Annotated in this window: 48 protein-coding genes and 2 pseudogenes; 20 read left to right on the top strand and 30 right to left on the bottom strand. The window is 68.4% G+C overall.

The window, feature by feature from the left end; translation table 11 throughout:
• Positions 1 to 48: 48 nt before the first annotated feature.
• Positions 49 to 438: a lysozyme inhibitor LprI family protein gene (locus DIE06_RS30385; RefSeq protein WP_124664586.1), complete on the top strand. Its 390-nt coding sequence runs from the start codon at positions 49 to 51 to the stop codon at positions 436 to 438.
• Positions 439 to 565: 127 nt separating this feature from the next.
• Here DIE06_RS30385 and DIE06_RS30380 read toward each other — a convergent pair whose 3' ends face one another.
• From DIE06_RS30380 to DIE06_RS30370, 3 genes are all read right to left on the bottom strand, one after another.
• Positions 566 to 1912 (bottom strand): glutamine synthetase family protein, encoded by a 1347-nt coding sequence (locus DIE06_RS30380; RefSeq protein WP_124664585.1) that lies wholly within the window; start codon positions 1910 to 1912, stop codon positions 566 to 568.
• 152 nt (positions 1913 to 2064) lie between these two features.
• A complete protein-coding gene (locus tag DIE06_RS30375) occupies positions 2065 to 2622 on the bottom strand; it encodes a helix-turn-helix domain-containing protein (protein WP_044847929.1) in 558 nt (185 codons plus the stop codon).
• 16 nt (positions 2623 to 2638) lie between these two features.
• Positions 2639 to 3928 carry an FAD-binding oxidoreductase gene (locus DIE06_RS30370; protein ID WP_124664584.1) on the bottom strand — a complete coding sequence of 430 codons (1290 nt, stop codon included), beginning with the start codon at positions 3926 to 3928 and terminating at the stop codon, positions 2639 to 2641.
• Between the two features lie 245 nt (positions 3929 to 4173).
• On the opposite strand from DIE06_RS30370, the gene DIE06_RS30365 reads away from it, so the two are divergent.
• The 3 genes from DIE06_RS30365 (at position 4174) to DIE06_RS30355 (ending at position 5904) form a co-directional block, all read left to right on the top strand.
• Positions 4174 to 4401: a DUF2945 domain-containing protein gene (locus DIE06_RS30365; protein ID WP_124664583.1), complete on the top strand. Its 228-nt coding sequence runs from the start codon at positions 4174 to 4176 to the stop codon at positions 4399 to 4401.
• Positions 4398 to 4976: a DUF488 family protein gene (locus DIE06_RS30360; RefSeq protein ID WP_124664582.1), complete on the top strand. Its 579-nt coding sequence runs from the start codon at positions 4398 to 4400 to the stop codon at positions 4974 to 4976. The genes DIE06_RS30365 and DIE06_RS30360 overlap by 4 nt, the downstream gene beginning before the upstream one ends.
• Before the next feature lie 190 nt (positions 4977 to 5166).
• Positions 5167 to 5904, top strand: coding sequence for a sulfite exporter TauE/SafE family protein (locus DIE06_RS30355; protein WP_124664581.1), 738 nt, complete (start codon positions 5167 to 5169; stop codon positions 5902 to 5904).
• Positions 5905 to 5923: 19 nt separating this feature from the next.
• Here DIE06_RS30355 and DIE06_RS30350 read toward each other — a convergent pair whose 3' ends face one another.
• The 5 genes from DIE06_RS30350 to DIE06_RS30330 form a co-directional block, all read right to left on the bottom strand.
• Positions 5924 to 6502 (bottom strand): NnrU family protein, encoded by a 579-nt coding sequence (locus DIE06_RS30350; RefSeq protein ID WP_124664580.1) that lies wholly within the window; start codon positions 6500 to 6502, stop codon positions 5924 to 5926.
• A gap of 295 nt (positions 6503 to 6797) precedes the next feature.
• Entirely contained in the window at positions 6798 to 7223 is a 426-nt protein-coding gene (locus DIE06_RS30345) for a TfoX/Sxy family protein (protein ID WP_124664579.1), read from the bottom strand.
• The gene (locus tag DIE06_RS30340; protein ID WP_124664578.1) at positions 7220 to 8329 is read right to left on the bottom strand and encodes a malate/lactate/ureidoglycolate dehydrogenase; all 1110 of its coding nucleotides are present in this window, start codon (positions 8327 to 8329) and stop codon (positions 7220 to 7222) included. The genes DIE06_RS30345 and DIE06_RS30340 overlap by 4 nt, the downstream gene beginning before the upstream one ends.
• A gap of 70 nt (positions 8330 to 8399) precedes the next feature.
• Positions 8400 to 9854, bottom strand: coding sequence for a M20 family metallopeptidase (locus tag DIE06_RS30335; protein WP_124664577.1), 1455 nt, complete (start codon positions 9852 to 9854; stop codon positions 8400 to 8402).
• A 129-nt stretch (positions 9855 to 9983) separates the two neighbouring features.
• Positions 9984 to 11054, bottom strand: a complete 1071-nt coding sequence (locus DIE06_RS30330) for a nitronate monooxygenase family protein (protein ID WP_124664576.1) — start codon at positions 11052 to 11054, stop codon at positions 9984 to 9986.
• A 435-nt stretch (positions 11055 to 11489) separates the two neighbouring features.
• Between DIE06_RS30330 and adiC the strand changes: the two genes are divergently transcribed.
• Entirely contained in the window at positions 11490 to 13022 is a 1533-nt protein-coding gene (adiC, locus tag DIE06_RS30325; RefSeq protein ID WP_124664575.1) for an arginine/agmatine antiporter, read from the top strand.
• A gap of 3 nt (positions 13023 to 13025) precedes the next feature.
• Positions 13026 to 15365, top strand: coding sequence for an Orn/Lys/Arg decarboxylase N-terminal domain-containing protein (locus DIE06_RS30320; RefSeq protein WP_124664574.1), 2340 nt, complete (start codon positions 13026 to 13028; stop codon positions 15363 to 15365).
• Between the two features lie 229 nt (positions 15366 to 15594).
• Here the strand turns inward: DIE06_RS30320 and ftrA are convergent, their stop codons facing one another.
• Positions 15595 to 16569, bottom strand: a complete 975-nt coding sequence (gene ftrA / locus DIE06_RS30315; RefSeq protein ID WP_124664573.1) for a transcriptional regulator FtrA — start codon at positions 16567 to 16569, stop codon at positions 15595 to 15597.
• A 111-nt stretch (positions 16570 to 16680) separates the two neighbouring features.
• Here ftrA and DIE06_RS30310 point away from each other — a divergent pair, with 111 nt between their 5' ends.
• Together DIE06_RS30310 and DIE06_RS30305 are read left to right on the top strand one after the other, a co-directional pair.
• Positions 16681 to 17100 carry a rhodanese-like domain-containing protein gene (locus DIE06_RS30310; protein ID WP_124664572.1) on the top strand — a complete coding sequence of 140 codons (420 nt, stop codon included), beginning with the start codon at positions 16681 to 16683 and terminating at the stop codon, positions 17098 to 17100.
• A 90-nt stretch (positions 17101 to 17190) separates the two neighbouring features.
• Positions 17191 to 17517 (top strand): superinfection immunity protein, encoded by a 327-nt coding sequence (locus DIE06_RS30305; protein ID WP_124664571.1) that lies wholly within the window; start codon positions 17191 to 17193, stop codon positions 17515 to 17517.
• Positions 17518 to 17535: 18 nt separating this feature from the next.
• Here DIE06_RS30305 and DIE06_RS30300 read toward each other — a convergent pair whose 3' ends face one another.
• The 5 genes from DIE06_RS30300 to DIE06_RS30280 form a co-directional block, all read right to left on the bottom strand.
• A complete protein-coding gene (locus DIE06_RS30300; RefSeq protein ID WP_124664570.1) occupies positions 17536 to 18702 on the bottom strand; it encodes a cytochrome P450 in 1167 nt (388 codons plus the stop codon).
• Positions 18703 to 18855: 153 nt separating this feature from the next.
• Positions 18856 to 19122, bottom strand: coding sequence for a YodC family protein (locus tag DIE06_RS30295; protein WP_124664569.1), 267 nt, complete (start codon positions 19120 to 19122; stop codon positions 18856 to 18858).
• Positions 19123 to 19456: 334 nt separating this feature from the next.
• Positions 19457 to 20317, bottom strand: coding sequence for an oxaloacetate decarboxylase (locus DIE06_RS30290; protein ID WP_124664568.1), 861 nt, complete (start codon positions 20315 to 20317; stop codon positions 19457 to 19459).
• Positions 20318 to 20439: 122 nt separating this feature from the next.
• Positions 20440 to 21300 carry a MurR/RpiR family transcriptional regulator gene (locus DIE06_RS30285; protein WP_124664567.1) on the bottom strand — a complete coding sequence of 287 codons (861 nt, stop codon included), beginning with the start codon at positions 21298 to 21300 and terminating at the stop codon, positions 20440 to 20442.
• A 55-nt stretch (positions 21301 to 21355) separates the two neighbouring features.
• On the bottom strand, positions 21356 to 21709 hold the full coding sequence (locus DIE06_RS30280; protein WP_124664566.1) for a NirD/YgiW/YdeI family stress tolerance protein: 354 nt from the start codon (positions 21707 to 21709) through the stop codon (positions 21356 to 21358).
• 227 nt (positions 21710 to 21936) lie between these two features.
• On the opposite strand from DIE06_RS30280, the gene DIE06_RS30275 reads away from it, so the two are divergent.
• From DIE06_RS30275 to DIE06_RS30265, 3 genes are all read left to right on the top strand, one after another.
• Entirely contained in the window at positions 21937 to 22599 is a 663-nt protein-coding gene (locus DIE06_RS30275; RefSeq protein WP_124664565.1) for a response regulator, read from the top strand.
• Positions 22596 to 23972: an ATP-binding protein gene (locus DIE06_RS30270; RefSeq protein WP_124664564.1), complete on the top strand. Its 1377-nt coding sequence runs from the start codon at positions 22596 to 22598 to the stop codon at positions 23970 to 23972. The genes DIE06_RS30275 and DIE06_RS30270 overlap by 4 nt, the downstream gene beginning before the upstream one ends.
• A gap of 745 nt (positions 23973 to 24717) precedes the next feature.
• Positions 24718 to 24918 (top strand): hypothetical protein, encoded by a 201-nt coding sequence (locus DIE06_RS30265; RefSeq protein ID WP_124664600.1) that lies wholly within the window; start codon positions 24718 to 24720, stop codon positions 24916 to 24918.
• Positions 24919 to 25261: 343 nt separating this feature from the next.
• On the opposite strand, the gene blaPEN-bcc is transcribed toward DIE06_RS30265, so the two are convergent.
• Positions 25262 to 26155: a PEN family class A beta-lactamase, Bcc-type gene (gene blaPEN-bcc / locus DIE06_RS30260; protein WP_124664563.1), complete on the bottom strand. Its 894-nt coding sequence runs from the start codon at positions 26153 to 26155 to the stop codon at positions 25262 to 25264.
• A gap of 116 nt (positions 26156 to 26271) precedes the next feature.
• On the opposite strand from blaPEN-bcc, the gene penR reads away from it, so the two are divergent.
• A complete protein-coding gene (gene penR / locus DIE06_RS30255) occupies positions 26272 to 27162 on the top strand; it encodes a beta-lactamase transcriptional regulator PenR (RefSeq protein WP_124664562.1) in 891 nt (296 codons plus the stop codon).
• Between the two features lie 495 nt (positions 27163 to 27657).
• On the opposite strand, the gene DIE06_RS30250 is transcribed toward penR, so the two are convergent.
• The 5 genes and pseudogenes from DIE06_RS30250 to DIE06_RS30225 form a co-directional block, all read right to left on the bottom strand.
• Complete coding sequence (locus DIE06_RS30250) at positions 27658 to 27909, bottom strand: hypothetical protein (RefSeq protein WP_059447090.1); 252 nt, start codon at positions 27907 to 27909, stop codon at positions 27658 to 27660.
• 100 nt (positions 27910 to 28009) lie between these two features.
• Positions 28010 to 30235, bottom strand: coding sequence for an amylo-alpha-1,6-glucosidase (locus DIE06_RS30245; protein WP_124664561.1), 2226 nt, complete (start codon positions 30233 to 30235; stop codon positions 28010 to 28012).
• Positions 30236 to 30407: 172 nt separating this feature from the next.
• Positions 30408 to 37508, bottom strand: coding sequence for an autotransporter-associated beta strand repeat-containing protein (locus DIE06_RS30240; protein ID WP_124664560.1), 7101 nt, complete (start codon positions 37506 to 37508; stop codon positions 30408 to 30410).
• Positions 37509 to 38140: 632 nt separating this feature from the next.
• Positions 38141 to 38421: pseudogene (locus tag DIE06_RS39615) on the bottom strand (YdcF family protein); the annotation flags it as partial.
• Positions 38422 to 38487: 66 nt separating this feature from the next.
• A complete protein-coding gene (locus DIE06_RS30225; RefSeq protein ID WP_124664558.1) occupies positions 38488 to 39522 on the bottom strand; it encodes a rod shape-determining protein in 1035 nt (344 codons plus the stop codon).
• A gap of 271 nt (positions 39523 to 39793) precedes the next feature.
• On the opposite strand from DIE06_RS30225, the gene DIE06_RS30220 reads away from it, so the two are divergent.
• Positions 39794 to 42214, top strand: a complete 2421-nt coding sequence (locus DIE06_RS30220) for a patatin-like phospholipase family protein (protein ID WP_124664557.1) — start codon at positions 39794 to 39796, stop codon at positions 42212 to 42214.
• A gap of 63 nt (positions 42215 to 42277) precedes the next feature.
• Here DIE06_RS30220 and DIE06_RS30215 read toward each other — a convergent pair whose 3' ends face one another.
• The gene (locus DIE06_RS30215; protein WP_124664556.1) at positions 42278 to 43408 is read right to left on the bottom strand and encodes an ATP-binding protein; all 1131 of its coding nucleotides are present in this window, start codon (positions 43406 to 43408) and stop codon (positions 42278 to 42280) included.
• A 64-nt stretch (positions 43409 to 43472) separates the two neighbouring features.
• Positions 43473 to 44183 (bottom strand): response regulator, encoded by a 711-nt coding sequence (locus tag DIE06_RS30210; protein WP_124664555.1) that lies wholly within the window; start codon positions 44181 to 44183, stop codon positions 43473 to 43475.
• Positions 44184 to 44406: 223 nt separating this feature from the next.
• Between DIE06_RS30210 and DIE06_RS30205 the strand changes: the two genes are divergently transcribed.
• Positions 44407 to 45321, top strand: a complete 915-nt coding sequence (locus tag DIE06_RS30205; protein ID WP_124664554.1) for a glutaminase — start codon at positions 44407 to 44409, stop codon at positions 45319 to 45321.
• A 185-nt stretch (positions 45322 to 45506) separates the two neighbouring features.
• Here DIE06_RS30205 and DIE06_RS30200 read toward each other — a convergent pair whose 3' ends face one another.
• Positions 45507 to 45731, bottom strand: coding sequence for a hypothetical protein (locus tag DIE06_RS30200; RefSeq protein WP_124664553.1), 225 nt, complete (start codon positions 45729 to 45731; stop codon positions 45507 to 45509).
• A 267-nt stretch (positions 45732 to 45998) separates the two neighbouring features.
• A complete protein-coding gene (locus DIE06_RS30195) occupies positions 45999 to 46202 on the bottom strand; it encodes a cold-shock protein (protein WP_011549079.1) in 204 nt (67 codons plus the stop codon).
• A gap of 557 nt (positions 46203 to 46759) precedes the next feature.
• Here DIE06_RS30195 and DIE06_RS30190 point away from each other — a divergent pair.
• Complete coding sequence (locus DIE06_RS30190) at positions 46760 to 47395, top strand: isochorismatase family cysteine hydrolase (RefSeq protein ID WP_124664552.1); 636 nt, start codon at positions 46760 to 46762, stop codon at positions 47393 to 47395.
• A 79-nt stretch (positions 47396 to 47474) separates the two neighbouring features.
• Here the strand turns inward: DIE06_RS30190 and DIE06_RS30185 are convergent, their stop codons facing one another.
• From DIE06_RS30185 to DIE06_RS30175, 3 genes are all read right to left on the bottom strand, one after another.
• Entirely contained in the window at positions 47475 to 48206 is a 732-nt protein-coding gene (locus DIE06_RS30185; RefSeq protein ID WP_124664551.1) for a ribonuclease T2, read from the bottom strand.
• A gap of 350 nt (positions 48207 to 48556) precedes the next feature.
• A complete protein-coding gene (locus DIE06_RS30180) occupies positions 48557 to 49135 on the bottom strand; it encodes a hypothetical protein (RefSeq protein ID WP_124664550.1) in 579 nt (192 codons plus the stop codon).
• Between the two features lie 95 nt (positions 49136 to 49230).
• Positions 49231 to 50634: an HdeD family acid-resistance protein gene (locus tag DIE06_RS30175; RefSeq protein ID WP_124664549.1), complete on the bottom strand. Its 1404-nt coding sequence runs from the start codon at positions 50632 to 50634 to the stop codon at positions 49231 to 49233.
• Positions 50635 to 50968: 334 nt separating this feature from the next.
• Here DIE06_RS30175 and DIE06_RS39180 point away from each other — a divergent pair, with 334 nt between their 5' ends.
• The 4 genes and pseudogenes from DIE06_RS39180 to DIE06_RS30155 all read left to right on the top strand — a co-directional run.
• The gene (locus DIE06_RS39180) at positions 50969 to 51097 is read left to right on the top strand and encodes a hypothetical protein (protein ID WP_260433816.1); all 129 of its coding nucleotides are present in this window, start codon (positions 50969 to 50971) and stop codon (positions 51095 to 51097) included.
• Between the two features lie 71 nt (positions 51098 to 51168).
• Positions 51169 to 51726, top strand: a complete 558-nt coding sequence (locus tag DIE06_RS30165; protein WP_124664547.1) for a helix-turn-helix transcriptional regulator — start codon at positions 51169 to 51171, stop codon at positions 51724 to 51726.
• Between the two features lie 109 nt (positions 51727 to 51835).
• Positions 51836 to 52435 (top strand): HD domain-containing protein, encoded by a 600-nt coding sequence (locus DIE06_RS30160; RefSeq protein WP_124664546.1) that lies wholly within the window; start codon positions 51836 to 51838, stop codon positions 52433 to 52435.
• Positions 52436 to 52811: 376 nt separating this feature from the next.
• Positions 52812 to 53546, top strand: a pseudogene (locus DIE06_RS30155) (HlyD family efflux transporter periplasmic adaptor subunit); the annotation flags it as partial.
• Between the two features lie 8 nt (positions 53547 to 53554).
• Here the strand turns inward: DIE06_RS30155 and DIE06_RS30150 are convergent.
• Positions 53555 to 55093, bottom strand: coding sequence for an MFS transporter (locus tag DIE06_RS30150; RefSeq protein ID WP_124664545.1), 1539 nt, complete (start codon positions 55091 to 55093; stop codon positions 53555 to 53557).
• A 184-nt stretch (positions 55094 to 55277) separates the two neighbouring features.
• Between DIE06_RS30150 and DIE06_RS30145 the strand changes: the two genes are divergently transcribed.
• Positions 55278 to 56183 (top strand): LysR family transcriptional regulator, encoded by a 906-nt coding sequence (locus DIE06_RS30145; protein WP_124664544.1) that lies wholly within the window; start codon positions 55278 to 55280, stop codon positions 56181 to 56183.
• A gap of 67 nt (positions 56184 to 56250) precedes the next feature.
• On the opposite strand, the gene DIE06_RS30140 is transcribed toward DIE06_RS30145, so the two are convergent.
• Complete coding sequence (locus tag DIE06_RS30140) at positions 56251 to 57390, bottom strand: enoyl-CoA hydratase/isomerase family protein (RefSeq protein ID WP_124664543.1); 1140 nt, start codon at positions 57388 to 57390, stop codon at positions 56251 to 56253.
• Positions 57387 to 57671 (bottom strand): enoyl-CoA hydratase-related protein (locus tag DIE06_RS30135; RefSeq protein WP_260433815.1); only part of this gene is annotated, 285 nt, incomplete at its 5' end. The genes DIE06_RS30140 and DIE06_RS30135, both read right to left, overlap by 4 nt.

Raw genomic sequence — 57671 nt, 5'->3', positions numbered from 1 at the left:
CTGGCATCGGTCGGTTTAAACGGTTTTCACCCAGTGAGGAGCACCACCATGAAGAAGAAGAATCTGCTCGCAGCCTGCGCGCTGCTCGCGCTTGCCGTTCCGTTCGCCGCGCACGCGGCCGGCTGCGGGAAGCCGCGCAGCGCGTTCGACCAGGTGTACTGCAGCAGCAACGAGTTCTCGCAGCTCGACCGCGAACTGAACGACGAGTACGGCCGCGTGCGCAAGCAGCTGAGCGGCGACCAGCAGGCGAAGCTGAAGACGAGCCAGCTCGCGTGGATGAAGCAGCGCGACGACCGCTGTAGCGAAACGCGCGACGACGGCTACCTCGTGAACCTCCAGTGCGCGATCGACGCGACGCAATCGCGCCTGTCGTTCCTGCGCGAACGCGAGCGCGAATGCGCGAGCACGGGCTGCGTGACGGCGAAGCTCGGGGAGTAAGCGCTGCTCGGGTGCCGTGCCGTGAGTCGCCTCGCGGCGCGGCGCTTTCCGTGCCGCAATACATGTGTCGGGAAAGGCACGGACGAATCGCGCGACGCATCGCGAATGGACCACCGGTGCCAGCCCATCACAGAAACCACCGATACTCCCGCGCGCCGATCTCGTTGCGAAAATCCAGTTCCTCCTGCCGCTTGTTCTCGCAATACACCATCACGAACTCGCTGCCGAGCCCTTCACGCACGGCCGCGTGATCCTGCATCGCCGCGACGGCCGACAGCATCTCCTTCGGGAAATCGATTCCGCTGCCGCGATCGTCGTTGAGCGGCGCGATCGGCTCGAGCCGGGCATCGAGCCCGTGCTCCATTCCGGTCAGGATCGCCGCGAGCACCAGATACGGATTCGCGTCCGCGCTCGCGAGCCGATGCTCGATGCGCAGATTGCGCGCGTCCGATTCCGGAATCCGGAGGCACGCGTCGCGATCCTCGAAACCCCAACTCGCGCGGCTCGCCGCGTTCACCATCGATCCGTAGCGGCGGAACGCATTGTGATTCGGCGCGAACACCGGCATGCAGTGCGGCAGCAGCGCGAGACAGCCGGCCACCGCGTGCCGCAGCGGCCGCGGCCCGTCCGCGGCGAGCAGGTTGCGGCCCGCGTCGTCGTACAGGCTCACGTGCACGTGCATCCCGCTGCCCGGCGCATGCAGGTACGGCTTGCCCATGAAACTCGCGCGATAGCCGTGCTTCAACGCGACGCCGCGCGTGCTGCGGCAGAACATCGCCGACCAGTCGGCCGCGCGCAGCGCGTCGTCGGTATGGCCGAAATTGATCTCGAACTGGCCGGGCCCGAGCTCGGCCGTGATCACCGTCGCATCGATACCCTGCGCGCACGCGGCCTCGACCATCTCATGGAGCACGTCGGAGAAGCGCGACAGTCGCTCGATATGCATGTTCGGCTGATCGTCGGGATCGTCGGACAGGCGGTCGCGCGGATACTTCGGCATCCCGTCCTCAAGCTGCGCGTCGAACAGATAGAACTCGAGCTCGAATGCGACGACCGGCCGGATGCCGCGCCGTGCGAGCCGCCGCAGCACGCGCGCGAGCACCTCGCGCGGCTCGAACTCGACCGGCGCGTCGGTGCCGTCCGTCGTGATCAGCATCTGGCCCAGCGGCTGCTTCTCCCAGGTCACCGGCTTCAGCGTGCCCGGGATCAGCCGGCGCACGGCGTCGGGGTCGCCGTCGTTGAAACAGTAGTCGCCAATCTTGTAGAGCCCGCCCTGCGTGCCGAGCAGGATGCAGTTTTGCGGCAGCTTCAGCAACGCGCCCGCGGCCACCTTCTCGAGCGCATCGATCGGATAGCGCTTGCCGTAGAAATGCCCGGGCAGGTCGAGGCAGATCAGGTCGACATATCGGATTTCGGGGTGTGCGTGCCGGAATGCGCGGACTTCATCGACCAGCGCGGGAACGACGTCAGCCATGTCTCATCCTTTCCATGTCTTGTATGACGGTGCCGCCTCGCGGCGAACCGGATTCATGCGGCATGCACGACGTCGCACACCGCTTGCAGATCAGGACTGCAAACAACCATTCCGGCGCGGACTCCCGCTCGACCGCCTTCCGCGCCGGCAACTCAGGTGAACACCCAGATCACGCGCGCCGGCGCGTCGCCCAGGTTCGCGTAACGAAACCGCTTGTGCGCGGGAAGCTGGAATGCGTCGTTCGGGCCGAGCGTGACGGGCGTGTCGTCGCCGTCGATCCAGATCGTCAGCTCGCCCTCGAGCACGAAACCGCCCTGCTCGTCGCTGTCGTCGACGGAGCGCTCGCCGCTGCTCGCGCCGGGCGCGAGATGGCTCTCGAGGATCGAGAAGCGCGAACGCATGTTCGGCGACACGAGGATGTCCGTGATGCCGGCCGCGTAATACACGGTGCGCCGCTCGTCGGGCCGCGTGACCCACGGCACGCTGCGCGGCTTGCTCAGGCTGTAGAAATACGTGGTCGGCACGCCGAGCGCCTCGCCGATCGCGGTGAGATCCGCGACCGTCGGGCGCGACAGCCCGCGTTCGACCTGCGACAGAAAGCCGACCGAGCGGCCGATCCGTTCCGCGAGATCGTTGAGCGTGACCTTGCGATGCTTGCGCAGATCGCGGATCAGGATCGCCAGACTTTCTATCTCTTCCTGTTCGTTCATGGTGATTTCCGGTGCGTCAGACGGTATCGCGCAAACGGTACCAGGCCTTGCCGATCGCTTCCAGCGGCGCGGCGAGGCGGTCGCCGCCGGGGAAGCGCGGGTTGCGGATGCGCTGGTACTGCGCGAGCAGGCGATCGTCGCCGAGCACGGCATCGGCAAGCGCTCGCGCGCCGGCGAGCGTCGGCAGCACGCCATGCCCCGAGAAGCCCTGCAGCCAGAAGCGCTGGCCGCGGTGGCCGATGTCCGGCGTGCGTCGCATGCTGATGTCGATGTGGCCACCCCACACGTAGTCGAGCGGCACGCCGGCCAGTTGCGGGAACACGCGTTCGAGGTGCGGGCGCGTCGCCGCCGCGATGTCCGCTGGAATCCCGCCGAGATACGTGCAGCCGCCGCCGAACAGCAGGCGATTGTCGGGGCTCAGGCGGAAGTAGTCGGGCACGAACTGGTTGTCGATCACGCAGCTGTTGCGCGGCAGCAGCGAGCGTGCGACGTCCGGCGCAAGCGGCGCGGTCGCGACCTGGTAGGTGCCGACCGGCAGCAGCCGGCGCGACAGTTCGGGATCGAGCCGGTCGACGTACGCGTTGCACGCGAGCACCAGCACGTCCGCGCGCACTTCGCCGCGCGCGGTGCGGGCGACGTGGCCGCCGGCCGTCTCGCGACAGTCGAGCACGCGGCTCTGCTCGAAGATGCGGCCGCCGGCGCGTTCGATCGTCCGCGCGAGACCGAGCGCGAGCTTCAGCGGATTCAGATGACCGGCCTCGGGATCGTAGAGCGCGGCGAGATAACGCGCGCTGCCGATCCATTCGGGCATCTCGTCCTGCCCGATCACGCGCAGCCGGTCGTAGCCCCAGCGCTCCGCCGCTTCGTCGCGGGCCTGCGCGAGCATCGCGACGCGGCGCGGCCGCACCGCGGCCCACAGGCTGCCGGGGCGGTAGTCGATGTCGAAGCCGTGCCGCGCCGGGAGTTCGCGCACTTCGGTCGCGGCCCAGCGCATGCTGTCCCACAGCAGGCGCGCGCCGTCGCGGCCGAGCGAATCCTCGAGCGGCTGCATGTCGCACGACCAGCCGAGCAGTGCCTGCCCGCCGTTGCGGCCCGATGCGGCCCACGCAACGCGGCTCGCCTCGAGCACGACCGCGCGCTTGCCCGCGAGCGCGAGGCGCAACGCCGTGTGCAACCCGCTGAAGCCCGCGCCCACGACCAGCACGTCGGCGTCGATACGCTCGTCCAGTTCGGGACGCTGCGGGATCGGCGCCGGATAGGTGCCGGCGTAGTAGCTTGCGACGTGACGGTCGGACTGCACGAACATGCGGACTCCCGTGAAATTTTCGCCAGTTAATTTCATGAAAAATTAGCATGGCAATTTCACGATGGCAAGCGGGAGGATGGGACCGTCATCGTCATGAAAATGAAAGTTCGCCGAGTGCCGGCATGACGCTTGCGCCCGCAGCACGGCACGCTCGCGCCGTCTGTATCTTTTTCCACGCGCGGCGAGCGCCGATAATGCGTTCAGCTGCGACCGACGCCGTCGCATCGATGCAAGGAGGTTCCCGCATGACGACCCCGTTCAAGCTGGGCGACCACGTCCGCTGGAATTCCGAAGCCGGTTACGTCACCGGCACGATCATCGCGATCCACACGCAGGATTTCGACTACAAGGGCCATCGCCACCGCGCGTCGCCGGACGATCCGCAGTACGAGATCAAGAGCGACCGCACCGACCACGTCGCCGCGCATCGCGGCCGCGTGCTCGAACGCCTTGCCGGCAAGGATGACGCGTGACGCTCCCGTTCTACACGATCGGCCATTCGCACCGCACGCTCGACGAATTCGTCGAGATGCTCGCGGCGTTCGATGTCGCGCTGCTCGCCGATGTCCGCAAGATGACGCGCTCTCGCACGAATCCTCAGTTCAACGAAGCGACGCTGCCGGACGCACTGGCCGCCGTCGACATCGCGTACGAGCACATCGCCGCACTCGGCGGACTGCGCGGCAAGTCGCGCGGCGTGCCCGACGACGTCAACGACTTCTGGACGAACCGCAGCTTCCATCGCTACGCCGACTATGCGCTGTCGCCCGAGTTTCGAACGGGCCTCGACCGGTTGATCGCGCAAGGGCACCGGCAGCGCTGCGCGATCATGTGTTCGGAAGCCGTGTGGTGGCGCTGTCACCGGCGCATCGTGTCCGACTACCTGATCGCGCGCGGCGAGACGGTGCTGCACATCATGGGCCTGAATCGCGTGGAGCCCGCGCGTCTCACGGCCGGTGCCGTGATCCGGGACGACGGCACGATCGTCTATCCGGACGTCGCAGGCGATGCGGCAGCAGAAGCAGCCGGCGCGCGGCCGAACGCGTGACGCGGCACCGGTCGCCTACGTGAGGCCTTGACGGCGTGAAGGCGTCATGCCCGAAGCAACACGACACGTCGTCCGGCCGCGCGCCCGGTGCACCCGAAACGCTGCGCGCTTTGCGCCGCCGCGATCCTGCATTACCATCGGGCGACCATCGCGCGTCACCGCGCCTCACTACTTCTCTGCTCCCACACCGATGCTCGCCCTCATCATCATCGCCGGCCTGTGGGCCGGCCTGCAGAACGCCCTGGCGGGCGGCGGCTCGTTCGTCACGCTGCCCGCGCTGATCGTGTCGGGGATGTCGCCGCTCGCGGCGAACATCACGTCGACGGTCGCGCTGTTTCCCGGCCAGGTCACGACGGGCTGGGCAAGCCGGAACATGGTGCGCGGCGCGGGCAAGCTGCCGTTTCGCGCGCTGTTCGCGATCAGCGTGGTCGGCGGCGCGTTGGGCGGCCTGCTGCTGCTGAAAACGCCGTCGTCGATCTTCTCGCACCTCGTGCCGTGGCTCGTGCTGTTCGCGACGGTCGTGTTCGCATGGGGCAGCTTCTTCCGCAAGCCAGGCGAAGGTGCCCGGCATCTCGGCCCCGTCACGGCCGCGATCTCGCAATTCCTGATCGCGATCTACGGCGGCTACTTCGGCGGCGGCATCGGGTTCCTGATGATGGCCGCGCTGACGATGGCCGGCCTGTCGCCGCGTCACGCGATGTCGACCAAGAACGCGCTCGCGGGCGTGATGAACGCATCGGCGGTCGTGCTGTTCCTGACCTCGCCGCACCTGCACTGGCAGGCGGCGATCGCGCTCGGCGGCGGCGCGATCGTCGGCGGCCTGCTCGGCGCGTGGGCGCTACACCGCGTGAACGAACGCGTGCTGCGGATCGCGATCGTCTGCATCGGCGCCGCGCTGACCGTCGGGCTGTTCGTCAAGCCGATCTGACACGCGCGCCGAGCGCCGCTCAACCGAACGGCCGCACGCCGATCAGCGGGCCGTGCAGGAACAGCGCGAAGACGGCCCATACGACGAGCCCGGCCACGATCGTCACGGCATCGCCCGACAGCCTGCCGGCCGGATAGCGGACGCCGTTGCGGCGGTCGCGTGCGCGCCACACGACGAAATCAACCAGCGACCAAACGAAAAATGCACCGAACAGCACGACCGCATGCAGCGTGCCGTTCGCGAGCAGGTGCGCGACCGCCCACACCATCACGCCAGCCACCATCGGATGGCCGACGAGCGTCTTGATGCGATTGCCGGGCACATAGCACGCGGCGATCAGCACGAATGCGATCGCGGTCAGCATGCCGGTGAGGTGCCGCACGCCGACGGGCGACACCCACAGCAGCGCCCCGCCCTGGCGTGCGATCCCGTACCCCCAGATGATCAGCACGAAGCCGACGATCGACGTGATCGCATAGGGGCCCTTCCAACGTTTCTCGCCGATCCGCTCGATGGTCGCGGACCGCCAGCCATCCGCGACGATCCGGATCGAATGCACACCAAGGAAGATCGCTAAACCGAGAATCAGGACGAGCATCGGCTTTCTCCGTCTGGAACGATGAGTAGGGAATCATTCGCGCGGCTTTCGGTGCGCCGTTCGCGAGGCCGGCGTCATGGCCGGTGCGGGTCGCGCCAGACGCGGACGCGATCCGCGCCGATCATAAACGCCGTGGCCGCCGTTGTGAAGCATGACGCACATGCGGTCCGGCAAGGTTGATGCTTTCGTACATCCCGGCGCGAGTGGCAGGAATCAGGCGCATCTCCCGGCGCCCCGTACATCACAAACCAAGGGGAACGTAAATCGCGGTGTGGCGACGATGGGGCAGCTGACGCTACGGTTGCTTGCGCTTCGCCATGGATTTCGCGGACGGTTTCGAGACGCGCTTCGGCGCCGCTTTCACCTTCGCCCTGTGCTTCGGCGCCCCCGCCAGCAGCGCCGCGCGATACGCGCCGCGACACCAGTCGAACAGCGCGCCCGCGTCCTCGAGCACGTCGGCCGGCGTTTCGTAATAGCCCTCGAGCGCAACGGTGCGCGTGGGACGCGCGTACGAGAACGGCCCCATCCCCGCCGCCACGAACGCCGGACGGTTCACGTCGTCGACGCGCAGGAACAGCGACCCGCGCGACATGAAGCCGAACATCACGCCGTCGAGCCGCATCGCGGCGCCGCTGAAGAACCGCGCGACCTCCACCTTGCCGAGCGGCGCGAGCCGGTACGCGATCTCCTCGCCGTGCGCCTTCTGGGATTGCCAGCTCATGCCGGCTCCGTGCAGCGCTGCGTCCACGTATCGAGTTCCGCGTCGTCGAAGCCGACGGCCGCCGCGCTCTCGCGGATCTGCCGCCACGTCGCACGATCGACCGGAATGCCGTGCGCACCGCGCGCGGCGCGGCTCGCCTCTTCCTGCTCGCCGGGCATCTGTACCGGCGCATCGCCCGCCTGCGGCGACGCCTTCGCCCAAGCGACGAACGCGTCGGCTTCGCGCTGCGCGTCGGCGGCATCGAACGCGTTCGGATCGATCAGCACCGACAGCATCCCGTTGACGATCGCGCTCGTCTTCTGCAGCGTGTCGCCGTAGGTCGTATGTCCGCCCACCAGCGCGCCGCCGAGGATTTCGCACATCGCGGCCAGCGCATAGCCCTTGTGCAGACCGAATGGCAGCAGCGAGCCGAACGGCTGCTCGTGCATGACTGCCGGATCGTCGGTCGGCTGGCCGCGATGATCGATCAGCGACCCGGCCGGCACGCGCTTGCGCTGGTTGTATGCGACGCGCGTCTTGCCGTACGCGATCGCGCTCGTCGCGAAGTCGAGCAGTAGCGGCGGCCGGCCCGCGCGCGGATACGCGGCGCAGAACGGGTTCGTGCCAAAACGCGGATCGGTGCCGTGCAGCGGCGCGACCAGCAAGTCGCCCGGCACGTTGACGAAATGAAACGACACGAGCCCCGAGCGCGCGCACTGCTCGGCCCAGTGTCCGATGCGGCCGAGGTGATGGACGTCGCGCAGCCCGATCGCGCAGATGCCCATGCGCCGCGCGCGCTCGATCCCTTCGACCATCGCCTCGAACGCGATCACCTGGCCGAAGCCGCGCCCGCCGTCGATCGTCAGCACCGCGCCGCCGTCGCGGACGATCGACGCGTGCCCGTTCAGTTGCAGCTGCCCTTCCCGCCACGATGCGACGTAGTTCGGGATCATGCCGATCCCGTGCGAATCGTGACCGGCCAGGTTCGCGCCGACCAGGTGATCGGCGACGAGCCGCGCCTCGCGCTCGCTGCTGCCGGCCCGCTCCCACAGCGCCGCGACGAATGCGTGCAGCGGTTCGGCGCGCATGCGCAGCGCTTCGGTATCGGGTGTCGGCAGTGCGGTCATCGGCAAGGCTCCGTCAGGTCGGGCGGGATCCGGTCGAGTCGGGAAAAGACGGGACAGGCAGCGCGAACGCTCAGCGCGCGGACGCAATCACGTCCGCCACCGCCGCGGTCAGCTTCTTCGCGTACGGCACGTGCAGGAACTCGTTCGGGCCGTGCGCATTCGACTTCGGCCCGAGCACGCCGCACACCATGAACTGCGCGGACGGGAAGCCGGCCTGCAACACGTTCATCAGCGGGATCGTGCCGCCGAGGCCCATGTATGCGCAATCCGCGCCGAAGTGGCGGCGCGACGCGGCGTCGAGCGACGACGCGAGCCACGGCGCGAGATCCGGCGCGCTCCAGCCGGTCGCGGCGCCCGCATCCGGCTTGAACGTGACCTTCGCGTTGTATGGCGGATCGAGTTCGAGCAGTTCCTTGAGTTGCTGCACGGCCTGTGCGGCGTCGACCAGCGGCGGCAGGCGCAGCGACAGCTTGAACGCGGTGCGCGGACGCAGCACGTTGCCCGCGTCGGCGAGCGCCGGCAGGCCGGACGCGCCCGTCACCGACAGCGACGGACGCCACGTCGAATTCAGCAGCGCCTCGCGCGGATCGGTCGTGGTCGGCAGCACCGGCTTGCCGTCCGCACCGCATGCCCACGGCAGCCCCTTCCACACGGCGTCGCCGAGGATCGCGGCGGCCGCGTCGGCTTCGCGCACGCGGCTGTCGGGAATCTCGCAATGAAACACGCCCGGCAGCAGGTTGCCGTTCCGCGCGTCTTCCAGGCGCTCGAACAGCTGGCGCATCACGCGGAAGCTCGACGGTGCGATGCCGCCGAAGACGCCCGAGTGAACGCCTTCCTCGAGCACCTCGACCTGCAGGTCGCCGGACACCAGCCCGCGCAGCGACGTCGTGAGCCACATCTGGTCGTAGTTGCCGGCACCCGAATCGAGGCACACGACGAGCGACACCTGGCCGAGCCGGTCGCGCAGCGCGTCGACGTACGGCAGCAGGTCGTAGCTGCCCGACTCCTCGCAGGTCTCGATCAGGCCGACGCAGCGCGGCCGTTCGACGCCCTGCTCGTCGAGCGCGCCGAGCGCCGCGAGGCTCGCGTAGATCGCGTAGCCGTCGTCCGCGCCGCCGCGGCCGTACAGCTTGCCGTTCTCGAACTTCGGCGTCCACGGGCCGAGGTCCGCGCGCCAGCCGTCGAATTCGGGCTGCTTGTCGAGGTGGCCGTACAGCAGGATCGTGTCGGTGCTGCCCGAGCGGGTTGCGGGCGTTTCGAAGAAGATCACCGGCGTGCGGCCGGGCAGGCGCACGATCTCGAGCTTCAGGCCTTTCACCGGCTGGCGTTCGGCCCACTGCGCGGCATCGGTGACGACCCGTTCGAGATACCCGCGTTTCGCCCAGTCGGGGTCGAATGCGGGGCTCTTCGCGGGGATCGCGATGTAGTCGGTCAGTGCGTGAAGGATTTCATCGTTCCACTTGCGCTCGACGAAGGTAACGAGCTTGTCATGGTCGAGGACGGGGGTAGTGTCGACGGAGGTCATGGTGGGGGTGCCTGGATCGGGCTGACGAAAACCCGGATGATACGCCGATGGCCCCGGCCCGGGGCCCTTTGCGCGGCCGGTTTTTGGGGGCCTTTTCGACCCGTTTCCCGCACCGCTTCACGCGCCCGCTCAGACGGCCTGCGGGAATGCGTCGCGCAGCCCCGCCGCGCACGCCAGCGCGTCGTCCCACAGTCGTCGTGTCAGCGCCCCGGCGTCCTCTTCGCGCGCGAGCGCCGCCGCCTCGCCCGACCACAGCAGCGAGAAATCGTCGCGTCCCTGCCGTTCGAATGCGCCGCGCAGCGGATCGACCGCGGCCGTCGCGAGCGGGAACGCGGGCGCGAGCGCGCTCATCGGCCCCTGCTCGCGCATGAAACGCGTCAGCAGGCCGCGCGCCGGCCGGCCCGTGTACAGGTTGGTCATGCGGGTGCCGTCGTCGCGCGCCGCCCGCACCGCCGCGCGGTGCTGCGCCGAGCGGCCGGCCTGCGGCGTCAGCAGGTAGCCGGTGCCGATCTGCACAGCACGTGCGCCGAGTGCGAACGCGGCCGCGATGCCGCGGCCGTCGGCGATCGCGCCGGCGGCGATCACCGGCGCGCGCACCGCGTCGACGATCTGCGGCAGCAGCGCGAACAGGCCCGGCTGCGCGTGGATGTCGTCGGTCAGGAACATCCCGCGATGCCCGCCTGCCTCGGCACCCTGCGCGACGATCGCATCGACACCGCGCGCATCGAGCCAGCGCGCTTCCTCGACGGTCGTCGCCGACGACACGACCCGCGCCCCGGTGCGACGCACGCGCGCCAGCAGTGCGTCGTCCGGCAACCCGAAATGAAAGCTCACGACGGCCGGCCGCGATTCCTCGACCACCGCGCACATCGCGTCGTCGAACGGCGCACGGCCGTGCCCGCCCTTCACCCCGGCCGGATCGAGCCCGGCTTCCGCGTAGTAGCCGGCAAGCGCCGCGCGCCAGCGCGCGTCGACCTCGCCGTCGGGCGCGGGTGGCGCATGACAGAAGAAGTTGACGTTGAACGGCGCCGGCGTGCGCGCGCGAATCGCCGCGATCTCGTCGCGCAATTGCTGCGGGCCGAGCGCCGCGCATGCGAGCGAGCCGAGCCCGCCTGCTTCGCAGACGGCAATTGCAAGCGCGCTCAACGAACCGACCATCGGCGCCTGGATCAACGGCAAGCGGGAAGGCAACATCGACATCACCCCTCGGAACGAAAGCATCGCCATGCGCGCCGGCGACGCACTTTGACAATTAATGCAGCAAATAATAACCGACACATTCGAATACGAACGACCGGGTTATTTACATCACGAAATGAGTTAACTGATTCGTCAAAAAATCGATTATCCGCTCACGGTCGATCCGGCCGATTTTAGATCGACTGGCAAAACCACCGCAAACCCCCGCCAGCCTTGCCGCCTCACCCGATCAATCCAGCCCCGCAACACCGAGCGCCCCTCATTTCAATGACATCCATCAACATTTAACCAATTAAATTTAGGCGTTTACCATTACCCAACCCGATTAACGATATACCATGACGTCGTTAATAAAACGGCAATCCATTCCGGAATCGTCGACCGGCGCCGGGCCGCGCCACCTCAACCGCATCACGTCCATTCAAGGAGCCTCGCATGTCCGATGCCAGCTCGTCCTCCTCTCGTTCCGCCGCCGCGCCAGCCGCGACTTCCGCGCCGAAAATCGGCGTCGTCCCCGCCACGCTGATGGTCGCGGGCAACATGATGGGCTCCGGCGTCTTCATGCTGCCCGCGAACCTCGCCGCCACCGGCGGCATCGCGATCTTCGGCTGGCTGATCACCGTCGTCGGCGCCGTGTCGCTCGCGCTGGTGTTCGCGAAGCTCGCGGCGATCGACCCGGCCGCCGGCGGCCCGTACGCGTATGCACGCAAGTCGTTCGGCCCGTACATGGGCTATCAGACCAACCTGATCTACTGGCTCGCGAACGTGCTCGGCAACGTCGGCCTCGCGGTCGCCGGCCTCGGCTATCTCACGCACTTCTTCCCGATGCTGCGCGACCCGCTCGTGTTCGCGCTCGCGCAGATCTTCGTGATCTGGCTGTTCACCTACGCGAACATCCTGGGGCCGAACGTGGTCGGCCGCGTGCAGTCGGTCACGACGATCTTCGCGCTCGTGCCGATTCTCGGGATGGCCGTGTTCGGCTGGTTCTGGTTCAGCAAGGACGTGTACTTCGCCGGCTGGAACGTGTCGGGCGCGAGCAGCTTCAGCGCGATCGGCGCGACGCTGAACTTCACGCTGTGGGCGTTCATCGGCGTCGAGAGCGCGTCGGTGTCGGCCGGCGTCGTCGAGAACCCGTCGCGCAACGTGCCGATCGCGACCGTCGGCGGCGTCGTGCTCGCGGCAGTCTGCTACGTGCTCAGCTCGACCGTGATCATGGGGATGATCCCGAACAAGGCACTGCTCGCGTCGAGCGCGCCGTTCGCGGATGCGGCGCGCCTCGCGCTCGGCGACACCGCCGCGAACGCGGTCGCGATCTGCGCGGCGCTCGGCTGCCTCGGCTCGCTCGCGGGCTGGACGCTGCTGGTCGGCCAGACCGCGAAGGCCGCGGCCGACGACGGCCTGTTCGCCGGCGTGTTCGCACGCGTCAACTCGAAGAACGTGCCGTCGGCCGGCCTCGCGATCGTCGCGGTCATCATGTCGGTGCAGGTGCTCGCGACGATGTCGCCGAGCGCGAGCGAGCAGTTCGGCAAGATCGCATCGATCGCCGTGATCATGACGCTCCTGCCGTACATCTACTCGTGCATCGCGATCAAGGTGCTCGGCTACGGCAAGATGCCGTCGCACCAGTTCACCTTCTACACGATCGTCGGCCTGATCGGCGCCGTCTACGCGCTGTGGGCGATGGTCGGCTCCGACGGCCAGCAGACGCGCTGGTCGTTGATCTTCGTGATCGCGACGATCGTGTTCTACGAGCTGTCGATCAACCGCCAGCGCGAAATCGAGGAAACCCACGTCCATCCGGGCGGCCGCTCGCCGCGCTGGGTGCGCTACCTCGCGCTCGGCGTCACCATCGTCGCGCTCGTCGCGACCTTCTGGATCTCCGTCGGCCAGCACAGGGCCGACCGCCTTCACGCACGCTCGCCGGCCGTCGCCGCAGGCATCCCGGCAACTCAACCAACGGGGGAATAACCCATGACCGCTTCCTTGACCCAACCGGCATTCCGTCGCCTCGGCATGAAGGCGCTGCTCGTGCAGCACGACATCGACGAACGCACGGCCACCGGGCGCGCGGCCACCGCGCTCGTCGAAGAATTGCGCACGCGGCTCGTCGACGTCGTGATCGCGACGTCCGCCGAAGACGCACGCGCGGTGGTCGACGCCGATCCCGCGATCCAGTGCCTGCTGCTCAACTGGGAGCTCGGCAACGATCCCGGCCATGCGCCCGCGCAGGCCGTGCTCGACGCGATGCGCGCGCGCAATGCGACGGTGCCGGTGTTCCTGCTTGCGAGCCGCGCGAGCGCGGCCGCGATTCCCGTCGACGCGATGCGCAAGGCCGACGACTTCATCTGGATGCTGGAGGACACCACCGCGTTCATCGGCGGGCGGATCGTCGCCGCGATCGAACGCTACCGCGAGACCGTGCTGCCGCCGATGTTCCGCGCGCTCGCGCAGTTCTCGCGCGTGTACGAATACTCGTGGCACACGCCGGGCCACACGGGCGGCACCGCGTTCCTGAAATCGCCGGTCGGCCGCGCGTACTTCGAATTCTTCGGCGAAGCGCTGTTCCGCTCGGACCTGTCGATCTCGGTCGGGGAACTCGGCTCGCTGCTCGACCACTCGGGCCCGATCGGTGAAAGCGAGCGCTATGCGGCGCGCGTGTTCGGCGCGCACCGCACGTATCACGTGACGAACGGCTCGTCGATGTCGAACCGCGTGATCCTGATGGCGAGCGTCACGCGCAACCAGGTCGCGCTGTGCGACCGCAACTGCCACAAGTCGGCCGAGCATGCGATGACGATGTCCGGCGCGATTCCGACCTACCTGATCCCGTCGCGCAACCATTACGGGATCATCGGGCCGATCATGCCGGAACGGCTCACGGCCGCCGCCGTGCGCCTCGCGATCGACGCGAACCCGCTGGTGCGCGGCCACGACGGCATCGATCCGACGCCCGTGCATGCGCTGATCACGAACTCGACGTACGACGGCCTCTGCTACAACGTCGCGCGCGTCGAGGAACTGCTCGGCCAGAGCGTCGATCGATTGCATTTCGACGAAGCGTGGTACGGCTATGCGCGGTTCAACCCGATCTACCGAGACCGTCACGCGATGCACGGCGATCCGTCGCGGCACGACGCGAGCAAGCCGACCGTGTTCGCGACGCAGTCGACGCACAAGCTGCTCGCCGCGCTGTCGCAGGCGTCGTTCATCCATGTCCGCGACGGCCGCAACCCGATCGAGCATGCGCGCTTCAACGAGGCGTACATGATGCATGCGTCGACGTCGCCGAACTACGCGATCATCGCGTCGAACGACGTGAGCGCCGCGATGATGGACGGCCCCGGCGGCGAGGCGCTGACGACCGACGCGATCCGCGAGGCCGTCTCGTTCCGCCGGATGCTCGCGCGGCTGCATGCGGAATGCGAGGAAAACAACGACTGGTTCTTCAACGGCTGGCAGCCTGACACCGTCGTCGATCGCAAGACCGGCCGGCGCATGCGCTTCCATGAGGCGGACGAGACGCTGCTCGCCACCGATCCGTCATGCTGGGTGCTGCATCCCGGCGAGACCTGGCACGGCTTCGGCGAGATCGAGGACGACTACTGCATGCTCGATCCGATCAAGGTGTCGATCGTGACGCCGGGCGTCGCGCCGCACGGCGGCCTGATGCCGGTCGGCATTCCGGCATCGGTCGTCACCGCGTACCTGGACCGGCACGGGATCGTCGTCGAGAAGACGACCGACTTCACGATCCTGTTCCTGTTCTCGCTCGGCGTGACCAAGGGCAAGTGGGGCACGCTCGTCAACACGCTGCTCGACTTCAAGCGCGACTACGACGCGAACGTGCCGCTCGAGCAGGCGCTGCCGGAGCTCGTCGCGCGCTATCCGGACCGCTACGGCAAGTTCGGCCTGCGTGACCTGTGCGACCTGATGTTCAGCGCGATGAGCGACCTGAAGACGACCGAGATGATGTCGCGCGGCTTCTCGACGCTGCCGCAGCCCGACTTCAGCCCGGCCGAGGCGTACGAGCATCTCGTGCACAACGACATCGAGATGCTGGCGCTGTCGGAGATGGAAGGCCGCACCGTCGCGACGGGCGTCGTGCCCTACCCGCCGGGCATTCCGCTGCTGATGCCCGGCGAGAACGCGGGGCCGGCCGACGGCCCGCTGCTCGGCTACCTGAAGGCGCTCGAGCAGTTCGACCTGCGCTTCCCCGGCTTCACGCACGACACGCATGGCGTCGAAGTCGAGGACGGCGTGTACCGGATCGCGTGCATCAAGGAAACGACGCGCGATACCAACACGCGCTGAGCATGCGCATTGCGGCGCCGCGCCGGCAGGAGGCGGCCGGCGTCGCGACGCGTAACGCCCCGCCGGTCATGCCGGTAACCGGCCGACCCACGCGGCAAGCAGCGCTTCGCCTTCTTCGTCGAGCTTGCCCTTCAGTTCGCCGTACCACGGCGCGATCGCGGCCGCGTGCCTGAAGTCGGGCAAAAACGAACGACGCCGGGCAACGCTGCTGCAGGAGAAGACGCGCCGCTCACGCGTCCGACGACCGGACGCCGCGATCCATCCCGCGCCGGTATGCGGCAGGGCTCGTCGCCGCGACGCGCCGGAAATGCCGGCGCAGCGACTCCTCGGAACCGAACCCCGCGCGCGCGGCAATCTGCGCGAGCGACAGCCCGGGATGCGCTTCGAGCATGTCCTTCGCGACGTTCACGCGCTCGCGGATCAGCCATGCGAGCGGCGACATCCCCGTCGCATCCGCGAACTGCCGCTGCAGCGTGCGCGTGCTCATCGCGGCCTGCGTGGCCAGCGACGCGAGCGTGTGCGGCTCGGCCGCATGCGCGCGCATCCAGTCGATCAGCTTCGCGAGCCGGTCGCTGCCGCCCGGCGCCACCGGGCGCGGTACGAACTGCGCCTGGCCGCCGTCGCGATGCGGCGGCAGCACGAGGCGCTGCGCGACGCGGTTCGCGATCGCGCCGCCATGATCGCGGCGCACGAGATGCAGCAGCATGTCGAGCCCCGCTGCCGAGCCGGCCGACGTGACGATCTGCCCTTCGTCGACGTAGAGCGCATCGGGATTCACGCGCAGCGCCGGATAGCGCGCCTGCAGGCGCTCGGCGTAGCGCCAGTGCGTCGTCACGGTGAGCCCGTCGAGCACGCCGGCCGCCGCGAGCACGAACACGCCCGAGCAGATCGAACAGAGCCGCGCGCCGCGCCGATGCGCGGCACGCAGCTTCTTCAGCAACGGCTCCGGCGGCGGTTCGTCCGGATCGCGCCAGCCGGGAATCACGACGGTGTCCGCGCGATCGAGCATCGCGAGCCGGTACGGCGCGGCAACCGTGATGCCGCCCGCCGCGCGCACGGGCCCCGGCTCGCTCGCGCAGACCGCGAAGCGATACCAGTCGACGCCGAGTTCCGGGCGTTCGAGCGCGAACAGTTCGACCACGCAGCCGAATTCGAAGGTGCAGAGGCGATCGTAGGCGAGCGCGACGACGAGATGATTGTGCATGGCGCGATGTTACCGGAACTTGTCGATCACGCCACTGCCGCGATGGCTGCCGAACCGCGATACTGCCCTTCATTCCGGCGCATTCCGCGCCGTCCTTCAGGAGCGCCTTTCATGTCATATGTCACCGACGTCCCCGCCGCCGACAGCGCCACCGCCCTCGCGCACTTCGAAGCATCGCTGCGCTTCGAGACCGATTGCTGGGACGTGCACGACGCCCTTGCGTCCGGCGCGCCCGATTTCGTGCTGCTCGACGTCCGGAGTCCGGCACAATTTGCCGCCGGCCACGTGCCCGGCGCGCGCAACCTGCCGCACCGCAAGATCGTCGCCGGCAAGCTCGCCGACCATCCGGCCGACACGCTGTTCGTCGTCTACTGCGCGGGCCCGCACTGCAACGGCGCCGCGCGCGCGGCGATCCGGTTCGCGCGCCTCGGCCGCCCGGTGAAGCTGATGATCGGGGGCATCACCGGCTGGCTCGACGAAGGTTTCACGTTGAGCAACGAAGTGCAGCCGGAGGACGTCGCCGCGCGCTGATCGTCATTAAAAACGCAACAATCAATTGCCAGCACGCGAACGGAAAAAGCGCGACAATCGGCCTCATTGCAGTTCGGACGGAGCAGCAACATGGAACACGCAGTCCTGATTCAGATGGCCGGTTCGGTCGCAGCGATCGCGCTCTATTTTCTTCCGGCCGTCGTCGCCGACCGGCGCGGCCGGCACGACAAGCTGACGATCGCGATGTTCAATGCCCTGTTCGCGTGGACGGGCATCGGCTGGCTGATGACGCTGTACTGGGCATGCCAGCCGAACCCGCAAACCGACGTCGCGCAAACCATCCTCGCGAAGCGCCGCGGCATCAGCATGCGGACCTTCTCCGCCGGTCTCGTCGAGCGCGTGCAGCGCCGCGTCGCCGCCCAGGAGCAATGGGCCGAGAAGCAAGGTTGCCGCTAGGCGGTCACGCGGCTCCGCTTACCTCGCCACGCCGAACTTCGGCATCCTGACGTTGGTCGAGGCCCGGTAGTCCCACACCAGCCTGTCGCGCGGCGCGTCGCCGCCTGCGCGCAACCACGCCCCGAACGCCCCCGCCGTCACCGCCCGCGCGATCCGCTCGCCCGGGCAGCCGTGCGGCCCCGTGCCGAATCCGAAGTTCGGCCGCGGCGCGCGGCCCGGCAGCAAGCGATGCGGCTCGCGATACACGGCCGGATCGCGGTTCGCCGCCGCGAGCACGACCAGGATGGCCGCACCGGCATCGACGCTCACGCCTTCGATCGTCGTGTGCGACGCGACGAAGCGGCGCGTGTTCTGCACGGGGGAATCGAATCGGCCGACCTCGGCGACGAATGCATCGACGGCGGCGGGATCCGCCATCGCGCGTTCGTCGTCCATGCCGTCCCACGCGACCAGCACGTTGCCGAGCCACGCGGCCGTCGCCTCGCACGTCTGCGACAGCAACCCGATGAGATTCGCGACCAGCGCGCCGCTCGCGTGCCAGCCCGCCGCACCGGCCGCCTGCTGAATCGTCGCGACCAGCGAGCCGTCCTGCGCACGCGCGAGCGCGATACGTTCCGTCATCCGGTCGAGCAGTTGCCGCGCGGCTTCGCTCGCGCGGGCCAGCGCCGCGTCGTCCGACAGCGGCGACAGCGCGGCGACGAAGTCGACGACCAGTGCGGCGATATCGTCGAGCTGCGCGTCGTCGAAGCCGAGCAGATCGGCGACCGCGCAAACGGGCACCGTCAGGCACCACGCGTTCAACGCATCGGCGTCATGCGGCGCGCGCAGCCGGCTGCCGGCAAGTCGGGCAGCCCGCTCGCGCAACGCATCCGCGTCGAGCGGCGCGAACGCCGCGCGCAGCGCCTGCTTCGGCACGTCGTGCCGCAGGGTGCCGTCGTTCATGCGCACCAGTTCGCCGAACAGCGCGCCCGCCGTCGTGCCGCGCAACGCGGGCGGTACCGGCGCATCGAGCGGCCTGACGCGGCACGCCGGGTGGCCCAGCACGGCTGCCACGCTCGCCGCCCGGCTCGCGACCCACAGGCCGAGCGAGGCGTCGAACGCGAGCGGCGGCCCGTCGACGAGCGTTGCGTAATACGGGTAGGGATCGCGGTGCGTGACCGCGGCAATCGGATTGGTCGGGTTCATGAGCGCAGTATCGGCGCGCCGAGCCGCCGCATGTTTCAGGTTGACGTGAAATGTCGCGGATGTCGCGGCGGTGCCGCCATTGCAGGCTGCTGCAACGCAGCAACACAGCAACGCACGGGCGGCGAGCGGCGCCGCGCCGTCACGGATGCGGTGTCAGGCTGCCGACCGGTAGCGGTGCGCCTGCATGCGCACGCGGACGCGCCCGGCGGAAATCGCACGCGGCTCGGGCACCACCGTTTCGTGATGGAACATTTCCTGCCGGAAATGGCCGCCGTCGTCGAACCACTGGCAGATCAGCCAGTCGGCATCGTCGAACACGACCGGCCCGGCGTAGGTGACGGTCATGCGCGGCCCGCCGGTTTTCAGCGTCACGACATCGCCGACGCGAAAGTCGCCGTGGGGATTTTCTCGGATTGTCATCGCTCTCTCGATTTTTTATATATTCATTTTCCGGCGGCCCGCTGGCCGGACATTCGGATCTGCCGCAGATTACCAATCCCAAAAATAACCGGCAACTCCCGAATACCCTAAAAACATCGGTCGGAATATCGCAACAATACGCGGCATCGGTTCGCTTGTCGGGCGGCTGTCGCCAGAACCGGCGTGGCTTGCGCGCCGGTTCCGGCCGAACGGCAGGAATGCGGAGAATAAACGATGTATTTCGCGCCGTCATCGAACTTTAAATCGGCAGCGGTTCCGATTGATTACCGTCAATCGGTGTTCGGCTGGAAACGTTCCCACGTTTTACCGGCGCTCATTGTTCAAACCGGACCGGCAAATTGTCCGGCGCCGAAAACCAGCGATTGAGGTCGCGCCCCGGCACCGCCGCCTGCGCGAACGTGAACGTGCCGTCGCGCGCCATTTCCGTCGCGGCGCGCAGGAACGCGCCGAGTGCGGCCCGCGCCAGCGCGCCGCCGACGCTGACGCGCTTCACGCCGAGCCCGGCGAGCGCCTCGAGGCTCAGCAACCCGCCCTGCAGCCCCATCACGACGTTGACCGGCGCGCCGACCGCGCGCGTGAGCGCCGCGATGTCGTCGGGATCCGTCACGCCCGGTGCGTACAGCACGTCGGCGCCCACGTCGCGATACGCGACCAGCCGCGCGATCGTGTCGGCGAGGTCGTGTCGGCCGTGGAGATAGTTTTCGCAGCGCGCGGTCAGCGTGAACGGAAACGGCAGCGCGCGCGCCGCGTCGACCGCTGCCGCGATGCGCTCGACCGCCGCGTCGTGCGGATAGATCGGCGCGTCGGCACGGCCGGTCGCATCCTCGATCGAGCCGCCCACCGCGCCGGCGCCGGCCGCCAGGCGGATCGTCTCGGCGACCGTGTCGGGCGCATCGCCGAAGCCGTTCTCGAGATCGGCGCTGACCGGCAGGCCGCCCGCGGCAACGATCTCGGCGATGTGGCCGAGTATCTCGTCACGGCCGATCGCGTTGTCGGGCCGCCCTCTCGAAAAGGCGAAACCGGCGCTCGTGGTGGCGAGCGCGTCGAAGCCGGCCATCGCGAGCAGCCGGGCGGAACCGGCATCCCACGGGTTCGGGATGATGAAGGCGCCGGCACGCGTGTGCAGCGCGCGGAAGGCCTCGGCTTGACGGAACTGCACGCTGGAATCGGACATCGGTGTCTCCTCGGAACGGGAGACGTCAGCATACGCGCGCGCGGCACCGCGACGGTTCAGGCCGCGGTGAAATGTCGATGTGGATGGACGCCCGGGCCCCGCACGCTCAGCGCGATGCGCGACTACACGACATACGCGCCCTTCGCATGCAGTTCCGCCTCCGCGCGCTCGAGCGCCGCGATCGCATCGCTGCCTTCAAGCGCCAGCAACTGCGCGACCAGCGTCTCGGCCATCGCATGTGCGGCGACCAGCGACGGAAAGAACGACGGGCTGTCGTGCGTGAAGATCAGCTGCGCGTCCGCATGCAGCGCGATCGGCGACACCGCGCTGTCGGTGATCGCGACGATCTTGCTGCCCTGCGCCTTCGCCGCCTGCGCGACGCGCGTCGCTTCCGCCGAGTACGGCGCGAAGCTGACGACCACGGTCACGCTCTGCTTCGCGATCGTGCGCAACTCCATCTCGAGCGAGCCGGCGACGCCGTTGAGCAACGACACGGTCGGCCGGAACAGCCGGTAGCCGTACACGAATCCGAACGCGACCGGATAGCATGACCGGAATCCCGCGACGTGCACGTGCGACGCCTTGCGGATCAGCTTCGCGGCGTCCGCGAGCGCGTGCTCGTTCTGCGCGGCGGTGGCGGCGAGATTGTGCTGCTGGGCGGCGAGCAGGTCGTGCGCGAGCGACGCCTTCGCGTCGGGCTTCACGAGCGAACGCGCACGCTGCGTGAGCGGCTCGGGACGCGTGCGCACGCGCGCGACGCACAGGTCGCGCAACTCGTTCCAGCCGGGGAAACCGAATTGTTGCGCGAGCCGCACGAGCGACGCGGGTTGAACCTGCGCGCGCTGCGCGACCTTGCGCATCGACGAGGTGGCGACCTCGTCGGGATGATCGAGCAGAAATGCAGCGCCCGCCTGGAATTGCGGGCTCAGTTCGGAAAATTGCGCCCGGATCCGGGACGCGAGTTCATCGAAATTGGCAGCCATCTTGGTGAGAACGGGAACCGGTCGTCCATGGTATCACCGGCCCCGCCCGCACCGGTCAGTGCAGCACTTCGACCCGGTCGATGTCGACCTTCGTCTTGCCCGACCACTTGCGCTCGAACTCGCCGGTCAGCTTCACCTCGCTCTGCTCGCTGACGGGCTGGCCCGCGGCCCACAGCTTCTTGTCGATCTCGACGCGGATCGTGCCCGTCGCATCGGCGAACTCGTAATCCTCGCCGCCGACGTGCTTGACGATGCGCCCCTGCAACTGCACGTGCTGGTCGTCCTTGCCGTTCGCGAGCAATTCCTTCACGGTCGTCGTGGTGAGCGTGGACGGCCCCGTGTATTCCGCGTGAGCGGCGACAGACAGCGTGGCAAGTGCGATAGTCAGGATGCTGGCCAGTCTTTTCATGATCTCGTTTCCTCTTCTTCGGTGGTGCGCCGTGCTCCGGTTGAGCGCGACGATCCAAGATTACGGGCCGTAAGATTAAGCAAACCTGAAGGTTCGCCAAAGCGACACGACGCCGCATTGGACGAGTACGAAAGCGCGGCCAGCCGCCGGTCTTTAAGCTCGGCCTAAGACACCTGCGCTTATCATGGGAACCCCGGGCGCTTGTGCCCGCCAACAGACACGAATCCATGCGCGTACTGCTCGTCGAGGACGATCCGCTGATCGGCAGCGGGCTCGAACAGGGCCTCAAACAGGAAGGCTTCGCGGTCGACTGGGTGAAGGACGGCGACGCCGCGTCGCTCGCGCTGCGCTCGACCGGCTACGGCCTGCTGCTGCTCGACCTCGGGCTGCCGAACCGCGACGGCCTGTCGGTGCTCGCGTCGCTGCGCCGCCGCGACGAAACCCTGCCCGCGATCATCATCACCGCGCGCGACGGCGTGCCGGACCGCATCGCCGGCCTCGACAGCGGCGCCGACGACTACCTCGTCAAGCCGTTCGTGCTCGAGGAACTGCTCGCCCGCATTCGGGCGGTCAACCGCCGCCACGCGGGGCGCGCCCAAACGACGCTCGCGATCGGCCCGCTACGGCTCGATCCGGTCAAGCACCTGGTCTGGCTCAACGACGACGAAGTCACGCTGTCGCCGAAGGAATTCGTGCTGCTGCACGAACTGATGCGCGACCCCGGCGCGGTGATCTCGCGCGAACAGTTCGAGGAACGGCTGTACAGCTGGGGCGAGGAAATCGAAAGCAACGCGGTGCAGGTGCATATCCACAACCTGCGCAAGAAGCTCGGTCACGACTTGATCCGTACGGTGCGCGGCGTCGGCTATCGGATCGGTGACGGCGCATGACGAGCCTGCAACACGCGATCGCGCGCTGGCGCAGCGCATCGCTGCGGCGGCGCCTTCTGATGTGGCTGCTGCCCGCCGCCTGCGTGATCGGGCTGGTCGCGAGCGCGGGCACCTACTGGGGCGCGCTGCGCGAGCTCGACGATCTCCTCGACGACCAGATGCGCAGCATGTCGAAGCAGATCGTCGTCGGCCCGAACGGCGAGCTGTCGTTCCGCAACCATGACGACGGCAAGCACGACTTCGAGGCCAGCGATCCCGACGCCGTGCTACTGCAGGTCTGGCGCAACGGCACGCTGGTGTATTCGACCGATCGCGAATCGTCGCTGCCGCCGCCAACCCGGACCGGCATCGCGAGCGTCGACGTCGATGGCCAGCCGTGGCGCACCTATGTGACGGAACGCGGCGGCACGACGATCCGGCTCGCGCAGGCGCGCCATGCGCGCTGGGAAGCGATCGCGGGCATCGCGGTGCACCTGCTGTGGCCGGTGTTCTCGATGCTGCCGGTGCTCGCGATCGGGCTGTGGTTCGGCATCGGCGCAGGGCTGCGGCCGCTGCGCACGATCGCATCCGGACTGAAACGCAGGAATGCGAACAATCTCGAGCCGGTCGACGTCGCATCGATGCCGAACGAGGTCCGCCCACTCGCCGAAGCGATCAACGACCTGCTCGAGCGGCTCGACCGTTCGTTCACGCTGCAGCGGCACTTCATCGCCGATGCCGCGCACGAGTTGCGCACGCCGATCATGGGGCTGTCGATCCAGTCGCAATTGCTGCGGCGCGCGTCGACGTCCGACGAACGCGAGCGGATCCTCGCGCAGATCCATGCCGGCACGACACGCCTCGGCCACCTCGCCGAACAGCTGCTGACGCTCGCGCGCCTCGAACCCGACGCGCAGGCGTCCGCCTCGGCCTCCGCGCCCGTCGATCTCGCCGCACTGTGCCGCTCGGTGGTCGCCGACCGCACGCGCGTCGCGGATGCGCACCGCGTCGATCTCGGCGCGATCGTGTCGTCGCCGGTGATGGCCGCCGGCAACCTGGACACGTTGCGCGTGCTGCTGAACAACCTCGTCGACAATGCGATCCGCTACGCGGGCGACGGCGCGCGCGTCGACGTATCCGCACGCCTCGACGGCGCGACGCCCGTGCTCGAAGTCGCCGACGACGGCCCCGGCATTCCGGAAGCCGAGCGCACGGACGTATGGGAGCGCTTCTATCGCGGCGAAGGTGCGCAGGCCGTCACGTCGTCGGGCAGCGGGCTCGGGCTGTCGATCGTCAAGCGGATCGCCGAACAGCACCGTGCGACGGTCGCGCTCGGCACGACGCAAGGCGGGCGCGGGCTGACCGTGACGGTGCGCTTCCCGGTGCCGGCCTGACACATGCCCGATGGTCGGCTTTTCCACAGATTGTGTTGGCAAGCTTGTGGACAACCCGCCGCTAACGGCAGCAAGCCATTGATCTGAAAGGGTTTGGCGATCGTGCGCAGCGAATGCGCCAACCCGCGCCGAAGAAGCGCACGTCTCGACGCGACATCGCGTACCGATCCTTCCCCCTTCTCGAGCCGACGCTACTCTCCAGCCTCCGGCGCGGCGCACGGTTTGCACGATGTGCCGCGCCGCGCGATCGCCGCGCGGACTTCTCCACAGAAAATGTTGGCAAGCTTGTGGATATCCTGCGCACCGCAACGCTAAGCCCTTGATCAAAAGGACTTTGGCACGCGTGATGCAGACGCGGCGCGCGCCGTGGTGTCACACGCGCCGGTTCGCCGCACTTCGCGTCACGATGCCACGTCGATGCCCCACTGCGGTGCGATGCGCGTCATCGCACCACTTACCCACAGATTTTGTTGGCAAGCTTGTGGATATCCTGCGCATGCGTCGACTAACCCGTTGATCGGCCAGTGATTCATGCGCCACGTCACAGTTGCGGCAGCACGCGGTCCGCCCTCGCGCGCAGACTGACGATCCGACGCAACAGCAGCACCCTGCCCGCCGCTTGACGCCCGCACACGCCACGCGTCACGATCACACGAGCCGCGCGTCACGAGACTTCACGCAGCGGCACCGCGGGCCGGCCGTTCCGCCCGCATCGGACAACGACACATCAATTCCGAGGAAGACCATGGAACACTTCACCGCAGGGCAGTTGATCGTCTCGCTCGTACTCGTCGCGATCGTCGTCTATCCGTATGTCCGCATCGTTCGGCGTACCGGACATTCAGGCTGGTGGATCCTGACGATGTTCGTCCCGGTCCTGAACTTCATCATGTTGTGGGTGTTCGCGTTCGCGCGCTGGCCCGCGGTCGACGATCGGCAGGGCTGATCATCGGGCAGGCAAACTCGCAGGCTTGTCCACAGATTGTGTTGGCAAGCATGTGGATAGCCTGCGCATACCTTGCTCAAACACTTGATCCGAAAGACTTTGTCCGCGCCGCTTCGAACCGTGCACGCAGGCCTGCAGCACGCCAACGCCGCACCCGCGTCGCGATGAATGCCGCCGCTCGCCGGCTTGTCCACAATTTTTGTTGGCAAGGATGTGGATATCCTGAGCATGCGTGACCTAAGTCGTTGATCGCACAACGTTTCGACATGCCGGTCACGACTGCGGCACGGCATGCATCCATCACTTCATCCACCCATCGATAAACGCACGCCGCGCCGCCCGCTCAGGCGAACATCGCGACCGCGATGCGCGCGGTGGCCGCGATCACGTCGTCCTTCGCCTTCGCATCGGCACGCGCCTGCGTGTAGTACACGACCAGCACGATCGGCGCGCGCGACCGCGGCCAGATCACGCCTGCGTCGTTCGTCGTCCCGTAGTCGCCGGTGCCGGTCTTGTCGGCCACTTGCCACCCGGCCGGCACGCCCGCGCGAATCCGCTTGTCGCCGACCTTGTTGCCGCGCAGCCAGGCGACGAGCTGCGCACGCTGCGCGGGCGGCAGCGCATCGCCGAGCGTGAGCACGCGCATGCTCGCGGCCATCGCGGCCGGCGTCGTCGTGTCGCGCAGGTCGCCCGGCAACGCCGTGTTCAGTTCGGTCTCCCAGCGATCGAGCCGGAACGTGTCGTCGCCGATCGAGCGTGCATACGCGGTCACCGCCGCCGGCCCGCCGATCAGCTTCATCGCCAGGTTCGCGGCCGAGTTGTCGCTGTACTGGATCGCCGCCTCGCACAACTCGCCGACGGTCATGCCGGTGCCGACATGCTTGCCCGACACCGGCGAGTAGTTCACGAGATCGGACTGCGCAACCGTCACACGCTGCTGCAGCAGCCCCGGACGCGCGACGCTCTGCGCGAGCACCGCCGCACTCAGCATCGCCTTGAACGTGCTGCAGAACGGGAAGCGCTCGTCCGCGCGATGCTGCGCACGCCGACCGCTCGCGGTGTCGATCGCGCACACGCCGAGACGGCCGCCCGCCGCGCGCTCGAGCGCGGCAAACGACGTCGCGGGCGAAACGTCCTGCCCGGCGGCCGGCGACGACGCGCACGCGGTGACGGTCAGGACGAGCGGCGCCGTCGCGGCGGCCAGCAACAGGGTTCGACGTTGCGATGAGTAGGTCATGTCGTGTCTCTCGTGATGGAATGGATGCGGAACGGCCGGCCGGCGAGACAGCACTTTCGTGACTTTACGGTTGCCTGACAAGCAACGATAATTGAGCGCTGACAATAGAAATTCTTATGACTAAGCTCCGCCCTCATCTTCCACTGAATGCCTTGCGCGCGTTCGAATCGTCGGCGCGCCACCTGAACTTCACGCGCGCCGGCCTCGAGCTGAGCGTGACGCAGGCGGCCGTGAGCCAGCAGGTGCGCTCGCTCGAGGAGCGGCTCGGCTGCGCGCTGTTCACCCGGCTGCCGCGCGGCCTCGGGCTCACCGACGAAGGACGCGCGCTGCTGCCGGTGCTCAGCGACGCATTCAGCCGGATCGAAACCGTGCTCAAGCAGTTCGAGGGCGGACGCTTCCACGAGGTGCTGACGCTCGGGGCGGTGGGCACCTTTGCCATAGGCTGGCTAATGCCACGACTGAAGCGCTTCGGCGATACCCACCCGTTCGTCGAGCTGCGGCTGCGGACCAACAACAACGTCGTCGACCTCGCGGCCGAGGGCCTCGATTTCGCGATCCGCTTCGGGGAAGGCAACTGGCCGGCGACGCGCAACGAGCGGCTGCTCGACGCGCCGCTCACCGCGCTGTGCGCGCCGGAGATCGCACGGCGCCTCGCACGGCCGGCCGATCTCGCGAACGAAACGCTGCTGCGCTCGTACCGCATCGACGAATGGCTCGGCTGGTTCGACGCCGCGCAGCTCGAACCGTGGGCGGTGAACGGGCCCGTGTTCGATTCGTCGCGGCTGATGGTCGAGGCCGCGATGCAGGGCGCGGGGATCGCGCTCGCGCCGGCCTGCATGTTCGCGCGCGAACTGCAGCTCGGCCTGCTCGCGCGGCCGCTCGACATCGACGTGCGCGCGGGCGGCTACTGGCTCACGTCGCTGAAGTCGAAGCCGCTCACGCCCGCGATGACGCTGTTTCGTGACTGGATCGTTGCGGAAGCGGCCAACGCGGCGCCGGTCGAATGATGAGGCCCTGCTTGTCCACAGATTGTGTTGGCAAGGATGTGGATATCCTGGGTACGCGGGACCTAACTCGTTGATCGTGCACGCATTACTGCGCCGACGTACGCATCGGGCAGCCCATGTGCAAGGGCTTCGATGCACGGGCCGCCGCACGCCGGATCCTCAACCATCAGGAAGCAATCACGTCAGACTTATCCACAGATTTTGTTGGCAAGCCTGTGGATATTCCGCCAATGTGACACGTAACATCCTGATACAAAAGGGAATTCAGTAGATCGGGCCCCGCAGGTCAACGACGCGGCATCGTTTGCGACCTCGCAGGGGCGCACTCCGCGTCCGGTTCGGGGCCGGCCGGTTCTCCACAGATTGTGTTGGCAAGCTTGTGGATATCCTGCGCACCAGCCAGCTAACTCATTGAGCGCACGAGGTTTTGTGCGCGCCGTGCAGGATTGGGCAGCCGACGCGGGCCGTGCGGCCGACGCCGGCGCTGCCGGTTCATCAATGCCGGTCGAGGCCGCCGCGCAATTCGCGCGCCTTGTCGCGCAGCGCCTCGTACCCGGAGCGCGCATGTTCGGGCAGGTCGGGATCGCCGATCAGCGCGCCGAGCGTTTCGATCAGGCTGAACAGGATGCCCTTCGCCGCACCCGCCGCGATGCTCTGCGACTCGATCGACTTGTGCAGGTGGTCGACCGCCGCTTCCAGATTCTCGAGCTTCTGCTCGCCGTCGTCGGGCCGATTGTCGGTCGTCATCGTAGGTGCCTCCGCCATCGTTCAAGGGTCATGTCACGATTCTATGCCGCTGCGCGCGGACGTGGCGCGACATCGCGCAACGTTCGTGCAACGGCATGCGCTACAGCACCGCGACCACCTTCACCCGCCCCGGCTGCGCCGCCGCCGCGACCACCTGGCCGTCGACGCGCCGGAACGTCAGCGATACCGTTTCATCGCCGACGCGCAGCTCGTCGATGCGCAGCCAGTCGACGCCTTCGGGCAACGCCGGCCGCTCGACGCGCACCTCGTGGCGCGCCGCGTCGACGCTCACGCCGAGACACGCCTGCAGCATCATGAACGGCGCACCGGCCGCCCACGCCTGCGGCAGGCACGCGACCGGATAGGCCGTCGGCGGTTCGCCGCGCCGGCGCGGGAACCCGCAGAACAGCTCCGGCAGCCGCATCTCGAAGCTGACCGCGGCTTCGAACAGCGCGCGCAGCAGGTTCACCGCGGCGGTCTTGTCGCCGTAGCGCGCGAGCCCGCGCGCGATCAGCGCATTGTCGTGCGGCCACACCGAACCGTTGTGATAGGCCATCGGGTTGAAGCGCGGCTGGCCGGCCGCGAGCGTGCGGACGCCCCAGCCCGTCTGGAACAGCGTCGAGCCGAGCACGTCGGCGACCGCCGCGCCGCGCTCGGCGTCGGGCAGCCCGAACGCGAGCAGATGACCCGCGTTCGACGCCAGCACGCGGCACAGGTCGCCGTGACCGTCGAGCGCGATCCCGTAGAACTGGCCTTCCGGCATCCAGAACAGCGCTTCGACCTGGTCGCGCAGCGTCTTCGCGCGCAGCGCATAGCGCGTCGCGTCGGCCGCGTGGCCGCGCCGGTGCGAGCACATCGACATCGCATCGAGCGCCGCGCACGCATACGCCTGCACTTCGACAAGCGCGATCGGGCCGTCGGGAAAACGGCCGTCCGCGTGAAACACCGAATCGTGGCTGTCCTTCCAGCCCTGGTTCGCGAGACCGCGCTCCGACGTGCGCTGGTAATCGAGCAGTCCGTACGGATTGCGGTCGCATTTGTCGATCACCCACAGCGCGGCGCGCTCGAGCGCGGGCCACAGCTCGTCGATCAGCGCATCGTCGCCGGTGTGTTCGACGTACGCGCCCGCGAGCACGATGAACAGCGGGGTCGTGTCGACGCCGCCGTAATACAGCGCGAACGGCACCTCGCCCGTCGCGGCCATCTCGCTGCGGCGGAACTCGTGCATGATCTTGCCGGGCTCCGCATCGCGGAACGCGGACGTCTCGCGCGCCTGGTGCTCCGCGAGAAAGCGCAGCACGCCGCGCGCGAGCGACGGCTGCAGCCACAGCATCTGCAGCGACGTGATCACCGCGTCGCGGCCGAACGGCGTCGAGAACCACGGAATACCCGCATACGGATACGGCCCGGTGTCGAGCTGCGTCGTGAGCAGCCCGAGATCCGCGAGCGACCGGTCGAGCCATGCATCGAACAGCGGATTGCCGGTATTCACCCGCGCCATCGACTCGCGTCGCGAACGCATCTCGCGATGCACGCCGACGAGCGCGGTGCGCAGCGCGACGCGCCCGCAACCCGGGCCCTCGCCGTGGTGCGCCGGGCCGAGGGTCGCGTCGACGGTCAGGTAGATCGACACGCACGCCTGCGCGGCGATCGTCAGCGTGTAATCGGCGCGATCGACCGACAGCGCGTCGGGCGCCGGCGAGAAATGCACGGTCACGTTGCGCTCGACCTTGTCGAGGCCGTCGTAGCGCAGCCGCACCGCACCGGCGTCGACGCGCGGCGCGATCACCGTGCCGCGCTTCGGGCGCAGCGTGCCGCGCACTTCGAACATGTCCTTGAAGTCCGCCGCGAACGACAGCGACAGCGGCACCTCGGCCTCGCTCGCGCCGTAGTTCGTCAGTGTCAGCGCTTCGTACAGCACATCGCCCGCGAGCACGCGCATCCGCTCGATGTGGATCACGCCCTCGGGCGTCTCGTGGCCGCCGAGCGGCGGCAGCGGGCGGTTCGTCAGGTGCGCGGTGAACGACGCGTTGTCCGCGCTCGTCGCGCCCGACAGCAGCGACGGCGCGCGGCCGCCGAAGGTCAGACGCCAGGTCGACAGCACGCGCATGTCGTCGACGAACAGGCCGTCATCATGGCCGCCGATGTCGCCGAGCGCGTCGCCGACGACGAACGCGTCGCCGGATTTCAATACGTACTGGTTGTTGCGCGCGAGCGCCTGCGGGTCGGCTTCGGGCGCGATGAATGCAGGGCCCGACGCCCGGGTCGGGGGAACCGGCGCGACTTGCGGCGCCTGCGTCGTGGTGGCTTCGGCGTGATTCGGCATCGATGCTCCTGTGTCGAGACGCAACGTGCGGTGCGCGTCGCGTGTTTCGCACAGGATAGGCCAGAACGAGGGAGGCGCGCAGCGCCGAACAAGACGCGACACCCTGCGACGTTGCCGTCGCCGCGTGGCGTCGCGTACAGGCACACAGGCACACCGGCACATCAGGCGCCGGTCAGAACCTCCACAGGATGTTGCCGAGCACCGCGTTGTCGCGCACGCCGCTGCCGTACTGGCCGCTGAACGTGAGGCCGAGCGTCAGGCGCTTCGTGATGGCCGCGTCGATGCCCGCTTCGAGCACCGCGCTGTCGCGAGCAATCGGCACACCCGACACCTGGAACGACGTGCCGCCGTTCGCGAACGTGAACGCCGACGACGGCCGCACGTTGCCGAACGCATGCCGCCAGCCGACCGTCCCGCGCGCGGTGAACGTTCCGCTCGCGATCGTGCCGAGCTGCGACGCGGCGCGCAGGCCGAGCGTCGAGAAACCGACGTGGGTCGTCTGGCCGCCGGCCCGCAGCGCGGCGGCGCCGCCGCTCTCCGTATAGCCGTCGGTATGCAGGTTCACGTAGGCCAGGCCCGCGAACGGTTCGAGCGCGACCGGCCCGACCGGCAGCGCGTAGCCGACTTCGCCGAACACCTGCGCCGAATTCGCGTTGTAGCCGGCCGAATCGTGATCGGCAAAGCCCGCGAAGCCCGGATAGCGGTCGCTGTTGATCCGGTACCACGTATACGACGCGCCGCCGCGCACGCCGAGCGCACCGTACTGCGCACCGCCGTACAGCGACAGGTAGTAGCTGTTGACCGACGCGGACGAGCTCTGGTCGTTGTCGAGCGAGCTGTGCGTGACGCCCGCGGCCAGGCCGGCACGCCACTTGTCGTTGAGCGCCATGTCGGCACCGGCGATGAAGCCCGTCATGCTGCGGTTGATCGTCGACGCGTTGTCATCGCCCGCGAGCCGGCTGCGGCCGCCGAACGCCTGCCCCCAGACCACCGGCTGATACGGCGTGCCGCCGTAGCAGCCCTCGCGCGAGCCGATCCGGCGTTCCGGCGGCAGCGTCGGATCGGTCGCACCGGCCGTGTTGTCGCCGCACAATGCGGCGCCGCCCGACGACAGCGCGGCGAGCGGCCCCGATCCCGGCGCGAGGCCCTGGCGCACGCGATCGGTCACGGCCTCGCGCACGTAACGGCTGTCGAGCAGCAGCATGCTCTTCAGGCTCGCCTGCAGTTCGCCGTCGAGCATCCCGTAGGCCCGGCGCGCGGTGGCCGCATCGGTCGTCAGCACCGTGTCGTACAGCGGATTGCCCGCGCCGAGCCCGCCGATCGCGGTCGCGACCGCGCGCTGGTTCGGCGTCGTCGCGACATCGGGCAGCGACGTGCCGTTCGCGACGAGCCGCAGGTACACGTGGTCCGGATCGTAGCTGAGCGTCGGCATCAGGAACGCGTAGTTCGAACTCACCTGGCTGAACGTGCCCTGCACGCCCGACGATGCGCTGAGGATCGTGTACGTCGTGCTCGGCTCGAAGCTGGCCTGGTTCGCGAGCACCTGCACGGTGCCGCCGTTGAGCGTGGCCGTGCCGCTCGACGCGATGCTGCCGCTCTGCTGCGGCGTGACCGCGACCTGCAGCGTCGAGCCCGGCTGGAACGTGACGTTGCCGGCGACGTTCAGCGCCGCGCCCGGCTGCGACGCGGCCGCGAACGCACCGCTCCGGACCACGAGGCCGCCGACCGTGCCGATGCCCGTCAGCGTCGCGCCGTTCTGCACGGTCACGGTCGACTGGCCGAGCGAGCCGTCGACGGCGAGCGTGCCCGCGGCGACGGTGGTCGGGCCGCTCAGCGTATTGGTGCCCGTCAGCGTCAGCTGTCCACTGCCGGCCTGGGTCAGCGAACCCGTGCCGGACAGCACGCTCGCGAGCGTCACGTTGGCGGACTGGTTGAAGATCAGTGCACCGTTGTCGACGACATTGCCCGCCACGCTGCCCGACGTGCCGCCGTTGCCGAGCTGCAGCGTACCGCCGGCGGCGATCGTCGTGCCGCCCGTGTACGTGTTGCTGCCGGTCAGCGTCTGAATGCCGGTGCCTGCGACCGTCAGGCCGCCGGTGCCGCCGATGACCCCGCCGAACGTGCCGTTGCCGCTGCCGTTCAGCGCCAGCGCGTTCGCGCCGAGATTCACGGTGCTGCCGGCCACCCCCGACAGCGCGCCGATCGTCTGCGCGCCCGCTGCGCCGCTCACGTCGAACGTCGCGCCGGTGCCAGCCAGGTTCACCGCGCCGGTCGACGCGAGACTGCCGCCCGCACCCAGCGCGAGCGTGCTGCCGCCGTTGATCGTCGTGCCGCCGGTGTAGGTGTTCGTGCCCGTCAGCGTCTGCGTGCCGGTGCCCGCGAGCGTCAGGCCGCCCGTGCCGCCGATCGCACCGCCGAACGTACTGGCGCCGCCGCCGCTCAGCGTCAGCGCGTTCGCGCCGAGGTTCACGTTCGTGCCGGCCATGCCGGTCAGCGCGCCGATCGACTGTGTGCCCGACGCGCCGCTCAGGTCGAACGTCGCGCCCGTGCCGACCAGGTTCACAGCGCCGGTCGACGCGAGGCTGCCGCCCGCACCCAGTGCCAGCGTGCTGCCGCCGTTGATCGTCGTGCCGCCGGTATACGTGTTCGCCCCCGTCAGCGTCTGCGTGCCGGTACCCGCGAGCGTCAGGCCGCCGGTGCCGCCGATCGCGCCGCCGAACGTACTGGCGCCGCTGCCGTTCAGCGTCAGCGCAGTCGCGCCGAGGCTCACGTTCGTGCCGGCCGTGCCGGTCAGCGTGCCGAGCGTCTGCGCGCCCGATGCGCCGCTCAGATCGAACGTCGCGCCCGTGCCCGCGAGATTCACCGTGCCGCTCGCCGCGAGACTGCCGCCCGCACCCAGTGCCAGCGTGCTGCCGCCGCTGATCGTCGTGCCGCCGGTGTACGTGTTCGCGCCCGTCAGCGTTTGCGTGCCGGTGCCCGCGATCGTCACGGCGCCGGTGCCGCCGATCGTCCCGCCGAACGTACTCGCGCCGCTGCCGTTCAGCGTCAATGCAGTCGCGCCGAGGTTCACGTTCGTACCGGTCGCACCCGACAATGCGCCGATCGTCTGCACGCCCGACGCGCCGCTCAGGTCGAACGTCGCGCCCGTGCCGGCCAGGTTCACAGCGCCGGTCGACGCGAGGCTGCCGCCCGCGCCCAGTGCCAGCGCGCTGCCGCCGTTGATCGTCGTGCCGCCGGTATACGTGTTCGCCCCCGTCAGCGTCTGCGTGCCGGTGCCGGCCAGTGTCAGGCTGCCGGTACCGCCGATCGCACCGCCGAACGTGTTGCTGCCGCTCCCGCTCAGCGTCAGCGCCGTCGCGCCGAGATTCACGTTCGTGCCGGCCGTGCCGGTCAGCGCGCCGATCGTCTGAGCGCCCGACGCACCGCCCAGGTCGAACGTCGCGCCCGCGCCCGCGAGATTCACCGTGCCGCTCGCCGCGAGACTGCCGCCCGCACCCAGTGCCAGCGTGCTGCCGCCATTGATCGTCGTGCCGCCCGTATACGTGTTCGCGCCGGACAGCGTCTGCGTACCGGTGCCCGCGAGCGTCAGGCCGCCCGTGCCGCCGATGACGCCGCCGAACGTGCCGCTGGCCGTCCCGCCCAGCGTCAGCGCGTTCGCGCCGAGGCTCACGTTGCTGCCGGCCACACCCGACAGTGCACCGAGCGTCTGCGCACCCGACGCGCCGCTCAGGTCGAGTGTCGCGCCCGCGCCCGCGAGGTTCATCGTGCCGCTCGCCGCGAGGCTGCCGCCCGCGCCAAGCGCCAGTGTGCCGGCATTGATCGTCGTGCCGCCGGTATACGTGTTCGCGCCCGTCAAGGTCGTCGTCGTCGCGCCGTCCTTCACGAGCGCGCCCGTCCCGGAGATCGCACCGGTCAGCCCGAGTGTGTTGCTGCCGCCGAGCGTGAGCGTCGCGCCCGTAGCGAGATCGATCGCGTTGGCGACCGTCAGGCTCGCGTTCGTATCGAGCATCGCCGCACCGCCGACGGCGAGCGTACCCGCGCCCAGCGCCCCGCTGTTGCCGAGCACCAGCCCGCCGCTGTCCAGGTTCGTGCCGCCCGTATAGGTATTCGTGCCGTTCAGTGTCTGCGTGCCCGTGCCCGCGAGCGTCAGGCTGCCCGTCCCGCCGATCGTGCCGCTGAACGAGCCGCTGGCCGTCCCGCCCAGCGTCAGCGCATTGCCGCCCAGATTGACGCTCGTCCCCGCGACGCCGGACAGCGCGCCGAGCGACTGCGCACCCGACGCAACGCTCAGGTCGAGCGTTGCGCCGGCACCCGCGAGATTCATCGCGCCGGTCGATGCGAAGCTGCCGCCCGCGCCGATCGCCAGTGTCCCGGCATTGATCGTCGTGCCGCCCGTATAAGTGTTCGCGCCCGTCAGCGTCGTGGTCGCCGCGCCGTCCTTCACGAGCGCACCCGCGCCGGAGATCGCGCCGCCCAGCCCGAGCGCGTTGCTGCCGCCGAGCGTGAGTGTCGCGCCCGTGCCGAGATCGATCGCGTTGGCGACCGACAGGCTCGCGTTCGTATCGAGCGTCGCCGTGCCGCCGACAGTCAGCGCGCCGGTGCCGAGCGCCACGTTGTTGCCGAGCACGAGGCTGCCGCTGTTCAGGTTCGTGCCGCCCGTGTAGGTACTTGCCCCGTTCAGCGTCTGCGTGCCCGTGCCCAACAGCGTCAGGCTGCCGGTGCCGTCGATCGTGCCGCTGAACGTGCCGCTCGCGGTCCCGCCCAGCGTCAGCGCGCTGGCGCCGAGGGTCACGCTCGTGCCGGCCCCGCCCGACAGCGCACCGATCGACTGTGCTCCGCCCGCGCTGATGTCGAGCGCGGCGCCCGGATTGACCAGGTTCACCGTACCCGTGGACGACAGGCTGCCCCCCGCGCCGATCGCCAGTGTCCCGGCGTTGATCGTCGTGCCGCCCGTATAGGTGTTCGCGCCCGTCAACGTCGTGGTCGCCGCGCCGTTCTTCACGAGCGCACCCGCGCCGGAGATCGCGCCGCTCAGCCCGAGCGCGTTGCTGCCGCCGAGCGTGAGCGTCGTGCTCGTGCCGAGATCGATCGCGTTGCCGATCGACAGGTTCGTGGTCGTATCGAGCGTCGCCGCGCCGCCGACGGTCAGCGCCCCCGCGCCGAGCGCCGCGCCGTTGCCGAGCACGAGTCCGCCGGCATTCAGCGTCGTGCCGCCCGAGTAGCTGTTCGCACCGGACAGCGTCAGCGTCGCCGCACCGTCCTTCACGAGCCCGCCCCCGCCGGCAATCGTGCCGCCCAGCCCTAGATCGGTGCTGCCGGCCAGCGTCAGCGTCGTGCCGGTGGCGATATTGATGCCGTTCGCAAGCGATACGTTCGTGGTCGCATCGAGCGTCGACGAGCCGTTGACGTTCACAGCGCCGAGACCCAGCGCCGTGTTGCTGCCGACGACGAGGTTGCCGCCGTTCAGGTTCGTGCCGCCCGTGTACGTGTTCGCGCCGGTCAGCGCCTGCGTGCCGGTGCCGGACAACGTCAGCCCACCCGTGCCGCCGATCGTGCCCGCATACGTCGTATTGACGCTGCCGTCGAGTATCAGCGAATTGCCGCCGAGATTCACGTTCGTGCCGGCCGCGCCCGCCAGCGCGCCGATCGTCTGCGTCCCGGTCGCGCCGACCAGGTCGAACGTCGCGCCCGCGCCGGAGAGGTTGACCGTGCCGGTCGCCGCCAGGCTGCCGCCCGCGCCGATCGCCAGTGTCCCGGCGTTGATCGTCGTGTCGCCCGTATACGTGTTCGCGCCGGTCAGCGTCGCGGTGGCCGCACCGTTCTTCACGAGCCCGCCCGCGCCCGCGATCATGCCGGACAGCCCGAGGTTGTTGCTGCCGCCGAGCGTCAGCGTCGTGCCGGTGGCGAGATTGACGGCGTTGCCGAGCGTCACGTTCGTGCTCGTGTCGAGCGTCGCCGATGCGTTGACATTCAGCGCACCGGCACCGAGCGCCGCGTTGCTGCCGACCACGAGACCGCCGGCGTTCAGGTTCGTGCCGCCCGTGTAGCTGTTCAGACCCGACAGCGTCAGCGTACCGCCGTCGTTCTTCGTCAGCGCGCCGCCGCCCGTCACCGCGCCTGACAGCGTGAGCCCGGTCGCACCCTGCACCGTCAGCCCGCCCGCGCCGAGATCCACGTTGTTGCTGACGTCGAGCCCGGCGGTGCCCGCCTGCAGCGCACCGCCGGTGGCCGTGATGGTGCCCGTGCCGAGCGACGCGTTGTTGTCGATGATCGCGACGCCGCCCGCCAGCGTCGCGTCCTGCGCAGTCGATGCGCCGTTGATCGTCCAGTTGCCGCTCGTGACGTCCAGGTGATTGAAGTTGATGTAGTTGCTGACCGCGATGGTGCCGTTTGCCGATGCGCCTTGCTGCAGCACCAGCGTGTTGTTGCCGCCTGCCCCGCCGTCGACGGTGCCGGTCGCCGCGACGCCGAGCGTGACGGGGCCAACCGTGATGTTGAACGCGCCGCCGGTGCCGCCCGCCGTGTTGACCGACGAGCCCGTCACCGCGTTGAACGTGTTGTTGCTGTTCGCACCCATCGCCACGCTGCCGTTGATCGTGCCCGAGTTGGTAAACGTATTGCCTGCCCCGGGCGTGCCGTTCGAACCGAGCGACACGCGGCCGGTGATCGTGCCGCTGTTCGTCATGTTGACCGTGGCGCCGCCGTACGCGGCCACCACGGGCGCGTCCGCGCCGGTGAGGGTCGCGCCGACCAGCGGGTTCGAGCCGATCGTGCCGGTGTTGTTGATCGTCGACGTGCCGCCGGTGCCGTTCTGGACCGACAGCGCCATGCCCGTCACGCCGCTGATCGCCACCCCGGTCGAGCCGTTCATCGTGCCGTTGTTGGTCACGGTCGTGGTGCTCGCCGCCGCATTGCCGACCACCGCGCCGCTGGACAGCACGCCGAGGCCCGAGCCGAGCGCCGACGGATCGATCGTGCCGTTATTGGTCAGCGTGGTGTTGCTGCCGGTCAGCGACATCGCGGTACCGCCCACGCCGAGCAGCACGCCGACGCTCGCGCCGGGATTGACGGTGACGTTCAGGTTGTTGGCGCTGTTCGAATAGCTCGGCGCGAGCGGATTCGCGACGCCCGAACAGGTCACCGTGGTGCCTGCCGTGGTGCAGGTCGCATAGGCGGGAACGATGCCCGCGCCGGACAAGGCCAGGAACACGCCGGTCGGCAACAGGAGTCTCGGAAACGGCTCTCCGCTCCTCTTCGAATGCGCAATATTCATGTTTCCCCTCGGCATCGGCATGACCGCTGAATCGGACCGACGACAGCGGAAAATCCGGGACGCAAGCGTGCCCTCCGGCGGTCGCGGTACGACGTCGGTTTATTCGTGGATGAACTGCGGGTTAATCGATTCTCGTTTGCGAATGCAAAACTAACCGGATGACATGATCGTGGCCCCTTGTTTTATGCAGCGACTTTCTGGTTGATTTGATTACCGCCCTGCTTTTTGTCAGACAAGGCTATATCAAAAAAACAGGGTTTTCCAGTCAATCTTTGGTTATCGGGGCAAGGCCAATGGAACGCGTATTTTTTACTCGCACGAATTCTCGAAACGTCCTGAACCCGGGGGTTTTCCGGTCATTTCGTCAAATCCCGGGCAAAGACTACCGGCTGCGGGATCCGTAAAAACACGCATACTTCATACAAAATCGACAGTGTTTTCGCGGCGCAATACAAATGACGACGACGACATTCAGTCGCGCAAATAATCCGGAGCCACTTAATTTCAGGAATCGAAAGCGTGGATTTTCAACATCCCACAAAACACTTTCGAATCCGGCGCGCGTGATGAAGCCACCATTTTGAAACGACAATGAAAGCCGCAAAATCAATCGAATTCCGGCCGTCCTCGGGTTACGAAAACGGGATCATCAGATAAACCATCGGCTGGAACGACACGGGCCGCGCATCGAGGTCGAGCCGTCGACGCAGCGCATGGATCGCGTACGCGGGCACTTCTCGCCAGCTCGAATGGATAGCGCGCCACTGGAGGCGGTGCGGATATGCAGCGGAGATGTGCGCGGGTGCGATGCCGCCCCGCTCGAACGCGAGGCGCACCCGCGCGAGGTGGTACTACTGGCTGACGATCGACACGCGATCGACACGCGCGACAGCCGGTGCGCCTGCATGTACGCGCGTGCTGCGGAGGTTCGGGATTGGAAAGACCGCCAGACCCGGTCGACGCGCCTGCCCGGCCGGCGTCAATCCACCGGGCACATCGCGAGGCGCCCCATCGCCTCGCCGGCGCCGCGCACCGCGCAGGTGGCCGGCTCGTCGGCGATCCGCGCGTCCAGCCCGGTCTCGTCTCGCAGCAGGCGTTCGAGATCCGCGAGCAGCGCGCCGCCGCCCGTCAGCACCACGCCGCGATGCGCGATGTCGGTCACGAGTTCGGCCGGCGCGTTTTCCAGCACCGACTTCACCGCGCCGATCACCTGCTTGAGCGGCGCGGCCAGCGCGTCCGCCACATCGTGGTTCGACAGCTCGATCGAGCGCGGCAGGCCGTCCTCGACGCCGCGCCCGATCGCGCGCGTCGACGTGCGCGGCACGGCGCTGGTGGCCGAGCCGATCGTCTGCTTCACGCGCTCGGCGGTCTGCTCGCCGAGCAGCACGCCGTACAGGTTGCGCACGTGATTGATGATCGCCGCGTCGAACTGGTTGCCGCCGACGCGGATCGCCTCGCGGTAGACGATGCCGCCGAGCGCGATCACCGCGACTTCGGTCGTCCCGGCGCCGATGTCGACGACCATCGAGCCGACCGGCTCGGTCACCGGCAGGCCCGCGCCGAGCCCCGCGGCAAGCGCTTCCTCGATCAGTTCGACGTCCGATACACCGGCCGCGAACGCCGCCTCGCGGATCGCGCGGCGCTCGACCGCCGTCGCATCCGACGGCACGCACAGCGTGACCTCGACACGGCGGCTGAAGCGCGAGCGCGTGCACGACATGTCGATGAAGCGGCGGAACATCTGCTCGGCGGCATGCGCATCGGCGATCACGCCGTGCCGCATGGGCCGCACGGCCTCGAGATGCCTCGGCTCGCGGCCGAGCAGCGCCTTCGCGCGTTCGCCGACCGCCTCGAGCGTCGGTCGCGCGTCGGAGGCGCCCCCCTTGCGAAAGCAGACGACCGACGGCTGGTTCAGCACCACGCCGCGCTCGTGCGTATAGATCCGCGTACTCGCCGTTCCAGGGTCGATCGCAACGGGTTGCGCAAACAACTTTCCGAACAGCGGTGTCGACATAGTTAGCCTTTTCTTGAACAAACCGGCCGGAGCGGCCGGGCCGCATCTCCGCGGCGCGCCTTTGCCGCTCCATTACGGTCTTAGCGGCAAATCGTTCCGATACTTTAAGCAATTCCGATGATTTTTTCGCGACGATACTGCCGAATACGCGTGCCGGCAGGCCCGCGGCTACGCATCGGCCTCTCGCGTTGCGCTTGTAAAACACGGTAATCTCTCGGTCTTGCCTGCTCCCCGCAGGCGTCCGACGCCCGATTACGCCAGGTATTCCACCATGACAGCGACCGCCTCTCTCCGCTGGCCAGGGGTGCGGCAGCTCGGCGCAACGCTCGTTGCGCTCTGGTGCTGCACCGTCGCCGCGCAGCCCTTGCCGGCCGCCGACACCGCCGCCCGCACCGCGACGGCGGCCACTGCCGCCGCCCCGGCCGCCCCCGCCACGACGGCCGCCGCCCCCGCCGCCACGCCCGAGCCGACCTGCAACGCCGACGGCGGTCCGGCCGGCCGGCCGTCGATCGGCCTCGTGCTGTCCGGCGGCGGCGCCCGCGGGTACGCGCACCTGGGCGTGCTGAAGGTGCTCGAGGCGAACCGCATCCCGATCGACTGCATCGCCGGCACCAGCATGGGCGCCGTGGTCGGCGGCCTGTATGCGAGCGGGATGGCTGCCGACGAGATGCAAAGGAAGCTGTCGGAGGTGAACCTGGGCGACATCGCGTTCGACGTGACCGACCGCGCGGACCTGCCGCAGAGCAGCCGCGAGGACGAGCGCCTGTACATCAACAGCCTGACGCTCGGCTTCGGCAAGAAGGGCGTGAAGGCGCCGGTCGGCCTCGTGCAGGGCAACCGGCTGCAGGCGCTGCTCGCGAACTGGACCGCCGCCGTGCCGACCAACCAGCCGTTCGACCAGCTGCCGATCCCGTATCGCGCGGTCGCGACCGACCTGCAGACGGGCCAGATGGTCGTGCTGGACCGCGGCTCGCTGCCGCTCGCGATCCGCGCGAGCATGGCGATGCCCGGCCTGTTCGCGCCGGCCGAGATCAACGGCCGCGCGCTCGTCGACGGCGGGCTCGTCAGCAACCTGCCGGTCGACACCGCGCGGCAGATGGGTGCGAAGGTCGTGATCGCCGTCGACATCGGCTCGCCGCTGCGTCCGCTCGACGCGCTCGCGTCGCCGGCCGACGTGATGCAGCAGATGGTCGGCATCCTGATCCGCCAGAACGTGACGTCGCAGCGCAAGCAGCTCGCCGCGCGGGACGTGCTGCTCACGCCCGATCTCGGCGCGCTCGCGTTCACCGATTTCCAGAACGCTAAGCAGGCGATCGCCGCAGGCGCGGCCGCCGCGACCGCGGCGCTGCCGCAGCTCAAGCACTTCGCGCTCACGCCGGAGCAGTACGCGGCCTATCGGTCCGCGCATGCGCAGCCGCTGCCGCCGCCGATCCGCATCACGCGGGTCGAGATCAAGACGACCGGCGGCGTGCCCAAGCGTGTCGTCAGCGACGCGCTGCACGTGAAACCGGGCGACACCTACGATCCGGCGACCGTCAGCCAGGACCTGCTCGGGCTGACGACCGGCGGCAATTTCGAGAGCGTGACGCAGCAGATCGTGAGCCACGGCGACGAGAACGTGCTCGAGATCGATGCGCGCGAGAAATACTGGGGGCCGAATTTCCTGCTGTTCGGCGTCGGGATGTCGAGCAGTTCGACCGACGAAGGCGGCTTCCGGCTGCACGTCGGCTACCGGCGGCCGTGGCTCACCGAATCGGGCCTCGAGTTCCGCGCCGACACGACGATCGGCAGCGACCTGCAGTCGGCGCGCGTCGAATTGCGGCAGCCGTTGCCGGCCGCATACGGTTTGTACATTTCGCCCTATGCGGAATATCAGCGTCGCTACGTGAACCTGTACGACAACAGCGGCGAGGTGAAGCTGAACCAGTACCTGATGCAGACCGCGCGCACCGGGCTCGACTTCGGCCTGCCGATCGGGCGGCTCGGCGACTTCCGGATGGGTATCGGCTACGCGACCGGGCACGGCTCGCCGAACTACAACCTGCCGTTCCCGTTCGATGACGGCAGCTCGACGCTGATCTGGCCGAGCTTCACGTCGCAGGCGCTGACCGCGCGCGCGCGGCTCGTCATCGATCAGCTCGACGATCCGACGTTCCCGCGCCGCGGCTACTACAGCGAATTCCGGGTCGAACGGTCGCTGTGGTCGCACAACAGCCAGTCCGCGGAGGACCTCGCCGATACGTCCAACGCGCCTTACACCGAGCTCTACGGCAAGGCGATGATCGCGCAGCAGTTCGGGCGGCACAGCGTCAGTGCAACGATCGAGGGCGGCAAGAGCATCGGCGGCACCAACCTGATCAATGCGTTCAACTTCACGCTCGGCGGGTTCCAGCATCTGGCCGCGTATGCGGCCGACCAGCTGGCCGGCAACGAACTCGCATACGGCAACGTGACCTACATGAACCAGCTGATGACGTTCAACGCGTCCCCGATCAAGGCGCTGTCGGTCGGTGCCAGCGCGGAAGTCGGCAACGTATGGTCGAGCGGCGTGAAGGTCGGCGGCGGCACGCTCAAGCAGAGCTATACGTTCTTCACGAGCCTGACGACCGCGTTCGGCCCGCTGTATATGGGCGTCGCGCTCGCGCCGGGCGGGCGGCGCAACATCTACCTGCAGCTCGGCCGCACGTATTGACCCGGGCGCGCGGCGGTCGCCACGGCGCGGCGACCGCGTGGCCCGATTGCGCCGGACAGGCTGTCAGACCGGCCAGCTGATCTCGAATCGCGCGCCGCCGAGTTCGACCGGATCGACGACCGCGATCCGGCCGTTGTGCGCGTGCAGCACCTGCCGCGTGATCGCCAGGCCGAGCCCGTAGCCGCCGGTGCGGCGGTCGAGGCGCACGAACGCATCGAAGATCCGTTCACGTTCGCTCTCCGGCACACCCGGGCCGTCGTCCTCGACGAAGATCGCGATGTTGCCGTGCTCGATCGCGATCCCGACGACGATCTGCGATGCCGCATACTTGCTCGCATTGCGCAGCAGGTTGCGCATCGCGTACGACATCAGCCGCCGGTCCATCTTCACGCGCAGGTCCGACGCGATCGCGATGCGCGACTCGATCGCGCGCTCCGGATACAGCAGCTGCGCGTCGCTGACCTGATGCTCGAACCACGCGACCGGCGCGGTCAGCTCGAGGCTCGACTGCAGCGAGCTGTATTCGAGCCGCGCGTACGTGAGGCTCATGTCGATCAGTTCCTCGAGTTCGGTCACATCCTGCGCGATGCTCTCCAGCGCACCGTGGTATTCGGCGGCCGAGCCCGGTTCGCGCAGCATCTCGAGCGCGAAGCGCACGCGCGCGAGCGGTGTGCGCAGCTCGTGCGAGATCCCGTTCGTCAGGTCGCGCTGCGCGGCGATCAGCCGCTCCATGCGCATCGCGAGCGCATTCAGGGTGCGCGCGAGCGGGCCGATGATCACGCTGTGCGACTCCCGTGCGCGCGTGTTGAAACGGCCGCCGGTGAAGTCGATCGCGCGCTCGCGCACCATCACGAGATCCGACCAGACCGGCCGCATCCACCGGTACGCGGCGAGCGCGGGCGCGGTGAAGACGAACGCGAGCACGATCCAGATATCGCCCGGCAGCGCATCGAACGCGTGCCACACGACTTGCGGCGACAACACGACGCAGAGCGCGAGCGCCGGCACGAGCGCGGTCAGCAGCACGAGGCCGAGCAGGTGCAGGTAGGTCCGCACGTACAGGCGCGACCAGCTCGGAATGCGGTCGGCGCGCGTGTCGGTCCACGCGCGGCGGAAATGCAGCCAGCGCCATTTGATGTAGCGCAGCGTCGAAAGCGGCGGTGCATCGGGGTGCGAACGGGTGTGTCGGATCATCGCGGCTTCCGGCTATCGTGCGATGCGGGGAGGCGACGGCCGACGGCGTCGCGCCAGGGTCGCGTCATTCCCACGCATGCTTGCTGAACTGGTAACCCTTGCTGCGGATCGTCTTGATCCGCTGCGGGTTGCCCGCATCGTCGTGCAGCTTGCGGCGCAGCTTCGAGATGCGCCCGTCGATCGTGCGGTCGAGGCCATCGAACTCGACGCCGCGCAACTGCAGCATCAGATCGTCGCGGCTGACCACCTCTCCCGCATTGCACACCAGCACCCACAGCAGGTCGAACTCGGCCGACGTGAGGTCGGGCGAGCCGCCGCCGGGCAGCACGACCGAGCGGTCGGTGCGGTCGATCGAGAACTGGCCGAACGTGTAGCGCTCCGGCTGCGGCGCCGCGCCTTCGGCCGCGCGCGCGGGGACGCGGCGCAGCTGCGCCTTGATCCGCGCGAGCAGGATGCGCGGCTCGACCGGCTTGTGCACGTAGTCGTCGGCGCCGAATTCGAGGCCGAGCAGCTCGTCGAACGGCTCGTCGCGCGCCGTCACCATGATGATCACGCCGTCGTACTGCTTGCGCGCCTCGCGGCAGATCTCGAAGCCGTCCTTGCCCGGCAGGTTCACGTCGAGAATGACGAGATCCGGGCGCATGGACAGGATCGCCGGCACGGCGGCGTCACCATGCAGCACAGTGTCGACTTCATAGTCGTTCTTGCGCAGGTAGCCGGCGATCAGCGTGGACAGGCGGGTGTCGTCTTCGACGAGCAGGATGCGAAAAGACATGGGCAACGGTCGGATCATACGGGGAGACCGCGGCGGCGGCAGGCTTGCACCGGCTGCCGGCGAGCGGTCGAAACGTACCGCATGATACTGCGCCCGCCGATTGCCTGTTCGCCGATCTCGAAAATAAGGGCGCGATGATTGGCGCGCTTGACGAACGGGCGTCAAAACGGGTTCCATACGGGCTCCCCGGAAACCGGGCCGCGCGCCCACCCTGCCTCACGTGATGAACTACCAGCCGATCCTCGAACGGATCCATACCGAACTCGCCCCCTGGATCGGCCAGGGACGCGTCGCCGACTACATTCCCGAGCTCGCGAAAGTGCCCGCCGACAAGTTCGGGATGGCCGTCGTGACGCTCGACGGAAACGTTTACACGGTCGGGGACGCGCACGAGCGCTTCTCGATCCAGAGCATCTCGAAGCTGTTCGCGTGCACGCTCGCGTTTCAGCTGCTGGGCGATGCGCTCTGGGAACGGGTCGGCCGCGAGCCGTCCGGCAACGCGTTCAATTCGCTGGTGCAGCTGGAAAGCGAGCGCGGCAAGCCGCGCAATCCGTTCATCAACGCCGGCGCGCTGGTCGTCACCGACGTGCTGTGCCGCCGCTTCGTCAGGGCCGAGACCGCGCTCGTCGAATTCGTGCGGCGGCTGATCGGCGCGATCGACGTGGACTACGATTCGCGCGTGGCGCTGTCGGAACTGCAGTACGCGGAACGCAACCGCGCGATGGCGCATTTCATGGCGAGCTTCGGCAACATGCAGATGCCGCCCGACACGGTGGTCGATGCGTACTGCCGCCAGTGTGCGATCGAGATGAACTGCGTCGAGCTCGCGCAGGCCGCGCTGTTTCTCGCGAACGGCGGCGTCGCGCCCGTCACCGGCGAGCGGATCGTCGATGCGAGTTCGGCGAAGCGGCTATCGGCACTGATGCTGACCTGCGGCACCTATGACGCGGCGGGCGACTTCGTCTATCGCGTCGGCCTGCCCGCGAAAAGCGGCGTCGGGGGCGGGATCGTCGCCGTGCTGCCAGGCGAGATGGCCGTGTGCGTGTGGGCGCCGGGGCTCGATGCGAACGGCAACTCGCTGGCGGGCACGCTGGCGCTCGAATGGTTGACGACGTATACGGAGCGGTCGATTTTCTGAGGCGGCGAGGTCGAGCCTGCCTCGGCTGGCGCAACGGCGGCGGCAATCGCCCTGAGCGGGCCGCGATGGCGCTCCACCGCGGTCGTTCGTCGGCACCGGAACCATTGAAAGGAAAGCGCCGGGTCGGCAGTGCTCGAATCGGACTGGCTGCGGATCCCGGCGCTCCGATCCGCAGGACGTTGTCTTTAACCGCGCGTGTCGACCCAGTTGCGTGCCCAGCGTGCCGAGTGTCGCAGCGCCTGTTTTTCACTCGGGAAGTAATCGAGCGAATAGAACTGGTAGCGGCCTTCGGCGCGTGAGCTATCGATGCGTTCGAGCAGCAGGTTGGATGAGAAACTTCCGTCGGGCAAGCGATGCGCCGAGGGTTGGACGGCATAGCCGTTGTAGTGTTGAATTCGTTTGTTCTGCATTTTAATTTTAATAATGTTCGGGTGCGCGCGTGCCGTGCAACATGTGCACCGATTCAAAGCCATTACGAGCTGAATCTAAAGCAGTCGGAAGCGCAAAAAGGCGTTGCTGTCGGAGGGAAGATTGAAGTGCAACGAGGCATGTGGCGCGCGGAAGGCTGCTGAATAAACAGATGCAGCCAAGAGCGATCGCGCCAACTTTAGGAGACAACGCTCCGTGAGGGTGTCGCTGCGGCCCGGCGCCGTAGCTGGCAGCCGGGCCCTTCAAACTTACAGCGGCTTGATGTTGGCCGCTTGCAGACCCTTCGGGCCTTGCTTCGTTTCGAAGCTCACTTTTTGATTTTCAGCGAGCGTCTTGAAGCCGTCGGCCCGGATCTCGGAGAAGTGAGCGAACAGGTCGTCGCCGCCCTTGTCCGGAGTAATGAAGCCAAAGCCTTTGCTGTCGTTGAACCACTTAACGATACCGGTATCCATGACGAATCCTTGAGAAAAAAATACGCAAATTTACTCTGTTGAAGAGCGCTTGAAGCGTCAAGGAGGGAGAGGACAACGAATACCGCTTGGGGGAGCGAGAAATTGATGAACAGCAATCGGACTTCTTGGACTTCGGCGCACACATTAACTGCCAGGAAACGCGGGGTCAATGGTTATCTTGTAACTGTGTTCCCAGACAGCCCCTTGCGAGGACCAACCGATGTGACCCGTACCTGCGAATTCCCTGGCCGTTCGCAGAACCGGTCAACGTCGGTCAGTACGTGCTCACGGCGTCGAACCAGGGACGCGTTGATCCTGATGCGCCAGACGGTCTTGAAGCCAGATTGACGGCCATTCCACCCCATTTACCGAATGGCAGCTTGTGGCCGAACCCGATCGTCGAAGGCCACGCGGCACCGGCCTGCACGGTCGGCGCCGGGCTGGCATAGCCGGTTTATAGTGCCGGAGTGCCGGCCCGCTCGCGCTCGATTGGTTGACGACGTTTTTCTGAAAACACCGAAGTGATCACCGAAGTGACTCATGGGAGAGCATCAGTCATGCAACCGGAACACGCTTCAGATTTCACGACGACTCACCACGCTGGCGCGGACGCCCCCACGCACGCGCCGATTCCATCGATCGTGCCGGCGCAAACCGCGCTGGTCGTGATGCACTACCAGACCGACATCCTCGGCCTCTTTCCGTCGGTCGCGCCCACCCTGCTCGCCAACACGCGCAGGCTGTGCGACGCGGCGCGGGCCGGCGGCGTCCACGTCTGTTTCGCCAATCTCCGCTTCAGCCCCGGCTATCCGGAAGTCAGCCCGCGCAACAAGAACGGGCAAGGGATCAAGCAGCTCGGCCGGTTCATCGACGACGGCCCGTGCCCGGAGCTCGGACGGCTCGACAGCGAGCCGCTGATGCTCGCGCATCGCGCGAGCGTGTTCTTTCGCACCGACCTGCAGGCACGGCTCATCGCGCGGGGGATCGATACGCTGATCCTGGTCGGGATCGCGTCGACGGGCGTCGTGCTGTCGTCGGTTGCGCACGCAAGCGATGCGGATTTCCGGCTGTATACGGTGAAGGACTGCTGCTACGACCCGGATCAGGTCGTGCACGAGCATCTGTTCGCGACCGCGTTCGAGACGCGCACGACGGTGCTGTCGCTCGCGGACGCGCTACGCTTGCTCGCATAGACGCGCAACGCCCCCGCGGCGCCGGCCGGAACGCTTCCGGCCGGCACATCCCGCGTCACTTCGCGCGTCGCTTCGCACGTTACTTCGCGATATACACGCCCGACGTCGGGCACGTCCCCTGCGTATTCCCGTCCGTCACGAGCGATGCCGCGCTCGGAAACTGCGCGATCGCATTCGTCTTCACCGCGATCCATGCTTCCGTGAAATAGCTGACGCCGTTGGTCTTCGTGCACTTCAGCGACACCGCGCTACGCGTATTGCTGCCGAACGCGCCCTCGAACGCGGACAGCAGTTGGTTGCGCGTCACCGTCTTGCCCGCGTTCGCCTGCAGGAACGCGTTGAACGACGTGTTGCCGAGACGACTGACCATGCCCGTTGCCTCGTTCCAGTACGCGTCCGGCGACGCCGAATTCGAGCAGGTGCCGTGCTTGAACCATTCGTGCTTGTCGAGGCACGACGCGACGCCCGGCATGTACGTCGACAGCGTGTTGCGGGTCGCGGTGCTGACCGGATAGGCGTCCATGCTGCACCACTGATGCGCGTTGTCGAGATCGACGTCGCTCTGCGGCACGCCGCAGTAGAACGGCTGGTTGCCGTCGTACTTGTTCGGCCACAGGCCATGCAGCGACAGGCTCGTCGCCGCATACGTGCCGGCGAGGTTCGTACACTCCGGCGTGTCATGCGACGCGCAGAAGCCGGGCTCCCACGAAGCGGCGAGCAACAGGTAGTCGTAGCTGGTCTGCGCGACGGCGTGCAGCGAGGCGGATGCGACGGCGAGTGCGGCCGCGGCGCGGGCGAGCGTCTTGAGCATGGCGTTTCCTCGGAAAAGGCTTGCGGTCGCGGAATGCGCCGCAAGATTGTCGAATGTCTGCCCGCGATTGTTGCCGACGCAACGCGGCACCAGTATGAAGGTGGACGAAGGAATTCGTAGTGCAATGCCGAGCCTGTTGCCACCGGCGCCGACGCTTGCCTTCCACCGCTTGCTTGCGACGCCGGCCTTGTCGTCAGCGTCAATCTCAAACGGAGCATGCCCATGGTGACGGCCACCCGGCTGGGCAAGCCGATCCGGGCCAGGCCGGCCACGATCGTGAGCGGCTGCCCCTCCGGATCAGTCACGGACACCGAACGATCGGCACCCGCTCGCCGCGAGCACGCCGGCGCTCACGATCCGCTGCCGAGCTGCGTGCACGCGCGCGCGGCCGAATCCGGGCCCTCGAGCGCGAGAATCTGCCACACGCCGATGCTCACGCGCTGGCGCGCCGCCGTCGACGCATCCGCCAGCAGCGCCTCGACGCGCGGCGCCGCATCCGGCGCCTGCTGCTTCAGCGCCGCATGATGCCGAGCACGCGACGCCGGTTCGGATTCGTACACGTCGCACAACCGCACCATGCCGGCCAGCCCGGCCAGGTCGTCGTCCTTGTCGATCGCGACGGCCTCGACGGGCGCAAGCCTCTTGCGCTCCACCGCCGGCAACCTGCCGCGCGCGGCTTCGTCGATCGTGACGGCGGACGACGGCGGCAGGCCGCCGATCGCCGCGACGATCCGGCTGCCCGCGGCGATCATGTCGCCCTGGCATGCGATTTTCTCGTCGGCCGCGACGTTCGAGCAGAACGACACCGACGTCCGGTAGACGTCATTGCTCATGCGCGGCACCTCGTCGGCGCTCGCCTGCGCGAGACCGGCACCCGCCAGCGCCAGGAAGACGGGAATCAGGATGCGGAATGCGCTCGTGGGGTTCATTGTTGTTCGTCAAGCAGGTTCTGATGGCGGGCCGCGGCGCCGGATCGCACGGCCGCGGCCCCTGTCACGCCGGGCCCTCGTCCCGCGCCACGCGATTATTTCACCGATGCGGCTTCCGATCCACCCGGCGACAGCGCCGCGCTGTCCTGCTCGCGCCACGCGCGGCGCGACGCCATGATCGCCTTCACGGCCGAGCGCGCGACCTTCCACCATGCGAACGGCCGCGGATCGGCGAGCATGCTGAGCGCGCGCGCATAGTCGAGCGTCAGACCGGGCGTCCAGGCCATCGTCACCGCACGCTTGCGGATCTGCGCGGCAACCCACAGCTCGGGCGTGAGCAGCAGCCGCACGAATGCGCCCCACCCGGCCCGCGTGCCCCTGAGCCGCCACACCGCGCCGTCGAGCGCCGCTTCGAGTGCGTTCGACACGGTGCTCGAGCAGTTGCGGTGCGTGAGGTTGTACGTGACCGTCTGCCGATACGACGACCAGAACGCGTCCAGCTTCGCCGGATCGTAGTTGCGGATCCGCACGCGCACGGTCGACGGACACCAAGCGTTCGACTCGGTCGCATAGTCGGGCTGGAACAGGCCCGGTACGTCGTTCTCGCGCGTCGCGCGCAGAAGCCGCGTGAATTCGTCCGGAGAACGATCGATTTCGACGGCCGGATACAGACTGATGTAGATGCCCTCGGGTGACTCCAGCGCCGCATGGCCGGTCGAGATCACGCCGTTGACGTCCACCGCCGCGATGTAGCGGTCGATCACCGGATAGCGCTGGGCTTCGGCCTTCGACGTGCCGGTCGGCGTCCACACGTGCACGGTGAGCGCGTGCTCGTGATCGGCCGGCGGGCCGTCCCATTCGGATTGCGCGAAGCGCGGGATGTCGGGTGCCGCGTCGATGTCGGGCACGATCGCCGGCGCCGGCGACGTGACGAACGCGGGGTTGCGCGTCAGACGCCGCACGCGCGCGGCGAGGCTCAGCATGTGCATCCCGCCGAACATCAGCAGCAGGCCCAGGCAGTACGGCACGGTGCCCACATAGTGGGTCGGGTACGGCTGGTAGAAAAAGATCGCGAGCAGGATCTCGACGACGCCCCACGCGAACGCGACGTGCCAGCGGCGATAACGCACCATCCAGGCGGACGTGCACTGCAGCACCCCGTCGACGAGGAACAGCGTGCCGAAGATCATCGACAGCAGGAAGTGTCCGTGATGATGACCCGCGAACACGAGCGCGGCGGCCACCACGACCGCGATGCCCTTCACGTAGCGCAGGATGCGCTGCCCGCCGACGCCGCTGCCGGCCACCGCGAGCGTCGCGAGCCCCTCGATCAGGAACAGCCACGCGAACAGTTCGATCGGAAAATGCAGCGCACCGTCGAGCGCGTCGACGAAGATGCCGACGCCCGCGACGACCCATAGCCAGCCCAGCACGGTCAGCCCGCGCCAGCGCGTTCGCAGATATTCGATGCCCAGCAACAGCAAGACCAGTCGTACCATCGCGCCCTCGCATTATTTTTTCGGGATACGCGCTGGTCACGCGTCTCCTGTCGTCCCGACCGCGCATCGTGCGATGCGAAAGCCGATGGCGGTCATGCTGGCCGGCGCGTCATGCGTCGACATGACCGATGGCGGCCGGCGCGCCGCTCTGGCCGAATAATAAGATATGGTGGAGCCGGTTGAAAGGCTGGCGAAAACACTTCCAGCGCGGCGCCGGCGGCACCGGGCACGCGAACCTGCCGTCGAACCGGGCATGCATGCCGTCCGCTGCCGCGGCAGGTTTCCCGTTCGACAGCGCGCGCCGGATACGCGAGAATCGCCGTCCGCGGTCGGCATGGGCGTGCGGATCCTCGCGACGCCGGTCACGGTCGCCGCCGATGGCGTGCTCGTGCCGCGCGGCATCGTGCTCGTGCCGATCGCGGTCGTCGCGATCAAGGCGAACGGCGGCCGGCGAATCATGTAACGGCGGCAACTGACGGTGCGGCCGCCTGCCATGCACGCGCTCGCATCACGAACACAAATCGGAGCATCGACATGACGACCTCGCCGCTTCACACGCCACCGCTCGGCCCGCAACTGAAGCGCTGGCGCGCGCTGCATCGCGTGAAGCAGAGCCACGCGGCCGACCTGTTCGGCGTCGCGCAATCGACGATCTCGCGCTGGGAAGCCGGCATCCAGCAGATGTCGCCCGACGAGCGCGCGACGGCCGAGCGGCTGCTTGCCGCGCGTCTCGATTCGGCGGGCGATCACGCGCTCGCGCGGCTGATCGCGAGCAGCACGGCCCGCATGCATCTCGTGTGCGACCTCACGCACCGTCTGCTCGCGTGCTCGCCGTCACGCGCGGCCGAGTTCTCGCGGCCGCTGCCCGCGCTCCTCGGCACGTCGCTGTGGCGTTATGCGTCGCCGGGAATCGTCCGCATGGAAGCTGCACTCGACCCGCTCGGCTGGCACGATCGCGCGGGGCCGCCCAGTGTCGAATTCGCGACCGGCGCCAATGCGTCGCGCGTCGTGCCGATTCGCGGCAGCACCTGCCGATGGACGCGAATGACGCTGTCGGACGGTTCCGCCGCGCGGCTCGTCGAAACGCTGTAGCACGCGCGCCAGTCACCGGGCGCGAGCGCGGCACGCATATTTCATGCGTGGACGCAGCGCGTGCACACGGCGTACGCTTGACGGCCCGATTCAAGCATTCCCACTGGCCATGAACCCCGACACGATCCACGCGCGGCTCGATTTCCTGCGCGAAGCCGAACGCCTGAAGGACGTGCTGCGCAGCGGCCATACGTCGACGGGCCGCGCCGAAAGCACGGCCGAGCACAGCTGGCGGCTGTGCCTGATGGCGCTCGTGTTCGCCGATGCGCTGCCGGACGTCGACACGACGAAGCTGTTGAAACTGTGCGTCGTCCACGATCTCGGCGAAGCGCTGCACGGCGACATCCCCGCGATCGAACAGGCCGCGCATCCCGACAAGAGCACGCACGAACGCGACGACCTGCTGACGCTGACAGCCGGGCTCGATCGCGCGCTGCGCGACGAAATCGTCGCGCTGTGGGACGAATACGAGGCCGCGGCATCACCGGAAGCGCGCGCCGCGAAGGCACTCGACAAGCTCGAGACGATCCTGCAGCACAACCAGGGCAGCAATCCGCCCGACTTCGACTACGCGTTCAACCTCGGCTACGGCCGGCGCTATACGGACGCGGCGCCGCTGTTCAGCGCGATCCGGGAGATCGTCGACGCGGATACCCGGCGCAGGATCGACGCGCACGAGCCCGACGCGTCAGCGCGCGCACACCGATGATCGTCATCGTCGCCGCGCCGCGATAACGCGATCCACGCGTGGTGCGGGCAACGGCGCGACCGCGGCCGCGCCACGGCCTTCGCCCGTCCCCCTTCCTGCTTGCCCGCCGCGATTTCACAGATTGCAACAATGTCGGCGCGCAGCCGCCGCTGCCGCTGGCGCGCCGGCACGATTCAGCACCATTTCCAGACAGGTTCGCCGGATCGGGTCGATTACCATGACCGGCTGATTCGCATCGGCGGCTTCCGTCGCGGAGCACCCGCCCACGCCACGCGCCGACCGGATCGTCCCGCTCGGCCGTCCACATCGCCGACGCCCGATTCATCCTCTCCGCCCTCCCATGAAGCAGAAGCCCCCGCGCCGCCGGCGCATCGTGATGGTCACCCTCGCCGCCGTCGCGATCGCCGCGGGCGTCACACTCAAGGCCTGCATGCCCGACAAGCAGCCGCAGTACCTGAGCGCGCCCGTCACGCGCGGCGACCTCGAGCACGCGGTGCTCGCGACCGGCGCACTGCAGGCGTTCAAGCAGGTTGACGTCGGCGCGCAGGTGTCGGGGCAATTGAAGTCGCTGGAGGTCAAGCTCGGCGACAAGGTCGAGAAGGACCAATGGCTCGCGGAAATCGACCCCGTGCTACCCGGGAATGCGTTGCTGCAGGCGCGCGCCAGCGAGGCAAGCCTGCGCGCGCAGCAGCAGGCAACCGCCGCCCAGCTGACGCAGGCGGAACTCGCGCTCCGGCGCCAGCAGGCCATGCTGCCGGACGATGCCACGCCGCGCGAAGCGTACGAAGCCGCGCGCGCGACGCGCGACGTGCAGCGCGCCAGCCTCGCGTCGCTCGCCGCGCAGATCCGCTCGGCACGCATCCAGATCGACACCGCGCAGGCCAACCTCGGCTACACGCGCATCGTCGCGCCGATGAACGGCGAAGTCGTCGCGATCGTCACGCAGGAAGGCCAGACGGTGATCTCGCAGCAGCAGGCGCCCGTGATCCTGAAGCTCGCCGATCTCGACACGATGACCGTGAAGGCTCAGGTGTCCGAAGCCGACTTGATCCGCGTGCGCATCGGCCAGGCTGCGTATTTCACGATCCTCGGCGACCCCGACAAGCGCCACTAGCCGCATCATTCGCACACCGTCGCCCGGCGCCGCGCCGGCGCGAACGCCACCGCGCTCGCGGTCGCGAGCACGGCCACCCCGGCCGCACCGTACACCATCACCCAGCCGAACCCGTGCACCAGCGCCGCGTGCAGCGCCGTGCCGGCCGGGTCGGCCTTGGCGAGCGCAGGCGCGATCGCCTGCAGCCCGTCGGTGCGGCCCGACGCGATCTCCTGCGCCAGCCTGCGCAGCGCCTCCGCATCGACCGCCCCCGCGACGCCGGCCTTCAGGCTCGCGACGATCCCCGCGACCAGCACGAAACCCATCGCCGCGATGTTCAGCGCGAGCGAGATCATCCGCGCGCTCATGTCGATGCCCGACGCCATCCCGGCCCGCGCGCTCGGCACCGCGCCCGTCGTCGTGTTCGTGACCGGCGTGTTGGTGAGCCCGAGCCCGATGCCGGCGATCACGCAGCCGGGCAGCATCGTGAGCCAGCTGGCGTGCCCGACGCCGCTGCCGATCCGCATCAGCGCGAAGCCGGCCGCGATCGTGAACAGGCCGCCCGGAATCACGACGCCGGGCCCGTAGCGCAGCGCGAGCCGCTCGCCGAACGGCGGCGCGACCAGCGTCGGCAGCGTGTACGCGAGCAGCGCGAGACCGGCCGTCACGCTGTCGTAGCCGAGCGCGACCTGGAACCAGATCGGCAGGTAGATCATGAACGGCCAGAAGCTGAAGTTCATCCCCATCGAGCCTAAGATCGCGCCGGTGAACGCGCGAATCCGGAACACGGAGAAGTCGAACATCGGTCGCGCGCTCACGCGCTCCGCGACGACGAAGCCGGCCAGCGCGAGCACGGTCGCGCCAAGCACGCCGAGGCCGGCCGCGCTCGTGAGCCCCAACGCCGCGCTCTGCGTGATGTAGAACGCGAGACCGAGCACGGCGAGCGACAGCGTGACGATGCCCGCGACGTCGAGCGTGCCCGCATGCGGATCGCGCGACTCCTGCACCGCAGCGCCGATCAGCACGAGCGCGACGGTCGCGAGCGGCGCATGCACGAGGAACACCCACGGCCAGCTCGCCGCCGCGACGATCGCACCGCCGACGATCGGCCCGAAGCCGAGACCGATCCCGAACACGATGCCCCAGATCCCGAACGCGCGGCCGCGCTCGCGCCCTTCGCGGAACTGGTGCGACAGCACCGCGATCTGGCAGATCAGCATCGCGCCGCCGCTCGCGCCCTGCAGCAGCCGGCCCGCGACCAGCACCGGCACGTTCGGCGCGAGCCCGCACAGCAACGACGTCGCGCCGAACAGCACGGTGCCGATCACGTACACGCGCTTGCGGCCGAACCGGTCGGCGAGCGTGCCGGCCGCCATCAGCACCGTCGTGCACGCGATCGTGTACGCATTCATGATCCACTGCATGCCGTTGAAGTCGCCGTGCAGCACGTGTTCGAGCGTCGGCAGGATCACCGGCACGCTCGATATCTCGAGGCCGAACATCAGCGACGTGAGACAGACGGCCGCGAGCGCGACCGCATTCCTGCGGGAGTCGGATAGGGTCATGCGTATTGCGCGACGGCCCGCGACAGGCCTCGCGCCTCCAGGTGAGAGGGATGCGCCGCGTGCGGCCGGCAACGCACGCTGGACGGGAATCGGTACTATAGTGAGAATTTCCCTCCCCATTGACGCGTCCAGTTCTCCGGACTGGGGAACCATAGGACGCAATCAACCCTCAACCCATCCCGCCATGACCGACAGACTCGACGGCGTCACGACTTTCGTCCAGGTAGTGGAATCCGGCAGCTTCGCGCTCGCCGCGGAGCGGCTCGACATGACGCGCTCGGCGGTCGGCAAGGCGATCGCGCGGCTCGAGAAGCGGCTCGGCGCGCGGCTGCTGCAGCGCACGACGCGCAGCCAGAGCCTGACCGACGACGGCCAGGCGTACTACGACCGCTGCGTGCGTGCGCTGTCCGAACTCGAAGCGGCGGAAGCCGATCTCGATTGCGGCCGCAACGAAGCGCGCGGCAAGCTGCGGTTGAGCGTGCCGCTTGCGTTCGGGCATCACTGCGTGACGCCGATCGTGCTGGATCTTGCACGCAGCTATCCGCACCTGCGAATCGACGTGTCGATCACCGACCGCTTCGTCGACCTGGTCGAGGAAGGCATCGACCTCGCGGTGCGGATCGGCCCGCTCGCGGACAGCACGAGCCTCGCGGTGCGGCGGCTCGGCACGCAATACGGGAGCCTCGGCGCGGCGCCGTCTTATCTCGCGCGCTACGGGACGCCGCAATCGCTCGACGACCTGAAGCACCACCGGACGATCGCGTATTCACGCTCGGGCGTCGCGCAGCCGTGGGACCTGCGCGCGCCGGACGGCTCGACGGTGCGTATCGACATGCCGCACCAGCTCAGTTTCGACGACGTGCAGGCGATCGCGGCGGCCGGTGCATCGGGGTTCGGGATTGCGTGGCTGCCGAGCTGGCTGCTCGATCACTACGTGAAGCGCGGCGAGATGGTCGTCGTGCTCGACCGCTGCTTCGTCTGCGAAGGCGACATCCACGCGATCTGGCCGAAAACGCGCTACCTGCCGCGCAAGACGCGCTGCGTGATCGACGCGCTCGTGCAGGCGGTGCCGCCGATGATCGAGCGGTGAGCGCACACGGGAAGAAGGGAACGGCGTTGGAACCGACGCGCCGCACGGGCGCGTCGGTTTCGCGTCATCACGCCGCGCCGAGATCGGCGAGCGGATGCGCGAACAGCTTCCACGGCGACGTCAGGAAATGCCGCACGCGCTCGGCACGCAGCTCGACGAGCGACGCCGGTGCCCAGCGCGGCTTGCGATCCTTGTCGACGAGATGCGCGCGCACGCCTTCGCGGAAGTCGCCCTCCTCGATCGCGCGCGCCACGATACCGAGTTCCATCCGGAACGACTCGGCCAGCGTCATCTGGCGGCCGCGCAGCAGCGCTTCGCGCGTCACGCACAGCATCGTCGGCGAATGGCCGGTCAGCGCATCGAGCGTCGCCTGCAGCCATTGACGATGCTCGCGCGCCAGCTCGTCACGCGCGAGGTCCTGCTTCAACGTCGCGACGATCCGCTCGACGGTCGAGCGCTTGTCGAAGTGACGGACGATCCACGCCATCTGGCTGTCGAGCGCCGCATGCGGCACGACGTTGCACGGCGGCTCGAACACCTTGCGCAGCGCCGGCAGCACGTCGCCGTCCCACTTGACGCGCTCGATGCGCGTCTCGAACGTATCGAGCCACGACGACGGCACGCACAGGTCCGCGAGCTTCGCGGTCAGCGCGTCGGCGCCCGACAGCATCGCGCCCGTCAGCCCCACGTACAGCTCGAGCTCGACCGGCATGCGCGACAGGAAATGCGTCGCGCCGACGTCGGGCACGAGACCGATGCGCGTCTCGGGCATCGCGATCTTGCTGCGCTCGGTCGCGACGCGCAGCGCCGCGCCTTGTGCAAGCCCCATCCCGCCGCCCATCGTCACGCCGTCCATCAGCGCGACGATCGGCTTCGGGAACGTGTGGATCGCGTAGTCGAGCCGGTATTCGTCGACAAAGAACGGCAGCCAGGTCTCGCGCTGCGCAACCATCCTGTACAGCGCGCGCACGTCGCCGCCCGCGCAGAAACCCTTCTCGCCCGCGCCGCGCAGCACGACCGCGACGATCTGGTCGTCGGTGCGGCAGCGTTCGAGCAGCGCGGCCAGTTCGCCGATCATCGGATAGGACAACGCATTGAGTGCGGCCGGCCGGTTCAGCGTAATGAGCGCCACGCGGTTCACCACGCGAAACAGCACCTCCGCCGCGGATTGCGCAAAACTGTCGTGAGTCGTGACCGGCGTGCTCATCGTTGCGGCTCTCCATCGGTATGCCATTGCGGCGCGCGCTTGCCGAGAAACGCGGCCACGCCTTCGCGCGGATCGTTCGTGTCGAACAAGTCGACGAAGCGCTCGCGCTCGACCGCGAGCGCCGCGCTGCGCGGCACGCCGCGGCGCGCGAGGCCGATCAGTTCCTTGCTGTACGCGACCGCATGCGGGCTCTGCCGCGCGACGTTGCGCGCGAGCGCCAGCGCCGCATCGCGGGCCGCGCCGCTTTCGACCACGTCCTCGACGAGGCCGATCCTGAGCGC

This window comes from Burkholderia sp. Bp8998 (assembly GCF_003854235.1).
In the GTDB taxonomy this organism is placed as follows: Bacteria; Pseudomonadota; Gammaproteobacteria; order Burkholderiales; family Burkholderiaceae; genus Burkholderia.
This window is presented reverse-complemented; position numbering and strand designations above follow the sequence as displayed.

Bases quoted from the DNA above. Each gene is read 5' to 3' on its own strand.
- DIE06_RS30145 (WP_124664544.1), top strand. From the start codon at position 55,278: ATGACCGACAGACTCGACGGCGTCACGACTTTCGTCCAGGTAGTGGAA.
- DIE06_RS30195 (WP_011549079.1), bottom strand. From the start codon at position 46,202: ATGGATACCGGTATCGTTAAGTGGTTCAACGACAGCAAAGGCTTTGGC.
- DIE06_RS30290 (WP_124664568.1), bottom strand. From the start codon at position 20,317: ATGTCCGATTCCAGCGTGCAGTTCCGTCAAGCCGAGGCCTTCCGCGCG.
- DIE06_RS30210 (WP_124664555.1), bottom strand. From the start codon at position 44,183: ATGTCTTTTCGCATCCTGCTCGTCGAAGACGACACCCGCCTGTCCACG.
- DIE06_RS30270 (WP_124664564.1), top strand. From the start codon at position 22,596: ATGACGAGCCTGCAACACGCGATCGCGCGCTGGCGCAGCGCATCGCTG.
- DIE06_RS30190 (WP_124664552.1), top strand. From the start codon at position 46,760: ATGCAACCGGAACACGCTTCAGATTTCACGACGACTCACCACGCTGGC.
- ftrA (WP_124664573.1), bottom strand. From the start codon at position 16,569: ATGCACAATCATCTCGTCGTCGCGCTCGCCTACGATCGCCTCTGCACC.
- DIE06_RS30250 (WP_059447090.1), bottom strand. From the start codon at position 27,909: ATGACGACCGACAATCGGCCCGACGACGGCGAGCAGAAGCTCGAGAAT.
- DIE06_RS30225 (WP_124664558.1), bottom strand. From the start codon at position 39,522: ATGTCGACACCGCTGTTCGGAAAGTTGTTTGCGCAACCCGTTGCGATC.
- DIE06_RS30345 (WP_124664579.1), bottom strand. From the start codon at position 7,223: ATGAGCTGGCAATCCCAGAAGGCGCACGGCGAGGAGATCGCGTACCGG.
- DIE06_RS30300 (WP_124664570.1), bottom strand. From the start codon at position 18,702: ATGAACCCGACCAATCCGATTGCCGCGGTCACGCACCGCGATCCCTAC.
- DIE06_RS30215 (WP_124664556.1), bottom strand. From the start codon at position 43,408: ATGATCCGACACACCCGTTCGCACCCCGATGCACCGCCGCTTTCGACG.
- DIE06_RS30385 (WP_124664586.1), top strand. From the start codon at position 49: ATGAAGAAGAAGAATCTGCTCGCAGCCTGCGCGCTGCTCGCGCTTGCC.
- DIE06_RS30340 (WP_124664578.1), bottom strand. From the start codon at position 8,329: ATGACCGCACTGCCGACACCCGATACCGAAGCGCTGCGCATGCGCGCC.
- DIE06_RS30350 (WP_124664580.1), bottom strand. From the start codon at position 6,502: ATGCTCGTCCTGATTCTCGGTTTAGCGATCTTCCTTGGTGTGCATTCG.
- DIE06_RS30160 (WP_124664546.1), top strand. From the start codon at position 51,836: ATGAACCCCGACACGATCCACGCGCGGCTCGATTTCCTGCGCGAAGCC.
- DIE06_RS30140 (WP_124664543.1), bottom strand. From the start codon at position 57,390: ATGAGCACGCCGGTCACGACTCACGACAGTTTTGCGCAATCCGCGGCG.
- DIE06_RS30240 (WP_124664560.1), bottom strand. From the start codon at position 37,508: ATGAATATTGCGCATTCGAAGAGGAGCGGAGAGCCGTTTCCGAGACTC.
- DIE06_RS30305 (WP_124664571.1), top strand. From the start codon at position 17,191: ATGGAACACGCAGTCCTGATTCAGATGGCCGGTTCGGTCGCAGCGATC.
- DIE06_RS30265 (WP_124664600.1), top strand. From the start codon at position 24,718: ATGGAACACTTCACCGCAGGGCAGTTGATCGTCTCGCTCGTACTCGTC.
- DIE06_RS30375 (WP_044847929.1), bottom strand. From the start codon at position 2,622: ATGAACGAACAGGAAGAGATAGAAAGTCTGGCGATCCTGATCCGCGAT.
- blaPEN-bcc (WP_124664563.1), bottom strand. From the start codon at position 26,155: ATGACCTACTCATCGCAACGTCGAACCCTGTTGCTGGCCGCCGCGACG.
- DIE06_RS30275 (WP_124664565.1), top strand. From the start codon at position 21,937: ATGCGCGTACTGCTCGTCGAGGACGATCCGCTGATCGGCAGCGGGCTC.
- DIE06_RS30245 (WP_124664561.1), bottom strand. From the start codon at position 30,235: ATGCCGAATCACGCCGAAGCCACCACGACGCAGGCGCCGCAAGTCGCG.
- DIE06_RS30220 (WP_124664557.1), top strand. From the start codon at position 39,794: ATGACAGCGACCGCCTCTCTCCGCTGGCCAGGGGTGCGGCAGCTCGGC.
- DIE06_RS39180 (WP_260433816.1), top strand. From the start codon at position 50,969: ATGGGCGTGCGGATCCTCGCGACGCCGGTCACGGTCGCCGCCGATGGC.
- penR (WP_124664562.1), top strand. From the start codon at position 26,272: ATGACTAAGCTCCGCCCTCATCTTCCACTGAATGCCTTGCGCGCGTTC.
- DIE06_RS30205 (WP_124664554.1), top strand. From the start codon at position 44,407: ATGAACTACCAGCCGATCCTCGAACGGATCCATACCGAACTCGCCCCC.
- DIE06_RS30280 (WP_124664566.1), bottom strand. From the start codon at position 21,709: ATGAAAAGACTGGCCAGCATCCTGACTATCGCACTTGCCACGCTGTCT.
- DIE06_RS30285 (WP_124664567.1), bottom strand. From the start codon at position 21,300: ATGGCTGCCAATTTCGATGAACTCGCGTCCCGGATCCGGGCGCAATTT.
- DIE06_RS30310 (WP_124664572.1), top strand. From the start codon at position 16,681: ATGTCATATGTCACCGACGTCCCCGCCGCCGACAGCGCCACCGCCCTC.
- DIE06_RS30335 (WP_124664577.1), bottom strand. From the start codon at position 9,854: ATGACCTCCGTCGACACTACCCCCGTCCTCGACCATGACAAGCTCGTT.
- DIE06_RS30180 (WP_124664550.1), bottom strand. From the start codon at position 49,135: ATGAACCCCACGAGCGCATTCCGCATCCTGATTCCCGTCTTCCTGGCG.
- DIE06_RS30150 (WP_124664545.1), bottom strand. From the start codon at position 55,093: ATGACCCTATCCGACTCCCGCAGGAATGCGGTCGCGCTCGCGGCCGTC.
- DIE06_RS30320 (WP_124664574.1), top strand. From the start codon at position 13,026: ATGACCGCTTCCTTGACCCAACCGGCATTCCGTCGCCTCGGCATGAAG.
- DIE06_RS30380 (WP_124664585.1), bottom strand. From the start codon at position 1,912: ATGGCTGACGTCGTTCCCGCGCTGGTCGATGAAGTCCGCGCATTCCGG.
- DIE06_RS30370 (WP_124664584.1), bottom strand. From the start codon at position 3,928: ATGTTCGTGCAGTCCGACCGTCACGTCGCAAGCTACTACGCCGGCACC.
- DIE06_RS30175 (WP_124664549.1), bottom strand. From the start codon at position 50,634: ATGGTACGACTGGTCTTGCTGTTGCTGGGCATCGAATATCTGCGAACG.
- DIE06_RS30365 (WP_124664583.1), top strand. From the start codon at position 4,174: ATGACGACCCCGTTCAAGCTGGGCGACCACGTCCGCTGGAATTCCGAA.
- DIE06_RS30330 (WP_124664576.1), bottom strand. From the start codon at position 11,054: ATGTCGATGTTGCCTTCCCGCTTGCCGTTGATCCAGGCGCCGATGGTC.
- DIE06_RS30185 (WP_124664551.1), bottom strand. From the start codon at position 48,206: ATGCTCAAGACGCTCGCCCGCGCCGCGGCCGCACTCGCCGTCGCATCC.
- DIE06_RS30200 (WP_124664553.1), bottom strand. From the start codon at position 45,731: ATGCAGAACAAACGAATTCAACACTACAACGGCTATGCCGTCCAACCC.
- DIE06_RS30295 (WP_124664569.1), bottom strand. From the start codon at position 19,122: ATGACAATCCGAGAAAATCCCCACGGCGACTTTCGCGTCGGCGATGTC.
- DIE06_RS30355 (WP_124664581.1), top strand. From the start codon at position 5,167: ATGCTCGCCCTCATCATCATCGCCGGCCTGTGGGCCGGCCTGCAGAAC.
- adiC (WP_124664575.1), top strand. From the start codon at position 11,490: ATGTCCGATGCCAGCTCGTCCTCCTCTCGTTCCGCCGCCGCGCCAGCC.
- DIE06_RS30165 (WP_124664547.1), top strand. From the start codon at position 51,169: ATGACGACCTCGCCGCTTCACACGCCACCGCTCGGCCCGCAACTGAAG.